Raw genomic sequence first — 57671 nt, 5'->3', positions numbered from 1 at the left:
GGGCGGCGTACACACGGTGGTGGCGTCGTCCTGGGCACCACCTCCTTCCTGATCGTGTCGGGCTTCCTGGTCGCGGGTCGGGGCAGGGTGAGGGGAGGTCCCTGGCCGACACGGCGCGCTGCCAGCGATCACCGTGGACAGTCGTCAGTGGTGGCCACCGCCAGCGGCGGGAAGACCGTGCCGATGGGGTCGCCGCGACCGGAGACCACACGGGACGGACTCCGGGGGCGGAGCCGTCCTCCTCACGGCGGCCGGGCGCGTGGCTGGTCCGGCCGAGCCGACAGCCGGCACCGCCGGGGTCAGCGGGGGCGGAGTGGCCCCGGGGGCCGCCAGCGACGACCGGTCAGCAGCCGGGGCGCGGACGAGGAACCCGGAGGTGGCAAGGCTCCCAGCTCGGCGGCGACCACCCCCACCGAACCCGACAGGCACCACACCACCCAGTCGCCGTCCCGCACCCGAACTCCCTCGACCTCACCGTGACCCCGGATCACGCACCAGTCCACGAAGCCACCGCCAGGCCAGGCGAAGGAGCCGACCAGGGCGCCCGTGCCCCGCGTCAACGACACCCACCGCCACCCGCGCCGGGTCAACGCGTAGACCGCCGCCAACTCGGGTACCGCGTCCAGGGCCTTCCGCGCCGCCGCGTCCATCACTCCAGGCCTCCATCACGTAGGGGCGGACCCGCCGGGCGCGACCGGTGAGCGGGGGAAGCACGACGGTGACCGCCTCCCCCGGGTCGGCCACGGTCCCGGTCACGGGACCAGTCCGCACAGCAGGGCTTTCAGGGGGCCGGTCAGCGCGTGGACCACGGTGTCCGCCGCCGGGTACCAGGGCCGCGGGGTGTTCCCGAAGGCAGCCAGGTGCGGGGCGACCGCGCCGACGACGAGGACCAGGGCTAAGAGGGCGATCAGGAACGAGACGACGGTGTGGATGAGGGCGTGCACGATCACGGAATGTCCTCGGGGAGTAGGAGAGCCCGCGCCGGACGCGCGGGGTGAGGGAGAAGCGGGGCTGGCCGGGACGCCGGCCAGGAGCCGCAGGGTCGCGCTCGGCCCCTGTGGGCAGAGCGGAACTACCCGCCGGCCCCCGACGAGATCCGGGCGGAACGGCAAGGTCTGGTCGGCGGAGACGACCAGCGAGGGCTAGCGGGCCGACCGGCTCCCGGTAGCGCGGAAGGGGCGGCGGGTGCTGGTCGGGCGGGTCATGCCAACCGAGGCCAATGCCTGCCGAGTGGTCCGGCGGGCACGCCGCACCCGCAGCGCCATGCGAATCGCCGGCCCGAACCAGCGATCGAGCCGTTCGACCACCTACAGTCCGACCAGCGCGATCAGGGCGCCGAGCGCCATCTCAAGCACCACGCCGCACCCCTTTCGTTGGCCGCTGCTGGCAGGGTGCGGGCAAAACACCCCACAGCACCGTCGTCCAGCCTGGACGGAGCTGGTCACCCGGGGCGAGCGGGAGGCCACGGGCGCCGTGCGGATTCGGACCGGGTGGAAGTCCCGGGGCGGTGTGGCGGTGGTGCCGCCCGGAGCCAGGACGCCCGCTCACGACGGAACCCGAATCGTGGCGGCAGCGGCGGTCGCAGCGTGCCGCACCCGCACCGCCCGTGCAGCGAGCGAGGTCGAGGGCGAGGCAGCTGTGACGCCCGGGCGCCTGATTACCGCCTGACCGTTCGTCGGCGCAGGCGAAGGGCGTGGCGACACCGGACATCGCAGGAGATCCGGGGGGCGCAGCGGGCTTTCCGCGTTCCGCCCCCGTGTCGGGAGGCGAGTCGATCACGCCCAGTAGCATGGCCGGGGAGACGGGATCGTGGTGCATGCTTCGGTTCCTCTCGTCAGGAGGGGTCGGGCGGCCGTGGAAAGTTGGCCCGACCCCTCCTCCTCTTTGCGAACAGGACGCTGTGGCGCATGCCACCTTGCCCACATGGACACTGCGGCGCAAGAGTACTGACGCGCAATTTGCACGAGATGACCCATAAGGAGTAAGAGGTCGGAGGAAGTGCCAGCCTGTCGTACGCTCGGTCGGGCGTACGGGGAGGAGATCGGGTGTCCGAGTACCGCGCAGGAGTCCGAATGCGACGGGTCTGCCGGGAGCTGCGCAAGTGGCGTGAGTCGGCGGGGCTCAAAGCCACGGAGGCTGCGAAACAGCTGAAGTGGTCGCCATCGAAGATCTCCCGCATCGAGCACGCGGTCCAGGCACCCACCAGCGTCGAGACCCTTGCCCTGGCCCTGACCTACGGCGTCCCCGAACGCGACCGCGACCGCCTGTTCGCCGCCGTCACCACCGCACAGGAAGGCGGCTGGTGGTCGCAGTACAGCGACGTCCTGTGGGACGCGGCCCAGGATCTCATCGAACTGGAGGACGAAGCGTCCTCGGTGCGGATCTTCAAGGCACAACTCGTGCCCGGCCTGTTCCAGACCGGCGACTACTTCGCCGCGCTCAGCGCGAGCTGGCTACCCAAACCGACGGCAGAGGTCTCCCGCCAGCGATCCTTCATCCGGGAGACGCGCCAAGAGCGGTTGACGTCGACGAATCCCCTACACGTCCACGCAGTGCTGTGGGAACCCCTGCTGCGCGGCGCGGTCGGAGGACCGGAGGTCATGCGGGGACAGCTCCGGCGACTGCTCGAGCTGGCTGAGCTGCCGCACGTTCGCATCCAGGTGCTCCCGACCGGAGCAGGCGCCCATCCCGCGCTGGGAAGTGAGTTCGTCGTACTTGGCTTTCGAGAGGAGCATCTCGACGACGTCGTCTACTTCGAGACCCTCAACCGGGGCGACTACGCGGAGGAGTCAGCAGCGGTTCAACGCCACGTGGACGCGTTCCACATCATCCAAGAAGCAGCTATGGATTGCTCCGAGACCAGGAAACTGATATCACGCCTACTCCAGTAGAAGAAGGGAAACACATGCGGGTAGATTTCCACCGCTGGCGCACCAGCACATACTCCAATGGCGGCGGAGGTGAATGCGTCGAAGTCGGCTCCGCCCCCAACCTCGTCGGCATCCGCGACAGCAAGAACCGCGACGGAGACGTTCTCATCGTGGGCACCACCTCCTTCACCCGCTTCATCACTGCGGTCAAGAACGAGCGTTACTGACAACTGGCCCTAGTTGTTCTGCCCTCAACTACACCGGACAGAACAACTAGGCCACCTGCATTCGCCTCCAGCACATCATCTCCCTGACCGATGAAACTCAAGGCGCCGTATGGGCAGCACGGCAGCCGTGAACGATGGCTTGACAAGGACTACACCACCAGCTGGAGCACCACCTTCGAGCACGGCACGCAACGAGGGAACCGAAATCTCCATCCCGATCCGAACGATTGACGAACTGGAGGATTCACGGTGATAACTGGATGGTACAAGTCGAGTCACAGCGGTGGCGGATCGGCCAACTGTGTCGAAGTCGGGACTGGTAGCAACGTCGTTGCCATCCGCGACACGAAGAATCGAGAAGCTGGCATGCTCATCCTGAACACCCGTACCTTTGCCAACTTCGTGGCAACCGTGAAACAAGGAAGCCTCGACCTCAAACTCTGATCAAAGTGCGCTCGGCTGAGAAGACCGCCCAGCTCGCGCGGCCCGGGCGGCACTTCGATCGCAGGATGATGACGACCTTTCCCCGCCGGGGCAGGTCATCCCGCGGTAGCGGGAATCGGCAACAGTATATCGATACCTTCGCACTCCAGGCCTCGTCGGCATCCGCGACAGCAAGAATCGTACTGGCGGCGTTCTCATCGTTGACAACGCCGCCTTCACTCGCTTCATCACCGCGATCAAGAACAAGCGCTACTGACCGTCCTGGCACCGCGCCGGGTGACCTGCTCCAGGTCACCCGGCGCCGGACTCCTCCCCGACCCTGGCGCGACCGTGCCCACCACGAGAGCACCCACCACCTCACGCGGCGGCGGCAGGTCGAACCGAGCAGGCCGGGGTAGCCCTCCTCCCCTGGCCACCCCCGTGCCGGCCGGCCCGGCCCCAGGTCGATCAGCCAGTCGGCGTGCCGGATCACGTCGAGGTTGTGCTCGATCACCACGACGCCGTGCCCGTGCTCCACCAGGTCGTCGAGGAGACCGAGCAACGTGTCGATGTCGGCGAGGTGCAGCCCCGGTCGTCGACTGGAGCGGACGGGAAGGAAATCGATTTGGTCAACCGACCGAGACGCCAGCCCAAGTCGCGAGGCGTGCCACGGGATCGGAGCCCCGACGTGATGTCGCGAGCACCCGCAAAGTCTCGTGCACCATCGGGTGATGTCGTGTTTGTTGCGGCGAGACCTCCCGTGCACGGTGCAGACACGCGACCGCATGCTCACGATCGCCATCCAAAAGCGCCGCGCGCCCCAGATCGATCCAGTACCGACCAACCCGCTCCGCAGGGGCGTGTCTGGGGACGCGAACCTTCTGCGCACGGACACGGGCAGAGGTGGCGTCCCCGGCCTCAACTGCCAACGACACCGACCAGATCGCGACGTTCGTAGGCCCGAAGGCCAGGCGGTAATCGTCGCGATCCTCCCCGAGGAGCTGAGCAGCTTCTTGAGCTTCCCTCCAATGTTCGTCCGCTGCGGTCAAGTCGCCGGACCTCGCCAAAGCCAGTGCCGACTTGAGGTGCAGGTTCCCCCACACGGACGTCGCGGCGGGGCTACGGCGGTACTCGTCACCGTCGACAAGGTGGGCGCGGCTCCTATCCAACAACGACAGCGCCGCAGCCCACTCGCTGATCACGATCAGCTCACCGGCTCGTTGGTAGTGACCAACGAGTACGGCGAGCTCGTCACCTGACCGTGCAGCTGCCCACTCGTAACGGTCAACCGCGAGTGATGACAGATCCGCGTACCCAAGTTTGTACAACATTTGGCCTGCGGCGTAGTACGCCTCGGCCATCAGCCCATAAACGCGCTCCCGCACCGAAGCATCGCTGGTTCGCTCCGCTGCCCTCCGCAGTTCAGTAAGCAGCCCCGGAACCAGCGCCCCGACCTGGTCCAGTCGTGCGGCGTGTCGGTGGGCACTCACTGTGGCGACTTCGGCCGCCAGCTCGTCGACGCTTCGGGGAACGACATCGTCCTCGGGCGCCGCGTCGTAACGAACCAGGGCCCGGCGAAGGTCCGCGACACTTGCTCGAGTCTCACGATCCGTCGGGTGCCGGGTCTCCCGAGGCTGACCGAGCAGTTCGACCGGCGGCACGCGAAGTTCACGTGCCGACAGCGCGACAAACTGCTCCGAAGCTGGCATCTGCCCGCGCTCGACCTTGCTGATGGTGGACGTGGAGAATCCGGTACGGCGTGCGAGGGCGGCCTGTGTCATGCCGCGCAACTTGCGCTGCTGGGCCACACGTTGACCAACTCCCTGGCGATCGGACATGGCGCCTCCCCGTCGTGACCAACAACGCTGCCCGTTGATCACAGACTAGTGCCACGATGGTGAATCGTGATAAGACTGCCAATTCTCTGCCAGTTCAACGCTTGCGCAGGACAACCTCCGAGCGACGCTTCGTTGTTGGGAGCGGGACCCTCTGAGCTGACTCGGTGGTCACCACGAAGTGCATTGGCGAAGCTTGGTCAACACCAGACCTCGCAATGACTCATCCGTTCCTACTACTCGGCAGGGCGACTTCGACGTCCGAGTGCACTGAGATGGCCCGAGCTTGATCACTCCTACATCATTGCCAGTTCAGAAAGGCCTGCGAGATCTAGCTTCTGTTCATGTTGACCTACAGCGACCAGGCCCGTAATCCCGCGCTGGTAGCAGCTGAAGAGATGTGGCCGGAAGCCAGGATCGACGTCGGAGGTTTCCTTCCGGGCTGGACCCACCGTTGCGTCGAACTCGGCGTGCACCGCTCCGACACCTCAACGAGGCTGATCGCGAAGTACGGTGGACCGCTCGAAGGTGACGCTGTTGGCGAGGAAAGACGACTCTCCCTGCTACGCCACGTGAAGAGGGTCCATCGCCTAGGGCTGATCGTGCCACGTGCTCAAGCGGCATCGGAAACCGTGCTGCTGATGCCACGAATCCGTGGCCACAGGTGGGACACTGCGCTCGCCAGAGGCCTTGCCGTCACACGAGCAGTCCTGGCCACTGCGACTAAGCTCGCCGGTTTGGGGCCAACCGTTCTGAGCGGTCTTCCGAACACGGAGGACTCACCAATACGCTCTGTCCAGCTCCGACTCGCGCGGATGGCCCTCCTCGTCAGTAGAACAGATTCCGATGGTTTCGCCACGGCACGCGCTCTCATCGCCTACCTCGCCGAACGCGTGCTCTCCATGCTGCCGGTCCCCCGCGATCGACATCCGATCTGGGGGAATTTGGATCCCGACCACGTACTGTTCACACCAGCGGGAATGGTGTGGATCGCGCCGAAGCCCCGTGTAGGTGAACTGGCTGAGGACAGCGCCCGCACACTTTCGAGACTCTCGCTCCTGCACCAGCGGGAGCCTCGTGAAGGAGTCCGTCGCCTCATCCAAACTGAGATAGATGTCGTCATCGCCCACACCATGCGGTTCTATCCTGCGGGCGAGTACGAGGAGGTTGCTCGCAGGCTGCTGTCGTGGTGGCTGGCGGACACCCTCGCCCAGATTGATTCGGCACTGCCGCCCTCCCCCGAGCTGAGCACCAGTACTCCTCCGCGCCGGTTGGCTGAGTGGCTGCGTCGGAACTCGGGTGATGTGCTGAGCATGTGGAGGCAGGTGCTGGACTCCCCACACCAGCATGCAGGTGACATCCTGGTGGATCTTGTTGCTCGAATCGCGAGCCGTTGACCCCCTGCCTCCCTAGCGGGAGAGCCGCAACCTCCATCCATCCTGCTGGGGGGACAGCGTGCCCTCGTACTCCTCGACGGCCGGCCGTCCAGCCCGGTCCCATTCCTGGAACCAGTCCCGCACCACCCGCAAGGACGGTGATGCCCGACGATCAGCCAGGATCATTCCGTCGTAGCGAAGGACGGCAATGGATTCCGCGGTGCTGTGGCCCACCGCGATCCCACCCGAGGGCCAGCCGACAGCGGTCAGGTGGTGGTCGTCGGTGGCAGCCGCCCAGGTCCTCCAACTTCCCCAGTCGATGTCTTCCCCGGCTGTCACGCGGATCGAGGACTCGGCCAAGAGCCTGTCCAGTGCCGTGCGCGCACCGTCCCGCAGCTCGTTGTCCTCATCCCGCCACCCGACTGATATCCACGCGGCCGAGGGGAGGCGGTACTCCCAGTCGACGAGACGGGTGGGCGTGTCCGGATCGCAGGGACTGGACACGGTCTCCATGTAGCCGCCGTGCAGGACACGCCGGACTCGCGGTGTCCGATCCTCGTCGACCAGAATCTCAGCGACCACCGTGATCTGGGGGACCTGCGCCACCGGAAGCGGTGTGACGATGACGCCGCCGGTCTTCAACTGGTCGACCCACGACTTCGGCAGGTGCGGTGGCGTGCACCATGCGACGAGGCGATCGTAGGGGGCCTCGGCCGCGAATCCTTGACGCCCGTCCCCCGCCACGCACCTGACGTTCCGCACTCCACGCTCGCGATGGGCACACCGTGCCCACTGCACGAGGTAAGGGTCGATGTCCACGCTGACCACTCGGCCGTCCTCACCGACCAGGGACGACAACAGCGCCCCGGAGTACCCGGAGCCGGTGCCGATCTCGCACACGCGCTGGGCCGGGTGAACGTCCAGGAGCGTGAGTTCGCGGTGGATCACCAGTGGGTTCGACCGCATCGGAGTGTGGCCGCGTCCATCGTGGTGGGAGTAGTGGGTTTCCGGTATTGCTTCCGCGATAGAAGCGACGCTAGGGGCGATGGTCACCACGTTATCCTCCTCGTTGCCTTCAGTAATCTACTGTGCACCACGGGTAGTGCTCAGATCTCAGCGGGTCCTCCGTGCCGCGATACTTAGCCTTCAGATGACGAGGACGCAGTGGTAGTGCCATCCGCCTACCGTGTACTCCCCCGCAGGTCCGTGACCTGGCTGGTGCACCCAGGCGTGGTACGAGGTTGGCGGTGGGCTGAATCGAACCCCGAGTGCCCACTGGAGGTCCAGCCCGAGGATCCGGGCAGCCAGGACCGTGGCAAGGGAGGTTTCCAGGCACGCGAAGCGCCCCGGCCAGCGGCGAGCCGTCCATCTCACGGCAGCCACCAGGCGAGCGGCCTGCCTGGCGCTGATCCTTCGGCATTCTCGTCGCCTCGTCCATCGACAGAGACTGGTGGCGACACGCATCGGAAGACGCAGAGCGACCAGCGCAGTGGCGATTCCCACCAACACCGCGATCTGGGCCCTCCACGAGGGTGCCGCCCTGCCTGGGTGGTAAGCCTCCATCGTGGTCATCGTGACCACCACCGGCGTCGCCGGACGCTTGTGCGGTGTTGGTGGAGGAGGCCGCGCACGGCGTCCACCACCTGCTCCAGGTCACTCCGCGCGACGAGCGGATCCACTCCGTACCGGTCGGCGTAGACCCGAGAAGCCTGTTCCATGCTGTCGCTGTGCAGCAGCGCCCTCAGCGCCATGGAGGCGCTAGGACTCAGATACGTCCAGCGGCCCGTGCGCTCGTCGAGTAGTGCTCCTCCCTCCCCGGTCAGGGCGTGGTGGACGTCAGCCCGCAGGCGCAGCATGAGGCATCCTTTCCCACCAGGACTGTGCGGTATCGAGCTGGCGAAGCCAGACCTCGGCAGCGGTAACGAGGTGCAAGGCACCGGCTGCCAGCGGCAGACCGGTTACCGCGCGTCCCAGGGTGTCCGTCACGTGCCCCGGAGTGAGAAGCCCGAGATCAGCCAAGCATGAGGAGGAGCCGAGCAGCCGCCGAAGCCCTTCAGCGTGGGAGACCAGGCCGCCGTAGGACACCCCGTCAAACCCGCCCTTGGTGTGGCGGTTAAGGACGAAGTCGGGCACGATCTCGGCTCCCGAGAACGCATTGGTCAGCAGACGCTTGTACTGATCGGGTGAGCCGCGCTGCTCAGCTGGAACTGTGAGACAGGCACGAATGACGCCGTTGTCAAGAAACGGCGCTGCCAGCTCGACACCGTGATCGTGCAGGGCTAGCTCCCGCCAGCCAGCGATGTCACCTGCGATATCTACCAGGTGCTGTCGATCGCTCCAGTCCGCGAGTGAGGGTGGTGAGTCGGTCAGCCCTTCTGCGGCTTCGTCGAAAGCATCAGCCAGGTCAGCTCGCGCCCGTCGGCCCATCCAGTCCGCTGTCGCGAGTAGCGGAGTCCACGAGACAGGTCTGGCGGCCTGGGGCTCCCAAGGGCGGGGTGGGGACCTCAAATCCCGGGCGCACGCGTGCCACGCGCGCCGGAGGTCGCCGTGGGCTGCCGGCCAGTGCTGGCGTAGGACCCGCCAGGGAGAACGGCTACGAAGGCGCGCGTGACCCAGCATGTGTCGAAGCGCCAAGCCATAGCGGCGGGTCCGCACGAGGTCCGCCAGGTATGCCGAGCCAGTCGCCAGCACTCCATCCCCGGCGGAGCCAGTGAAGTGAACGCCTCCGGGCACGGCGACGGCACCAAGAACAGCTCGTTTGATCGAAGCGGTGACCACATAGGCGTGCGGAGCATCCGTCAGTGGCAGCGATTCGAGGTCGATGCAGCAGGCGTGGTAATAGACTGCCGAAGGACCGCCCTCGACCAGAGTATGGCGTACTGACCCCACCGCACGGGCTGTGCGGGTGGCGTAGTATTCGTCGTCATCACGTAGCCGGCGGTTCGCGAACGTGACAGCGTGTACTGGGTTCCGTCGGGCCGCGAGACAGACCAATGTCGTCGAGTCAAGCCCAGCGAGGTCAGCACTTACTGGACGTCCGTCCAGGCGCGCGTCCACCGCGTCCTCCAGTGACACCCGGACCTTCGAGGCAGCGTCCTGAACCGAGTGCACGGGGTACTTGCTCGGCTCGTAGCGGATCGTGCTCACCCGGTCTGGACCAACGAGCAGCAAATGCCCTGACGGCACTCGGTGAACACCTTCGAAGAGCGATCGGCTGCCCAGAACGTCTGGTTGCGCGCAGGCAAGCCTAGCGGCCAGGCTGACTCGATCCACCGGCAGTGACTTCATCGACGCGAGCGCGATCGCTGACGTCGACCACCATAGACCGGACTCGGCGGAGCACCAGTAAACCGGGTGCTGGGTGGACAGGTCTCCGATCACCGCCAAAGTGGCCCCGGTGCGCGCTACCACGAGATAGGAACCGGGCCACTTCGTCAGCGAAGGCCAGTCTTGATTCGTCACGGCTGCCAGCCCGCTGTCGAGGTGTTCGTCATCGGCTCCGCAGTCACCGATGACGGCCAGACTGACATTCCGTCCTGTCGCTGTCCGTACCTGACCAGCAGGCCAGCCGCATTGCCACATGGCGAGGTCCGCGAGGAGCCGACCCTGCCGAGGCCGCCAGCAAGCCAGTTGGCGGCCGTACCATCCTGTGCTCCAGCGCATATCTGCTCACTCCTCATCACAGCAGGGGCGGGAGGGGCGCCGCGCACGCGACGCCCCTGAAGTCCCTGGTCAGGAGTGCTTGTACTGGGTGTCGTCCACCGAGTCGAACTTCATGATCCCGAGCGTGACCTCACGCGCGGCACCCGCGTCGAGCACTGCGGGCGGGGTGTAGTCCGACATTTCGTCCTTCGTGATGTCTTCCATCAGTGTCAACCTCCGACTGTCTTCGGATTCGATGTCGGGGGTGGGTTCACCTCCGACTATCACCGAAAGTAAGCGGAAGTCAGCAGCCCGCCTAGGGCCGTTCGCTTCTGCACACAGCTCCTTTACTGAAGCTGAGCTTCGGGATGGCGTCGATCCCACACCCACCCGAGAACCCGTATCTCGGGAGCGACACAGCACCGCAGGCCTGTCCCCCGCGCGGCACCGGTCGTCCACGGCGAACGCTCGCACGCTCCCCCGCCCTCAGGACGGGAAGGCCTCCCGCAGGGCTCGTCCCGTCGGGGTGTCGCCGACCCCGGTCACCGGCCCCTCGTAGAGCACCCGGCCCCCGTGCCGGCCCGGGCCCGGCCCCAGGTCGATCAGCCAGTCGGCGTGCCGGATCACGTCGAGGTTGTGCTCGATCACCACGACGCCGTGCCCGTGCTCCACCAGGTCGTCGAGGAGACCGAGCAACGTGTCGATGTCGGCGAGGTGCAGCCCGGTCGTCGGCTCGTCGAGCACGTAGAGGGTGGGCGTGCTGGCCTCGCGCAGTTCCTTGGCCACCTTCACCCGCTGGCACTCCCCTCCCGACAACGTCGACAGCGGCTGACCGAGCCGCAGGTACCCCAGGCCCACCTTGTCAAGGTGGCTCAGGGCCTTCGTGATCGCCCTGTCCGGCAGCCGCCGGATCGCCTCCTCGATCGTCAGGTCCTCCACGTCGGCGATGGACAGCCCGTCCACGGTGTACCGCAGCACGTCGGGGGTGAACCTGCGCCCCTGGCAGGTCTCGCACACGGTTTCCTGGCCGTCCATGAAGGCCAGGTCGGTGTAGATGACACCGGTCCCGCCGCAGTCCGGGCAGCCGCCTTCCGAGTTGGCGCTGAACAGGCTCGCGGCGACGCCGTTGCGCCGGGCGAACAGCTTCCGGATGGGCGCTGCCACCCCCGTGTAGGTGATGGGGGTGGACCGGCGGCTGGCGCTGACGGGACGCTGGTCGATGACGATCGCGTCGTGCTGGTCGACGAGTTCCCGGGCGAGGCTGGACTTGCCGGACCCGGCGACCCCGGTGAGCACGGTCATCACCCCGGTGGGGATCTCGACGGTCACCTTCCGCAGGTTGTTGCGGCAGGCGTCGCCGACGACGACCTGCCCGGTCGGGGTGCGCGGCTCCTCCCTCGGTCGACGCGTGCGGGAGAGTTCGACCGAGGTGGCGGTTCCAGCCGCGCCCAGTTCGGAGAACGGCCCCTGGAAGACCAGGGCCCCACCGTGTTCGCCGGCTCTGGGTCCGATCTCGACGACCTGGTCGGCGGCGGCCATCACCGCCGGGTCGTGCTCGACGACGAGGACGCTGTTGCCCTTGTCACGCAGCCGGCGGAGCAGGGTGATCATGGCCGACACGTCGTGCGGGTGGAGGCCCACGGTGGGCTCGTCGAAGACGTACAGCATCTCCATCAGGCTGCTGCCGAGGTGCTTCACCGTCTTGATGCGCTGCGACTCCCCGCCGGAGAGCGTCGGCGTGGGCCGGCCGAGGTGCAGGTAGCCGAGGCCGATGGTGACCAGGGCGTCCAACCGGTCCTTCAGTGCCGCCACCGCTGGCCGCACGCTCGGCTCGGTCACTCCGGTGACGAGGTCGGCGAGGTCGCTGACCTCCATCCGGGCCATCGCGCCGATGGTGCGGCCGAGGACGGTCGCGGAGCGGCTCTCCTCGTTGAGCCGGTCGCCGTGGCAGTCGGGGCACAGGTCGGAACGGGTGAACTGGGCCAAGGTCTCCCGTTTGCGCTCCGACAGGTCCTCCGAGGTGTTCAGGTAGATGCGCTCGAACCGTTCGACGACCCCTTCGAATCCCTTCGGGGGGCGCGGGTCGAGCCGTTCGGCGTGTTCCCCGCCGTAGAGGAGGGCCTGCCGTTGGTCCTCGCTCCAGTCGCGGAGCGGTGTGGTGGCGTCGAACGAGCCGATGTCGGCGTACAGGCTGTACCAGTAGTTCCCCTGCACGAACCCGGGAAGCCGGACCGCGCCGTCCTCGAGCGACCTGTCCATGTCGACCACACGGTCCACGGCGATCACCACCACCTCCCCCAGCCCGGAACAGGTGGGGCACATCCCCGTCGGGTCGTTGAAGGAGAAGCGGTTGGACTCCCCGACGTGCGGGGTGCTGAGACGGGAGAAGATCAGCCGCAGGTAGGACCAGGCGTCGGTGTAGGTGCCGACGGTGGATCGGGAGTTCCCGCCGACCCTCCGCTGTCCGATGACCACCGCCGGGGACAGGCCGCTGATCTCGGTGACCTCCGGGCGGGTCCACTTCGTCATCCGGTTCCGCACGAACGGGGGGAACGTCTCGTTGAGCTGGTGGCCCGCCTCGGCCGCGATGGTGTCGAACACCAGGGACGACTTCCCGGAGCCGGACAGCCCGACGAACACGACGAGCTGCCCCCGGGGCACGTCGACGTCGAGGGACTTCAGGTTGTTCGTCCGAGCACCCCGGACCCGAATGTTGCGCTGTTGCGACATGCGGGAGACCGTACGAGCAGATGTGGCCGGATTCTGACCGCGATTCGCTCGAGAATGGGCGCATGGCCGACGTGACCCAGCGTTCCCTCGCCCTGCTGGCCGCCCTCCAGACGGGCAGGGCCTTCACCGGCGGGGAACTCGCCCGACACCTCGACGTCAGCCCCCGCACCCTCCGCCGCGACATCGACCGCCTCCGCGGGTACGGCTACCCCGTCGAAACCCAGCCCGGCCCCGGCGGCTACTACCGGCTGGCCACCGGGAACTCGATGCCCCCGCTCCTGTTGGACGACGACGAGGCCGCCGCCACCCTCCTCGCGCTCGCCGCCCTCGCCGCCACCGGCAGCGCCGAACAGGGCAGCCTCGACGCGGCCGCCACCAGCGCCTACGGCAAGGTCGACCAGTACCTGCCAGCCCGGCTCCGCCCCCGCGTCGCCGCCCTGCGGGCCAGCCTGGAAACCGACCAGACCGCCGCGCCGAGCACCAGCACGGAGACGCTGAGCACCCTCGGCACCGCCATCCAACGCTCCCACGTCGTCGCCTTCGACTACACGACCGCGCGCGGGACCACCAGCAGCCGTCGCGTCGAACCCCACCGGCAGGTGCACCTGCTCCACCGCTGGTACCTGCTGGCCTGGGACCTGGGCCCCGACGACTGGCGTGTCTTCCGGGTCGACCGAATCTCCGACGCCAGGGACGCGGGCCGGAGCTTCCGCCCTCGCCCCCTGCCCGCCGGGGGAGGCGTGGAACACGTGCGGCAGGCCGTGACCCGCGCCCGGCAGCGGGTGGTGGTCACGATCGAAGCCCCGATCGCGAAGGTCGCGGACGCCCTGCGCCACCAGTACACCGAGCTCACGCCGCTCGACGCCGACCGCACCCGCATCGTGCTCATGCCCGAGTCGTGGCAGTGGCTGGTCCTGAACATCGCGCTCGTCGACGCGGACTTCACCATCGAGGAACCCGCCTCGATGCGCGAGCAGTGCCAGCGCTTCGGCGCCCGGCTCGCCGGCGGCGGACAGGGATGACGGCCGGGAATCCTCGTACGCGCCGACCGGGCGACCGGCTCGTCCCCGCTCTCGTCCCCTCCCAGGGCACGGCACGCCGCGCGCAGGACAGCAGTGGCACCGAGCGGGGCGGGAGCACCGTTCCAGCGGACGGGTATGGCCCGGTGAGGTGGTCGCACTCCCGTCGACACTGTCCTGCGGCCTGGCTGGCCCACTCCCTTCCACGCCCCGGACCGTCCAACCCCGCGTCGATGATCCCGGAGAGCCCCGGCCGCTCAGGCGGTCGAGCCGAGCTCGGTTTCCACGTCGTCGCCGAACCTCAACTGTTCGGCGGGCAGTGGGGGCCCGTGCGGGTGTTCCAGCTCGCGGACGAAGCCGGTGTCCTCGTCGAAGGTGACGGTGGGCCGGAAGCTGTCCCGCACCTCAGCGGGGATGGCGTTGTCGACGATGACCAACTGGAAGTCGCGGTACCGCTGTCCGCTCGTGGTGCCGCTGAGCGCCGCCGCGCGGTCCTGGAGGTAGTCGGCCATCCACCTGTACATGCGAGCCGCGAGCGCCTGGTCATGTGAGTTGCGGCCGAGGTTCTTCTGCGGGGAGTCCAGGATCAGCAGGTGCGGGAGGTGGAAGTCGGCGGGTTGCTCCAACGCGTACAACAGCAGCGCCAGGCTGTAGGCCACGGACACCGCGGTGCGTGATCCACCGCCCCGCTGCCCGAAGTCCTGGTCGTCCACCAACGGTGTCCACGTTTCCGGGTCCAGGCGGGCACGACCGGTGGCCCACGGCAGGTCGAACGCGTGCACGATCTGGCGGAACAGGGAGTTGAGCCGTTCCAACGCGTCCCCGGGGCGCACCAGCTGGGCCGACAGTTGAAGGTGGCTCTCCCTCATCTCCTTCAGTTCCCGCGCGTCCCGCTCGGTGTCACGCTCCAGCCGTCTCAGCTGGTCGTGCGGCGCCCGCAGCCTCGTCAACGCGCTGATCTGGGCGCTGAGCGCTGCCAGTTCGCCGGTGGCCGCCGCGATGGCGTCCACGTGCGGCGACGTCGACGCGGCGAGGTGCTGGTCGACCCGCTGGCGGGCGGTGTCGAGGTCCGCCCTGGCCCTCCGCACCACCTCGCCGCTGCCGCGCAGCTCCTGGTCCGCCGTGGCCAACGCCGTCGCCGCCGCCTCCTCCATCTTCCGCAGGCGCGCCCTCTCCTCCCCCACGGCGGCACCCGGCAGCGGCAGGACGCAGACGCCGCAGTGCCCGGGAGGGACCACCCGCTCGCCCAGACCCTGGCGGCAGGCGGGGCAGGCGTCGAACGCGTAGGTCAGCTGCTCGCGCTCGCACGGCTCGGCGTCCTCGACCGCGTCCACATGTGACAACGAGTCCCGCAGGGCCTTGACCTTGGAACGCGCCTCCTGATGGCGCCGATGATCTCGCTCCACGGTGTCCTCGGCCTCGCTCAGGCGGGCCCGGGCCTCGTCGACCTGGCGGTGGAGGTGCGCCATGTGCGTGGCGGACGCGTTCGCCGCCGCCCGCAACCGTGCCACCACGTCCCGCGCCTCGCGTTCACGTTCCCGCAGCGTCACGAGCTCAGCGTCAAGGGCCTTCTCGCTGGTGGCGTCCGAGGACCTGAGGAACCGCGCGAGGTCCCGCGCCTTGCGCCGCTGGAGCGTGATGCGGTTCCTCGTGTCGGTGATCGCGCCGGCCAGCCGTTCCGTTTCCGGGGTGGTGAGGTGCAGGAGCAGCTTGAACACCGCGAGCCGTGGGGTTGTCCGCGATGGCGGCCGCACGACGAACCGGTCGATGTCCTCCTGCCGAATGTGCAGATAGGGCAACAGGTCCTCGGCGAAGCTGAGCCGCCTGTCCCCGGGCAGCCGGACCGAGGCGAACATCTCGTCCAGGCCGAGCCGCATCAACAGCCACGTCGACCACGACGGCTTCTCGTCCTGCGACCGCAATAGGAAATGGCCCACGGGGGTACCGTCGGCTTCCTCCACCCACACCGTCCCCGGGTGATCCCGATCCCGGGTGACGCGGTAGGTACCGTCCCCGATCTGGATTTGTGCCTGCACCGCGCGCAACCGCTGGTCCACCGCCCCCCGGAACTGGACCGTCCGCCCGAACAGGAAGTCCACGCACTCGATCATCGACGTCTTGCCCCGGTCGATCGGGCCGACCACGGCCACGAGCGACCCGTCAAGGTCGTACCGCTGCTGCCAGGTTTTCTGACCAACCCGGATTCGCAGCCACTGGATGCGAAGTCTTCCGCTCACCACACCCTCCCCCGGGGCACTCGTACCCCTCACCACAGCACAGTGCCCGGTTACCGCAGGTAAGAGCACTTGGGTCGACCGGTGCCGCCAACCGTGGCTTCCCATCACACCAACGGCGTAGCTCGCTCGCACCGCGAAGATTCCCGCGCTGGAGGAACCGCCGGGAAGCCTGATCAGCGTCCCGAACCGAACACCGGTTTCCGGTTCCGCCCTGCGTGGCGGCTGACTCGATGACCCGCGATTGAGCCATTCGGGCGTGGAATTCCGGCCCTCGCCCGAATGGAGCCCGTTTCGGTACGACAACGCGCCCTGCTCCAGCCGAGCGGAGCCCTGCTCGACCATTCGCCAGAACTCGTGACACCACCCACCAAGCCACTGGTCACTATCGTTCTGCCCGCGAGCGACTGAGCGGGCCCGGGTCCCGAGCCACGGTCGGACTCATCCGGGCGGGCGCGGATTCACCGGTCGACCGTTCCCCGCGACTCGAGCTTCTGACGGCTCCGGCGCCCCCGGCGGCGCGACCCGCGGCAAGCGCGTGCCGGTTCCCTGCCGGCCCACGCACCCGAGCAGTACCCCGCCGACGATCAGGAGCCCGCCGAGCAGTTCCCACGCGGCGACGGTCTCCCGCAGGACAAGCCAGGCCGCCGTCATCCCGACCACCGGCGCCAGCATCGAGAACGGCGCGACCACACCGGCCGGGTGCCGGGCCAACAACCAGGTCCAGGCGCCGGAGCCGAGAACTCCCGCGATGAGCACCGTGTAGGCCAGCCCGAGCAACGCCGCCCACGCACCGGGCGCGCCGAGGGTGCTGAGGGAGACTCCGATTCGGGTCGGGCCCTCGACCACGAACGCCAGGGCGAACATGGGCAGCGGCGGCACCACGCACATCCACAGCATCAGCCGAACCGGGCTGCTCGGCTTCGCCAACCGGCCACAGATGTTGCCCACCGCCCAACCGAAAGCGCCCGCCACCGTGAGCAGGAAGGGGACGACGCTGGCGGTCTCGGCCCGGTACCAACCCACCACCGCCAGCCCTCCCACGCCGACGAGGATGCCGGCCAGCTGGCGGGCGCTGATCCGTTCTCGCAGCACCGTCGCTCCGAGCAGCACGGTGAAGGGCGCGGAGGACTGGAGCACCAGTGACGCCAGACCTGTCGGCATGCCCACGGCCATGCCCCAGAAGAGGAAGAGGAACTGCACGATGCCGAACCCGCAGCCGTAACCGAGCAACCACCGCAGGGGGACGCCAGGGGCGGGGACGAACAGGACGGTCGGGATGGCGACCACCGCGAACCGCAACGCCACCAGGAACATCGGCGGGAAGTGCTCCAACGAGGCGCTGATGGCGACGAAGTTCAGCCCCCACACCACCGCGACGGACAGGGCGAGCAGACAGTGTCGTAGGGGCATGGGACCAGCTCATCGCAGTGCGACCCCGGCGGACAATCACGAGGTCAGGCACTGTTTGGGAGGCCCGCTGGACGCCCACTGGTGCCCCTCTCCGCCCCACTTGCGCTGGCGAGGGAGTGCCCTGTAGAGGGCTTGGGCCCTGCGGGCGGGGAGGACCCGGCGAACTGGTGATGGACTTCTGGGTGTCCGGAACAGCCCCGCGTGCGCGGGGAGGACGGGGTCGGCATCCGGCCGGCTGACCGTCACGTCGGGAACAGCCCCGCGTGCGCGAGGAGGACCGCCCCGGACGGCATCCGGGGGATGCCCGGCCCGGAACGGCCCCGCGTGCGCGGGGAGGACCCATGCTCGCCTCGGGCGGCACTGGCCCGACGGGGAACAGCCCCGCGTGCGCGGGGAGGACCGCTGCCCTGAGCCGGTTGGCGATCTGCACAGAGGAACAGCCCCGCGTGCGCGGGGAGGACCCCGTCGGATTCCGGCCTGGGCGAGCGGCCTTAGGAACAGCCCCGCGTGCGCGGGGAGGACAACGCCCGGCTGTAGGCGGTTCGGGCCTGGCCCGGAACAGCCCCGCGTGCGCGGGGAGGACCCGCCGACCGGGTGCGAACCGGGTTGGACCTCGGGAACAGCCCCGCGTGCGCGGGGAGGACACTTCCTGACCTGCGGTATCACGGAGCACCTGCCCCTTTTTCATTCACTTCTCTCGAAGCGTTGATCGGCACCGCACGCCTCCGGCACCCAGTATGCCGGTCATCGGCGCGCGCCGACCGCTGGTCGCCGCGTCAACTCCCAAAGGAGGACCTGGCAGCCGATCAGGTCACCACGACGTCCCGGGCGGTCCCCCTCCGCCGGCATGAAACACCCCTTCCGGGAGGCACGGCCTTGGTAGGTGTCGCCCTCAGTCGCCAGCAGGTAGGAGGTCGGGCTGGGCGCGGCAGCCTCACTCGGCGACCGAGCGGCCACGCGGCTCGTCACCACGCGGCTCGTGGTCGGGCGGCTCAACTGACCTGGTCGGCCTCCGTCACCCGCTGACGTGCGGCGACACGCCCGTTCTCGCGGAGGCCGTGGTCTCGGCCGGCGCTGGGGGCTCGGCTCCCAGGATGATTCCGACCAGGGTGTGCCCGCGTTCCGTGAGCCGGTACATCACGAGCTTCCCGTCCCGGCGGGACGACACGAGGCCGACGGACTTCAACTGCCGCAGGTGGTGGGACACCAGGTTCCTGGCGTGGCCGACGATCCAGGAGGCGTCGCAGACGCAGAGTTCGCCGCCCTCTGGGAAGGCGGCCGCGATGCGAAGCCTGGTGGGATCGCCCAGAGCACGGGCCACGGCGGCCGCGGGTTCGACCTCGTCGAGACCCGGCAGATCCGCGCGGATCGCCTCGGCGTGCGGCAGGTCCAGGCACAACAGCTCGCAGGAGTCACGGTCCTCAGCCACGAACAGAACGATACGCGTTGATATGTACGGGCCGTTCGCTGGTTTCCGCTCCACCCCGAGGCGGGACGGTGGTGGTTCTGGAGGACGCGCGGACGCATGCCGCCGCGCGTCCTCCAGTCCGGAACTGCGGCCGCGCCTTACCGCCTCAGGGGGTGCCTCGGTTCTGCCGCGCGGGCGGTACTGCGCGGCACCTCGGGGTGAATTGGGCGAGGCTCAGGCTGTGGCGGACAGGGCGACGACCAGGGACGAGGACGACACCCCCGCCCACGGGAAGGGGCGCCGCCGGCGAACCTCGCCGAGGGCCACCCGAGGAAGCCCACCCATTCGTCGGCGACGGACGGCGCTGCCCTCGTGTCCACCGCCGGCTGAGTTCCCGTCGGAGGGCGGACATCGAGAACGTCCCACGGGAGGCGAACCAGCAGCGCCCTAGTCCACGGCCTCAAGGGCGAACAGGCCCCGTGGAGGATGAGGATCGTCAGTTCCGGCGGGTCAGCGCGCGGATACCGACGGCGACTCCGAGGGCGCACCAGGCGAGGAGGACGACGAGGTCGCGCCAGCTCGCGGTGTAGGTGTCGGCGAGCAGTCCCGCACGGAGCAGGTCAGCGGCCGCCCTGAACGGAAGCACGTCGTGGACTGCCTGGAACCAGGTCGGGAGCTGACTCGCCGGGAAGGTGACCGGCGAGAAGAGCATCACGAAGAACACCAGTACCTGGGTGACGAGCTGCGTGATGAGCGGCGGCAGGGACACGGCGATCGCATAGCCGACCGCGGTGGCGGTGACCGCGGCGAGGATGGACGCGGTCAGGAGGACAGGCCAGTCGAAGGAGTAGCCGAATCCGTAACGCAGGTGCGCCACGACCACGGCGACGGCGACGCTGGGCAGGGCGACGAGGAGCCAGATCGCCAGGTCGGCCATGAGGAGCAGCGGCCGAGGCACCGGCAGCGACCGGAGGTAGGTGAACGTGCCGGTGGTGCGTGCCTGGGCCACGCTGTGGGGCACCATGACGAGCCCGATGAACATCAGGAGCACGGTGGGCGTGCCGGTGGAGAGGAACTGGGCCGACGAGGTGTCGATGTCGGGGATGACGAAGCCGAACCCGATGATGATCCCGGCCGCGAGCAGCGCCTGGACGACGATGACGAACGGGAGCATGGCGCCGGTCTGGGCCATCATCCAGCGCAACAGGTTTCCGTAGCTCAACCAGATCCCGATGCGCGGCGGTACCCCGGCGGACCTGGGTGCTGGTGGCGAGAGGGTGCTCTGCTCAGACATCAGCGGCATCTTCCGTACGTGTCGTCGTGTTCGTGTTGGCGCTCGACGTGGCGGCGAGGTAGGCGTCTTCGAGGGTGGCCGGGGCCAGGGAGTAGCCGTCGATCCGTTCGGTTCTCCGCAGTGCCGTGGCCCACGCGACGGCCGCCTCGGCGTCGACGGCGGCGAGGGTCAGGAGCACCCGGCGTCCGACTCGGACCCGCCGGTTGATCGGGATCGGTGCCTGGGCGAGGGACTCGGAGGGGTCCTCACCGTCCGGGTGGAGCGAGAGTTCGAGCTGGAGGTCGGCGTCGCTCGATCCCCGGAGTCGGCTCGGTGAACCGGCGGCGACGACCCTGCCGTGGTCGAGGATGACCAGGGCGTCGACCACCCGCTCCGCCTCGGTGACGTTGTGGGTGACGAGCAGCACGCCCGCCCCTTCGTCGCCGAGGCGGCGCACCACCTTCCACAGGCGGCGACGCCGTGCCGCGTCGACGTCGTTGGTCGGCTCGTCGAGGACGATCAGCGGCACCGGCGCGACGGCTGCCATGGCGAACGCGGTGAGGCGGCGGACACCGCCTGACAGGCCGCCGCCGTCAGGGGTCGCTGGACGGTCGAACCACTCGCCGATGTCCAGCTCGTCGGCCAGGGCGCGTGCGCCGGCTCGCGCGTCGGCGCGGGACATGCCCCTGAGCCGGCCGGCGATCTCGATCGCCATCTTCGGGGTGAGCCCGTCCAACGGCGCCTGGGCCTGGGGTTGGAGCGCCACCGCCCGGCGGGCTGTCGCCGGTTCGGCGACGGCGTCGGTGCCCGCGACCCTGATCGAGCCGTCCTCGGGTCGCAGCAGTCCGACCACCTGCGAGACCAGTGTCGTCTTGCCCGCGCCGTTGTGACCCAGCAGCCCGACCACCTCCCCGGGCCGCACCCGCAGTCCGATCCCGTCGTTCGCGACGACGGCACCGAACCGTCGGGTGAGGTTGTCCACCTCCAACACAGCACCACCCACGGCACTCACCCTTCAGATTTTGATACCAGCGGTATCTTCATACCGACGGTATCCAGATACGGTTGGTAGGTCAACCGGTAGGATGACGACATGGTCGATGCCCGCTCAGCCCCTCCGCCCCGCACTCGGCGGACGCAGGCGGAACGACGACGAGAGACCCGTGAAGCGCTCGTCATCGCGGCGCTCAACGCGTTCGCGCGCGACGGCTACCACACCGCGAGCCTGGAGGGCATCGCTGGTGAGGCCGGGTTCTCCAAGGGCGCGGTGTACTCGAACTTCAACGGCAAGTCGGACCTGTTCCTCGCCGCGATGGACTACAACCTGGAGACGCTGAACGGCGGGGGGTGGAATCCACTCCGGAAGGTCGGCGCGGCGACCACCGACGCGTCGGAACCAGGTGCCGCTGACATGGACGTCGCAGGGCTGGTGCGAGGATTCGGGCTGGCGACACTGGAGTTCATCGCCACCGCCGCCAGGGACGACGAACTCGTCAAGGCGCTCCGCGAACGCATGCGGCGGATGATCGACGCCTACGGGCGCATCGCGACCGAAGCCCGACCGGACACCGAACGCCTTCCATCCGATGACGTGGCACGGCTCATGGCCGCGCTCGACCAAGGCGTGTCCGTCCTCGCGCTCAGCGGCATCACGGAGATGGACGGGGCGCTGACGCGCGTCGGCCTGCATCGGCTCGTGAACCCGCTCGAAGCCGCCGCCGAGCCAGCTCCGGAACGGGACGGGCAGGGCGAGCCCCTCGCTGACATCCCCCGAGTGCAAAGGCTGATCGGGGACATCCTCGGGACCTGACACCCGCACGGAAGCGACAAGCTGGTCCGCCCGAACGCCTGGCTAGGCACCGAGGACCACGTCGTTCGCCGTGGTTCAGGAACCACGACCCGATGCCGCGTCCGCGCCCCCGCCCGGCCCGGTGCGGAGTTGCCCGGTCGGGCGACCGAGGCGAGCCGCACGGTCGGTGAGGGCGCGTCGCGCTGCGGGCCACGTGGCTCCTGCTCCCGCGCGGCTCACGGACGAGTCGCGCAGCGCTTCCGGCAGGGGAGGGGTACCGTTCCCGGCGAGATCCGCGAGGGAGACGTACCCACGTCGGCGCGCCAGCGTGCCGCGCGCATCCTCCCGGTCCACTGTGCGGGTAGCCGGCACCCGTGACGCGAACACGTTCGCGAGGTGTGCCCGCTCGGTGAGCGACCGGGTCGCGCGGACGGGCTTCCGGCTGGTTCCCAGCCTCGTCGACCTGGCGTTCCACCTCGCTGCCGGTGGGGAGCAGGTCGGTGCGTTCTCCGCGCGGGGATCTCGGCCAGGCCTCAGCTCGCAGCGGGGGCGCCGCGCCGCCGGCCCCGCACCTCCGCCTCGTCGGTGCGGGAGCCGACTTGCGACGTCTCGTGCCCTGGCTTCGCCCGCCCTGTTCCCCCGCTCCCCCGCTCCCCCGTGCGTCCGAGCGCGAGGGCCGCCAGGCGGTGCGGAACGCCCGACCGTCCTCGACCCTTCGACCAGCAGCCCGCTCACCGCCTCGTCACGCACCTGCCGCGCCAACACATCGGCCTGGTGACGAACAGCCGCCGCCTCCCACGGGAACCTGCGCCTCGCCACGGGCTGGGAGGCGTCAGCTGCCGAGCCGGCAGAGCACACCCGCGATGCCGGAGTCCACCAACGCGCCGTCCCCGGTGTCCAACCCGTGCAGCACCTCGTGCCACGGCCCCAGTTGGTGCCACACCAGGGCACGCTCCACCATGTCCTGCGACGGGTGGTACGCCGCCACCAGCGCCCGCGCGAAGTGCTCCGGCGTGCCGTACAACGCCCAGGCGAGATCGATCGCCGGGTCTCCCAGGTGCACGTCCCCGAAGTCGATGACACCCGTGATCACACCGTTGATCGTGAGGACGTGCTCCGGGCCGAGGTCACCGTGCACCACGTGGTCCGCGGGTAACGAGGCCACGACCGACAACAACCGCTCGGCGCGCGGGCGGTGCACCGTCGGCAACAGCGGCACTACCTCGGAGGTGAGGCGGAGCAGCAAACCGGAACGCTGTTGTCGGGTGGCCCGGCGGGTGAACAGCCCGTGCGCCACCGCCTCGACGGGGTCCACCACGTGGAGGGCGGCCAGGAAACCACCGAGGGCGGCGCCCTGCTCCGCGGTGAACTCGCTGATCGGCCGCCCAGGCACCAGCTCGTGGCGGACCACGATCGGATCGGCCTGGACGACCGTGGGTGTCGGCACGCGGATCGGCAGCCGGCCGGCCAGCCACGGCAGGAGCCGGGACTCACGGAGCAGGGCGGCGGCGACCTCCGGTCGCCTCGGCCGGCGTTCGAGCCAGCGCCCGTCGAGCAGAACGGCGGCGCTGTCCCATCCCGAGGTCAGCTCGACCCGGTTCCGGGGTGGCGCGCTGTCTGTTTCCATCCGGCCAGTACAGCAAGGAAAATCCGTGAGGCCAACGGCGGGCGGGGAGAAAACCCGCCGCCACCACGGTGCGCGGTGGGGACACCACCCGGCGCGTCCAAACCCCGGATGTCCGGTCTGTTCTCGGGGGACGCGCGCCCACGAGCCAGGTGCCCGCGCCCCCGGCGGACGAGGTATCCGCGCACTCGCGACGTCCCCACCGCCCGGCCACCATCGAAGCCGCCGTCGCGCCGCGTGGGCGGACCATTCGGAGGAGCAGGTTCTGCGCACCGGAGGTGGAGGAGCCGGCTCGGTTCGGCGTCTGGCAGGAGGCACGTGCCCGATAGCCTTGCTGGACGGCCGGAACACGGTTGGGCTCGGCGGGCGGAACGCTTCACCCCCTGCTCACCGAGCTGCGTCCCTGCCACGGAGACGCCGGGAAGTTGGAGACGGGAGCCACCACCACGTGCAGCCGAATTTCAGCGAACCCCCCGGGTCTGATGTCAAACCTCGGGTTCGCTGCGAATCGGGCGTCGTTGAAGCCGTCCAGGTGTATGCTGACCTGCGACTTTACTCTCGGGTCCTCATCGCTCCTACGAGGAGTTCCAACACTGACCACGCCGGCCACGACCACCGCCGCCTGATCGTCCTCATCGCTCCTACGAGGAGTTCCAACACGGGGCGGCTCACGGCGCCGCAGGTCAGCACTGACCCGTCCTCATCGCTCCTACGAGGAGTTCCAACGTCGGCTGCTGGGCGGGTGGGCGTACGGCGCGACGAGTCCTCATCGCTCCTACGAGGAGTTCCAACTCAATCAGGTTGACGAGCGACGTGCTTCCCCCGGGGGTCCTCATCGCTCCTACGAGGAGTTCCAACGCCTCCTCAGCCTCGCGCCGGCACCAGGGGCAACCGGGTCCTCATCGCTCCTACGAGGAGTTCCAACGCGGACACGGTGACGGTCGCGGCGTCTCCGGTGGGAGTCCTCATCGCTCCTACGAGGAGTTCCAACACGGGTCCGAAAGCGACGACTGGACCGCGATCCGGGTCCTCATCGCTCCTACGAGGAGTTCCAACGTGACGAACCGCTTCAGCGCCTCGGACATCGCCCGTCCTCATCGCTCCTACGAGGAGTTCCAACTGCGGCCCAGAGTGCGGGTTCGGCGGGTGGGACGGGTCCTCATCGCTCCTACGAGGTTCCAGCTGAGTGACAGCTTGGGATCGAGCAACGTGTTGCGGCTTCTCGCACCGTAGACACCCCGTGAGTGGCCAATCAGGCGTGGTCACCAGCCGTGGGATGCGTGATGACCGCCCCAGCTGGCTACTCATCGTTCGTATTCCCACGAGGCAGACGCTGAGCGTCAGGCGGGCAGCGCGCTGCTCGTCCAAGGCTCGATGAGCTGTTCGACGAGCAGGTGGTCTCAGAGCCTCGGCCCGGTGGTGTTGGTTTGCCGCACTAGTCCTCGGAGGCCGGCGCTACTCGGCGAGCGAAGCATGCGGTAGGCGCGGGATGGCCAGTCTCGACGAGCGAGCGACCGCATGTCCGGGCAACGCCGACGAACCCAGTCGCCCTTCGCACGGCGCTCACACCCACCCTGACTCCGCCTCCATCGAACGATTCAGTACTTCAGGTATCCGAACACGCACTGAGTGTCACAACCCAAGAGTGTGACCACGGACGGGGGAGACTCCCTTGGTGCACTGCCGAGACTGCTGCCTACGACTGTCGTTGACGAAGGGACGGACCCTTCCCCGCCACTACGACTACTCCGCCGGGTTCATCTCCTGGGCCCGCGAGCGGGAATGCGACGGCTCGGGGACGACACAATTCGTCCACGACCGCGACCTCGCCAGGTGCCGGCGCCCTCGGAGCGGCCACCGCTGCCCGAAGTGCGGACGGGGACGCATCACGCTCAACAAGAACGGCAAGTACCCGGTGCACACCGCGCCGGACGGCAGCAGGTGCGACGGGCCCTGACGCCCCTTTCTCCGCTCACCACCTGACCGGCGCCGCCAGCCCGCCGGTGTCAGAGCAGCGTCCCGTCTCAGCGGGCGGCACCCGATTGGGGGCGGAGTACGGCGGAAGCGCATCGTGACCGCCGCCGTTGGTCACCCGGGGACAACAAAGGCCTGGTGCTCGCTCCCGATCCTCACGAAGATTGGGCCAACCGGGTAATTCCCCACCGCCGACTGGGTTACGGACTTCTCGGGGCGGGTGCGCCGGCAATAACGTCGAGGGAGTGAGGAGTGAATAGCCGCGCACGATTTGTTGGGGGGCTCGTGTGATCAGCGCTCGGGAACGGCGGCACCAACGGCTGTGGAAAGTCCTGGCGGAACACCACGCGACGCTGAGCCAGTTACCGCGATGGGGGCAGCAGGCGCTCGGTGAGCTCCTGCACCGCTATTCCTCGGGCGTTCGACTCCTCGTGCCCTCCCCCTCCGGTGGGGCGCTGCCCATTCGCACCGACCGGGATCTGGACGCCTACGTCGTGGGCCCGTTCGGGGTGGCCGCGCTCCTATCGGTCGACCGCCGCCCGGACGACGACCAGATCCGCCGGCTGCACCGCGGCGCGGAACGGTTGCTCGGGGCGATCCCACTGGATTTCGGACGCCGGATCGCCTCCGTCCGGATGATCGTCGTCCGCCCCGACCACCTCACCGACCTGCGGACCAACGGGCGATACCTGGTGCGCACCGCCGCTGACGTGCCAACGCTGGTGGCCGACCGCGACTACCAGGTCCTCAGCGGCGCCTCGGCGGTCGACCTGGCCGGCCGGATCGCGGCCGCCCTGCCCGACCACGTCCTCGTCGACCTCCCCGAGACCGCGCCGCGGCCGGAGGAGGGAAGCCTGTTCGGGGCGGCGGGCCTGCGGGAGTCCTCGCTGCGGCGGGCGGTGAACGGCCCCTTCGCCGAGTGGTTGACCTACCTGGACGAAACCCAGCTGCGGCTGGTGCACCGCCAGTACAACGGTCCGGCCCGGATCAGCGGCCCCGCCGGCACCGGGAAGACCGTCGTCGCCCTGCACCGGCTGCGGCGGATCGCCCGCGAGACCACCGGCCCCCTGCTGCTGACCACGCTCGTCACCACCCTGCTGCGCACCCACGCCACCAGCTTCCGCCGGTTGGCACCGGAGGTCGCCGACCGGGTTCGGGTGGAGAACCTGCACCTGTGGGCGCGCCAGTTCCTCGAGGAACGGGGACGCCACGTGCGCAACGATCACGACAAGGTGAGCACGTGCTTCTTCCTCGCCTGGTCGAAGGTGAACCGCCAGACCGACCTGCCGAGGGTGAACGCCAACCCCCAGTACTGGCGGGAGGAGATCGACCACGTCATCAAGGGCCGGGGCATCAACGATCTCGCCGAGTACCAGCGGGCGAACCGGCGGGGGCGGGGCATCGCGGGCGGGGGGCTCGACGCCAGCCGCCGCGAGCAGGTGTGGCAGCTGCACCAGGCGTACCAGCGCAACCTCGCCGAGCGCGGTCTCACCGACCACAACGACGTGCTCGTCCTGGCCACCGAGGAGGTCCGGGAGCGCCCGCTGGCCAAGCCCTTCGCCGCCGTCGTCGTCGACGAGGTCCAGGACCTGCCCCAGGTGGGTCTGCGGCTCCTCCACACCCTCGTCGGGGACCGCCCGGACGGTCTGCTCCTCGTCGGCGACGGTCAACAGCAGGTGTACCCGGGTGGGTGGCGGCTGATCGACGCCGGCATCCACGTGCAGGGGCGCGGCGAGACGCTGCGGGTGAACTACCGCAACACCCGGGCCGTGCTGTCCGCCGCGCAGGACGTTCCCGCGCCGAACCAGCTCGACGAGGAGGACGGGGCTCCTGGGGCGACCCTGCGGGACGTCACCGCCACCCTCGCCGGCGGGACCGTGCACCGCTGGTCGGGGCCGGCCGAGGAGTTGGAGCAGGCACTGGTCACCGAGGCGAAGGTGGTCAGCGAGGCGCACGAGGAGACGGCGGTCCTGCTGGGCAGCAACGACGACGTCAGCCAGGCCATCCGGTGGTTGAGGCAGGCTGGTGTGCTGGCGATGCCGCTGAAGGACTACGACGGCACCCAGTCCGGGGTGAAGGTGGGCACGGTGCACCGGGCCAAGGGCATGGAGTTCGGGGCCGTCCTGGTCGTCCTGCGCGGCACCGAGGACGACCAGGACGCCTCCCTGATGGACCGGCGGTTGCTCGTCGCGATCACCCGGGCCCGGGACCACGCGTGGTTGGCGACCGTGCGATGACCGCCCCGGCCGCCCCGGTTGGCCGACCGCGCCCCCGTGGTTGGGGCAGCCAGCGCGGTCACGACGTGTCCACCGTGTCGACGCGAACGGTTCACTGGGCCGAGTGAGTGAATGGTTTTCCGGTTCCGCTGCCCGCGACCAGGAATGGCGTCCGCTCGTCCCGACCACCGGAACGACAACGCTCGCGGCCTTTACCCGGGGGTTCCGCCGGGCGTCGGAATTTCCCGGGAAAGGCGTGGCCCGCGACCCGCCGAATGCGGGAGTATGGAAAGGGTAGCCTCGTTCGTACAGGCGACACGGTGTCCGTTTCTATGAGGAAGGACGGTCACATGCCTGAATCCGGTGTGGTGACGTTGGTCGGCCGCTGGCTGGCCTCGAATGGTTGGTCTCCCGCGCAGGGACGGTTGTTGATCACACCGCTGCGCCGGGTTGTGGAGAACGGGAAAACGGCCCTGGTACCCGACGACACGTTCTCGGTGGAACTGGTGAACGGGAGGATCCCGCACCGCGTGACGTGTCCCGTCGACCTCGACGACGCCGTGGAGACCCTCTTGCACGTCGAGGAACACGTGCTGGGCATGCGCGTGCGCACCAAGGTGGTGCGTGTGGAGGGTCCGGTGGTGGACCTGCCGCGCGCGGTCCCGGTGTCACTGTCCGTTGAGGACCGTGCCGTGGTCAGGGCGGCCACATCAGGAGCTCCGGTGTCCGAGGCGGGCTCGCCGGTGGCGGCGATGGCCGCGGCCGGGGCCGGCGGGGGCGAGGCGCCGCCACGGCCCGAGGCTCCCCTCCGCCCGGTGGCGCCCGCGCACCGGGGGACCATCGGCCTGGGAACCGCCGGGGCGTCCCTGCTGACCGGGTTCGCCGGCCAGCTCGGTGGCGCGTCCTCCCCGCCGGGCACGAGCGAGGTCCGGCCGGCCCGGGCGACGGTCCCGGGTCTGTGGCAGTGGGGACGCGCCTGGTCGCAGACCGGGCTGCGGAAGGTGCGGGTGGTCGCGGTCGGCTCCAGCAGCACCCAGGGGGTGGGGGCCAGCCACATCGAACGGTCCTTCGTCTCCCGGCTCGGGCAGATCCTCGGCGAACCCGGGCGGCACTACCCGGCAGCCGACGGCGGGTGGCTGTCCTCCGGGGTGCCGCTGATCGTCGACGCCGACCTGGGTTTCCGGTCCCGTCGGCTGCTCGGTGGTGAGTGGATCGAACGGGACCTCCCCTCGGGCACCACCCTGCTCACCGTGTTCCACGGCCAGGGGTCGAACAACGGGTCCTTCGAGGTCTCCGTCGACGGCGGTGCCCCGGTCAGCGTCATCCCCGACCGGTCGGGGCAGGCCGACCGGGCCGACGGCGAGTGGACCAGTCCGCCGTTGCCGCCCGGCACGCGGACGGTGCGGATCACCGCCCGGGAGGCGGTGACGATCAGCGGCGTCTACGCGCACACCGACAGCGCCGGCACCGGCATCCAGGTGTTCATCGCCGGCAAGGGCGGCACCCAGTCCGGCAACTACCTGCCCTCCCGGATCATGGGTTCGCACTGCGACCGGGTGGCCCGGTTGGACCCCGACCTCATCGTCATCCAGCTCGGCGCGAACGACTACGCGGCCGGGGTGGCCCCGGAGGTGTACGCGGAGCGGATGCGCCAGCAGCTGAACCTTTACCGCACGGTGTGTTCCCGCCGCCCGTCGATCCTGCTGTTGCACACCTTCCGCCGTTTCGACGTCACCACCCCGGCCCACCGCTGGGAGGACTACGCGCGGGCGGCGCACCAGCTGGCGAAGGAACTCGACGACGTCGCCGTCATCGACGTGTCCGCCCACTTCCCCGTCACCCAGGACGTGGACGACGCCGACATGGACCTCGTGCACGTCGACCGCATCCACCTCTCCGACGCCGGCCACGGCCTCACCGCGCGGTTGATCGCCGACCAGCTGCGGCTGCCACTGGTCCCCCGCTCCGCGCCACCCACCCCGGACCACCCGGTGGGCCGGGACCCGGCGGCGAACCGGGGAGTGGTGGTGGCGTTGCGCGCGTCCGAGCTCGACGGCGGACCGGGCGACCGGATCGCCGAGTTCACCCCCCACCAGGGCACGGAACCGGGGCCGCGCCAGGAACGGGAGGACGCCCGCCCGGAACTCCGGGTGGAGGCCGGCCGGTGGTTCCTGCGGTTCGACCGCGTCGACGGCCCGCGTTGGATGCAGTCGCCGGCCTGGTCCCGCGCCCACACGCCCCCGGTGACGGTGTTCCTGGTGGCCCGGCCCCGCGACGTGCACGGCACCTGGGTGTCCGGGCACTCCGGCTCCTACCTGGCATGGTTCACGGCAGGGAACCCGTTGTGCCACATGATGTGCGGGGCGGGCGGCCTGTCGGCGCCCGACGCGGCCACCGTGTGGACGGGAGTGGGCCGGTGGAACGTGTTCGCCGCCGTGTTCGACGGTGAACGGTCCCGGCACCTGACCTATGGTCACGAGGTGACCCGGATCGTCACCGGAACCGGGCCCGCGGCGAGTCTGCCGGGGCTGACGTTGGCGACGAACGCGGCCACCACCGGGGTGTACGCGGACATCGACATCGCCGACCTCGTCGTCGTCGACCGGGCGTTCACCGACACCGAACTCCAGGGCGGCGCGGACTGGTTGGCCCGGCACTACCGGTTGGACCAGGCGGGACGGACCAGTGTGACCGCCGGCCCGCTGTCCGCCGGCTGACCGGGCGGCCGGGCGGCCGGAGGTGGTGTTCCGGGTCGGCGGTGCGACGGCGTCGTCGTCGAGCACGACCTCGGCGACAGGCGGCCGCCGGGGGGCGGCCGGGAGGAGCGCACCCCGCCGGCTTCGGCGGGCTGGTCGCCCGCGCCCCCGGTTTCCCCGTTCCGCAAGGGTGTGACGCCCGTGCCCGGTACCGTCCGCGTCGTGACAGCCACCGCAGCACTCTGGGTGCGCACCGACCACGGTCTCGTGCGGGCCGATGCGTTCACCTACGTGCGCGTCGCGGGCGGGAAGCTCGTCGTCTCCAACGGGGTTCCAGTGGGGGTCGAGGGCACGTTCCGGGGGATGGGCAAGGTCAGCGCGGACCTGTACGCGCTGTGCGAGGTCGGCGAGGACGATGCCGAGGACATCGCCGAGCAGTTCGTGCGGTTCCTCAGCCGCCACCAGGCCGCCGGGCGGGCCGGGTTGATCTCCGCCGACGGGGACGGCGCCTTCCACCTCGACGGCTTCGACACCGCCGGCTGAGAGCCGGGGTGGGGCGCGGTGGGCTCCGCGCCCCAGACCACACGGGGGCGTGGCGACATCTCCACATGGGCGACCGCGCGGAGACCGACAGTGCCCTCGTCGGTGGCTGGCCCCTGCCCAGCTCCGGCGCGTGGCCCGGCGATGTGCGACCGGGCATGGCGGGCAGGCCAGGCGGGGCTTGCCGGGAAGGGCAGGTCGGGTAGGGGCCCGGTGTGGGACCTGCCCGGACGTTCGAGGACGGAGGAGAGGTCACGTGTCAGAACTGGCCGAGTTCGACGACCTCGCCCAGCTCCGGGTGCTGCTCCGCGCGGCGATGGTGCTCAAGTTCGACATCCCCGAGGCCTCGGCGGGTCCGCTGGCTGGCAGCCCGGTGTTCGCCTCGGCGGTGCACCGCCTGCGGGACGCGCTCGTGGCCGCGCTGGAGTCAACGGGGTCGTCGGCTGCCGCCCGGACGGAGGCGGGCTGGTACCGGCTCGCCGAGCACCCGCACCAGTGGGAACTCCTCGCCCGGCGGGCGAGCAACCACCCCCGCTGGGCCGAACTGGACGGGAAGGCACGGCGGGACTGGGTGGAGACCCTAGCCGCGCCGCTCGTCGTGAACGAGGAGAGCCTGACCGCCATCATCACCCGGGCCGACGGGGAACGGTGAGCGAGGTCGTTCGTCCGCCGGGTGTCTCCGTTGTCCGGAGTGGTCGGGCGTGTGACTCCTGCCGGGGGGCGGAACGCCGGCCCGAGGCATCAGGGCCGCGACGGCGCCCCGCCCGGCTCTCCCGGCTGACGGCGGGCTCGTCGTCTGCGACGCGATGAGGCTCAGCCGGCCCGCAGGCTCCTGACCCCAGCCGGGTAGCTCGCGGGGTACCGCCAGAACAGCCCGTCGCTTCCGCCCGAGTGACCTATCGCCAGCTCCTGCTCGCTGCGCACCGGGAGAGCGTCCCAACGCCATCGACGGCCCGGGGCTCAGCCCCCGCCCACCTCTGCCTCAGCACACAGGCGCCGGAGCCTCGGCTCCGCCAGCAATTCCCGAATCCTCCTGTTCCACTCCACGCCACCCCTGCTCTCCCCCTGTATCGGCGACAGGACTTTCCCGCAGCGCGCCGAACGAGCAACCACTTCGGACACTCGGGGATGAGATAGACATTTCCGACTGCCTTGAGAAAAAACGGAGGCACATCCGCCACGTCGTTGAACCGCAGGAATCGGAGAGCCCGATATCGCACCTGTCCGGTCGGTTCGAGCAGCGTCGGAATCCCGGGCTGGGAGACGGCACGGTGACGGCCACACCGGGCAACCCCGTCCTCGACCGAGGTGCGGCACGTCTGGTGGCGCAGCAGCGCGGGGTGCGCACCGAGCAGCCGCGCCACAGCCCGGATGGGCGCCACCCGCCACGCCCATCGGGCGGAACGGCAGGACGATCTCCGTACCAGCAGGTCAAAGCCGTCGGATCGGGGCAACACGCCCACGCAGGAGTCGAGCCCGAGCCGCGCGTCGACCCTGCCCAGGGAAGACGGCGAAGGAGGCTGGCGCGTGTCGGCACCCCGTTTCCTTCTCAGCAGCCGGCCTCGGTCGCCGAAGGGCGTTACCCCTGCATGCCTGCCGCCGCATCCCCATGCCGTTCGACGCAACAGCGCCCCCACCGGGCGCGTCTTCCAGTCGCCGGCACAGCTCCCGGGAAATGGCGAACCGGCCAGGACAGCACGAACCCCACGCCTCGACAATGATTTGCCATCCCGACAGCTGAACGGTCGGAAAATAACCCATTCTCCGATCAGCCAAAAAAGGGCCTATTCATCCTCCACCCCGCGACATTCGTTACGCGACTCCCAAAAACAACCCCTCTTTGATCATGAAGCTTACACTCCGTACCCGAACGGTGCCGCACCGCTCTAGGTTCACGTCGTTTTGACCGGACCCGGAATCACAGAGGTGTCACCAGGTGGGAGCAGAGACGGGGGCGGGCCGTGACGGCACTCGCCCTGTGCGCGGCCACAGCGCTGGGAACGACGGTCGCCACGGGCCACGCGGCCGCGGAGACCAACAATGGAGAGGCGGCAGCGGCGCCACACGTGGAACGGGCGGCGGTGGCCGAAGCCGCCCGCACCGGAGAACGGGCGGAGATCGAGGCGTACCGCACGGAGACGGCGCAGGTCTTCGCCGCCCCCGACGGCACCCTGACACTCGAGCAGTACACCCGGCCGGTGCGGGTGCTGGGTGACCAGGGCTGGCAGCCGGTGGACACCACGCTCCACCGCGACCAGGACGGCAGGGTGCGCACACTGCGCACGCCCACCGACATCGCCTTCGGCAACGGCCACGGGGAACCGATGGCCACCCTCGCCTACGACGACCACCGGTTGGCGCTGGACTGGCCGGACGAACTACCGGAACCGGAGCTGTCCGACGACACCGCCACCTACCGGGACGTGCTGCCCGGGGTGGACCTGGAACTGCGGGCGGACATCGAGGGCTTCTCCCAGGTCCTGGTGGTCACCACGCCGGAGGCCGCGCGGAACCCCGCCCTGGACCGCCTGTCGTACACCCTCGACGTCGGCGACGCCGAGGTGCGCACCGATCCCGAGTCCGGGGTGACCACCGTCGTCGACGACGGGGAGGAGATCTTCGCCGCCGGCACTCCGTTCATGTGGGACTCCGCCCCGCTCGAGGACACGGCCGGCACCCTCGACGCAGGGGACGGGGACGCACCCGTCAGGTCCGGACGTGAGGTCGCGATGCCCGTCGAGGCCGGCCCTGGCGAACTGGCGGTGCTGCCACGCCGGGACATCCTGGACGACCCCGAGACCGTGTACCCGGTCTACCTCGACCCGGGCTTCGCCGGCTCCACCCTGGCCTGGACGCACGTGAACCGGGCCAACCCGGCGCAGTCCTACTGGAACTACGACCGGGACGAGGGCGCGAAGGTCGGGTACGAGTCCCGCACCGGCACCACCTACCGCTCCTACTTCCGGATGCGCACCGAACCCGTGCGGGGCAAGCAGATCCTCTCCGCCACCTTGCGCATCTGGTCCCGCCACTCCTGGTCGTGCGCGCCGAGAGCGACCGAGCTGTGGCAGACCGGTGACATCAGCGCCGCGACGACCTGGAACAACCGGCCCGCGCGGATCCGCCACCTGCACACGTCCACCGACACCAAGGGCTGGGGGCCGAACTGCCCGGCCGGCGACGTGGAGTTCGACGCCACCGCGGCCGTCCGGCAGTCCGCCGCCGAGAACCGGTCAACCGTCACCCTCGGGCTCCAGGCCTCCAACGAGTCCGACACCTACGCGTGGAAGCGGTTCCGCCCCAACCCCGTGCTGGTCGTGGACTACAACTCCTACCCCAACCAGCCATCGCAGCCATCGATGCAGGGCGGTGTGGTGGCCTGCGCCGTCGGCGCCAACCGGCCGTGGATACCCACGACGACGCCCCGCCTGCGGGCTCGGGTGTCCGACCCCGACGGCGGGCTGCTGACCGCGCACTTCGAGTGGGGGCCGGTCGGACAGGCGGCGACCGGTACCCGCAGCGTGTCCCGAATCCCCTCGGGGTCATTCGCGGAGATCACGGTGCCCTCGGGGGCGCTGCGGGACGGCGAGGCCTACTTCTGGCGGGTGCGGGCCCACGACGGCCGCGTTTACTCGCCGTTCTCCCAGTACTGCGGCATGGCCATCGACACCACCGCGCCACACCAGTCGCCGGCGGTGTCCTCGACCGTGTACCCACCGGACCAGTGGAGCGGCGGCATCGGCCGCACCGGAGAGTTCACCTTCGACGCCAACGGCGTGGACGACGTCATCCGCTACCTGTACTCCACCGAACACGACAACCCGACGACCCCGGTGGAGGCCGACCGCATCGGCGGGCCGGCCACCATCCTGGTCACCCCGACCAGCGAGGGTCCGCTCACGCTGTGGGTCCGCTCCCAGGACCAGGCCGGCAACCTCTCCCCCATCACCCGGTACACGTACCTGGTCTCCGGTGGTAGCCCGCCGGTGAGCCGCTGGAAGTTCAACGAGTTCGACGGTGCCACCACCCCGGACTCCAGCGGCAACGGGCACACCGCCTCCGTGGTGGGCGGCGTCCGGTGGGACGGCGGCCACGACTACACCGCGCCCCACTTCGACGGATCGACGGGCCACCTCACCACGGACACCGCCGGCATCCGCACCGACGACAGCTTCGCGGTGTCCGCCTGGGTGCACCTGGCCGACAAGGGACGCTTCCGCACCGCCGTCAGCCAGGACGCGACCCAGGCCTCCGGCTACTACCTCCAGTACTCCCGGGACGACGACCGCTGGGCCTTCGCCCTGCCCAGAGCCGACGGGTCCAGCTCCGGCACGGCGCGAGCGCTGTCCCGCGAGCCAGCCGAGACCGACGGCTACTGGACCCACCTCTCCGGCGTCTACGACGCCGCCGAGCAGCGGATCACCCTCTACGTCAACGGTGTCGAGCAGAACACCGCTTCGGTGAGCTCCCCGTGGAACGCCGCGGGTCCGGTGCGCATCGGCGCCGCCCAGTGGAACGGGCAGGTGTCCGACTTCTGGTCAGGGGCGATCGACGAAGTCCAGGTCTTCGACCGCGCCCTCACCGGTGACGAGGTGGCCCGCATCTTCAACGAGTCCCACCTGAAGGGGCGATGGGGCCTGGACGAGGGCACCGGCGGCACCGCCCAGGACAGCTCGGTGTGGAACCGCCCCGGCACCGTCCGGGGTGGTGCGACCTGGCGGGACGACGCCTACCTGGGCCGCCCGGTGCTGGACCTCGACGGCCACACCGGCCACGTCGACGGGCTTCCCGTCGTCGCCACCTCGCAGAGCTTCTCCATCACCGCCTGGGTCCGCACGGAGGAACTTGGGGCGTCCGCGCAGACCGCGGTGAGCATGGGCAGCTGGTACGTCAGCGGCTCCCTCCTCCAGTACCGGCCGTCGAGCGGGAAGTGGGCGTTCATGCTGCCCTGGACCCGCGAACTCGGCGGCATGGACATGGCGGAGAGCGCCAGAGCAGCTCGTGCCGGCGAATGGACGCATCTCGTCGGCGTCTACGACTCCGCAGACGGAGAGATCCGCCTCTACGTCGACGGCCAACTCGCCGGCCACGACGACCGGGTGTCCTCGTGGAACGCCGAGGGCGGCATCCAGATCGGACGCGCCACCTACACCGAGGCCGACACCGACTACTGGCACGGCTCGCTGAGCGACGTCCGCGTCTACTCCGGCGTCCTGACCGAACCCCAGATCGGGGACCTCGCTCACCCCTGACAGCGGCCGCCAGAGCTGAAAACCCATATCCCACGGGGAGGTAACAACGCATGCCCGACAGTCCGACGCCCCCGGACCCACTCTTACCCGAGCACAGACGCCGGCCCCTCCGCCAGGCCATCACGCTCACCCTGATCACCTCGCTGATCAGCGGGACCCTGGTCGTCACCCCGGCCGTCGCCCAGCCGATCGAGGTGGATCTCCCCGAACTCCAGACGGAACCATCGGTACCCGGATCAACACACCAGCCCGAGCCACTGCCGCCCAATGCCGAAGGCGAGAACGCGGCTCCGCGGGCGGACTGGCCAGAACCGGCACGTGTGGAGGTCGAACTCGACCAGGCAGTGTCACCCCGCTCCGCCACCGCCAACTTCGTGCCGGTGCCCGGCCTACCGGTCCGGGTCGGGCCCCCGGCAATCGAGGAGGACGCCGAGGGCGACTCCCGTGCCCTGGCGGCGGAGCTGCCGGCCCCGGCCTCGGTGTCCGTGGAGATCCTCGACCAGGACACCACGACCAGCGCCGGGGTCCACGGCCTGCTGCTGCAAGTGGACACCGACGAAGCGGGGACGCGGCAGGCCCGCGCCCAGGAAGATGACGGCGGGAACGCCGCGATCAGTCTGGAGGTCGACTACTCGGCCTTCCGGGACGGCTACGGCGGCGACTGGTCCCGCCGCCTGCGGCTGGTGCGCCTGCCCGACTGCGCGGTGGAACCAGCGACCGGCCAGGACTGCGGAACCGGCGACCCGGTCGAGGCCGACAACGACACCGAGGCGGGCACCCTGACGGCCCCGGCGGTCGCCGCACCGGGTCTCTACGCGGTGACCGCCGACGTGGCGGGTGACAGCGGCGACTACTCGGCCACCGAGCTCTCCCCGTCCGCGTCCTGGACCGCCGGCGGGTCGGCGGGCAACTTCACCTGGTCGTACCCGTTCCGGATGCCCCCCAGCCCCGGTGGGGCGCCCCCCGCACTGGCGCTGGGCTACTCCTCCGGCTCCGTCGACGGACGGGTCGCCTCCACCAACAACCAGACCTCCTGGGTCGGCGAGGGCTGGGACCTCTGGTCCGGGTACATCGAACGTCGGTACGTGCCGTGCCTGGAGGACCTCGCCCCGGGCCAGCCCCGCACCGGCGACCAGTGCTGGGACGGCGACAACGCCACGCTGGTGCTCAACGGCAGCTCCTCCGAACTGTTCCTGGACTCCGGCGGAACCTGGCGGATGGTCGACGACGACGGGTCACGGATCGCCCGCCTGACCGGCGCATCCAACGGCGACAACAACGGCGAGTGGTGGCGGGTGACCAGCACCGACGGCACCCAGTACGTGTTCGGCCGCAACCGCCACCCCGGATGGACGTCCGGGAAGCCGGAGACCAACTCCGCGTGGAACGTGCCCGTCTACGGCAACCAGGCCGGCGAACCCTGCCACGGTTCCACCTTCGCCACCTCGTGGTGCTACCAGACCTGGCGGTGGAACCTCGACCACGTCGTCGACCCCAACGGCAACGTCATCACGTACTACTACCAGAAGGAACTCAACCACTACGGTCGCGCGGCCGATCCGTCCCAGGGCACCGTGTACGCGAGGTCCGGGTGGTTGGAGCGCATCGAGTACGGCCACCGGTTGAACGACGAGTACGCGCCGGCCCCCGCCCGGGTCCTGTTCGGCGTGTCGGAGCGGTGCCTACCCACCGACACCTTCGCCTGCAACCCCAGCCAGCTGACCACCGCCAACGCCCACCGCTGGCCGGACACCCCCTACGACAACAACTGCGCGGCCGGTCAGACCTGCACCGAACTGATCACGCCGACCTTCTGGACGCGGAAACGCCTGACGTCGGTCACCACCCAGATCCTGTCCGGATCGACACACACCGACGTGGACCGCTGGACCCTGACCCACGGTTTCCCCGCCTCCGGTGACGGCACCAGCCCCGCGCTGTGGCTGGACACCATCAAGCACGAGGGCCGCGTGGGCGGCACCGCCGACATCCCCGTCATCGACTTCGACGGGGTGCAGCTGGTCAACCGGGTCGACGCCCTGGAGGGCTACGCGCCGATGTACAAGCGGCGCATCCAGACCGTGAAGAACGAGACCGGAGGCGTCCTCCAGGTCGACTACTCCACGCAGGACTGCCGACGGACGGACCGCCTCCCCACCCCACACACGAACGCGTGGCGCTGCTACCCCGTGTTCTGGGCGCCACCCGGGCAACAGGTCGTGCAGGACTGGTTCCACAAGTACGTCGTCACCGACGTGGTCGAGGACGACCGCACCGGCGGCTCCGAACCGGTGAAGACCAACTACGAGTACGTGGGTCCCGCCGCCTGGGGCTACAACGACGACCGGTTCACCCCTGAGGACCGCCGGAGCTGGTCGCAGTGGCGCGGCTACGAACGCGTACGGGTCACCGAAGGCGACGACAGCGGAACCCAGAGCCAAACCGAACAGGTGTTCCTGCGGGGCATGGACGGGGACCGCAGAACACCGACCGGAGGCACCCGGGACGTCGTCGTCACCGACTCCGAAGGCGGAACCACCCGCGACCACGAACGCCTGGCCGGATTCCTGCTCGAGGAACTGACCTACGACAAGCCCGGCGGCACGGTCCAGGCCAAGACCATCAACCAACCGTGGTTGCACGGGCCCACCGGAACCAGCGGCACCACCCGGGGCTACCTGACCGACATCCAACGCGTCCGCGGCTACACCCGCACCGACGACGGATGGCAGACCACCGAGGTCCGCCGGACCTTCAACGACCGCGGTCTGCTCACCCAGGTCAACGACCTCGGCGACACCAGCACCACCGGTGACGAACGCTGCATCCGCACCACCTACGCCCCCAACGAGGCGCGCTGGATGCTGAGCTACGCCAGCCGCATCGAGACCCTCGGGGTGTCCTGCGACGTCACCCCCAGCTTCCCGGAGGACCTGAACTCCGAGGTCCGCAGCTACTACGACGGAGCGACCGACCACGGCACGCCCCCCACACGCGGCAACGTGTCGCGGGTGGAGGAGGTGTCCGACTGGGACGGCTCAACCCGCGTCCACACGACAGTCCAGCGCACCGAGGTCGACACCTACGGACGGGCGGTCAAGTCGACCGACGCGGCGGGCAACACCAGCACCACGGCCTACACCCCGGCCACCGGCGGCCCCGTCACCGAGGTGGCGATCACCGACGCGCTCGGCCACACCACCACAAGCGAACTGCACCCCGCCTGGGGCGAACCGCTCGCCGAGGTCGACCCGAACGGCCTGCGCACCGACCTGGAGTACGACCCGTTGGGCCGGCTCACCAAGGTGTGGCTCCCGGGAAACCTGAAGTCCGACGACTTGCCGAACAGCGAGTTCAGCTATCTGGTCCGCACCAGCGGCCCGGTGGTGGTGACGACGAAGGCACTCCAGCCCGACGATGACTACCGCACCAGCTACGAGCTGTACGACGGGCTGCTGCGCCCCCGCCAGACCCAGCTACCCAGCCCGGTTGGCGGCCGCGTCATCACCGACATCCGCTACGACTCCCGTGGGCTGGCGGCCACCACCAACGAGACCTACTACAACGAGGACCCACCAGCCACCGACCTCCTGCTGGTCGACGACAACGTCGTCCCAGCCCAGACACGCACGGTCCACGACGGGCTCGGGCGTCCCACCGAGGAGATCTTCCGCAAGCTCGGCGTCGAGCAGTGGCGCACCAGCTACGGCTACGGCGGGGACTGGACGAGCATCACCCCACCGGAGGGGGGAACGGCGACCCGGGTGACGAACGACGCCCGGGGCAACCTGATCGAGCGGCACCAGTACCACGGCGCCGAGCCGACCGGCGACCACGACACCACCACCTACTCGTACACCCCTCGAGGTGAACTGGCATCGGTCGTCGACCCGGCCGGCAACACCTGGACGTACGAGTACGACCAGCGTGGACGGACCATCCGGACCGAGGACCCGGACCGGGGCGTGACCACCAACGAGTACGACACGCTGGGTCAACTCGTCCGGACGACCGACTCCCGAGGTGAAAGCCTCGCCTACACCTACGACGCGCTCGGCCGTCGAACCGGGCTGTACGCAGACACCACCGAGGGCACCCAGCTGGCGGCCTGGACCTACGACACCCTGTTGAAGGGCTTCCCCACCGCCTCCACTCGGTACGTGGACGGCAACGCCTACAGCATCTCCGTCACGCGGTACAACAGGGCCGGACGGCCTCAGGGCACCCGGGTGTCCATCCCCACGTCCGAAGGCGAGCTGGCAGGCAACTACAACTACTCCACCCTCTACACCACGACCGGCCAGATCTTCAGCCAACAGCTACCAGCTACCAGCGATCTCACTCGGGAGACCATTCACCGCGACTACAACAGTCTCGGCCTCCCGGAGAAGACCAGGGGTGTGCTCGCCGGCACCACGAGCGTCGAGTACGTCAGCGACACCAACTACTCGGCCTTCGGAGAGGCACTCCGCCTGCAACTCGGCTCGGCGGGCACCAGGTCATGGCTGACCCACTACTACGAAGAGGGGACGCGCCGGCTCGACCGCATCGTCTCGCACCGGCAGATGGAACCCTCCCTGATCTCCGATCTGCACTACAGCTACGACCCGGCCGGCAACATCACCTCGATCGTGGACCGCCCAGCCGAGACCGCGCCCGACCAGACGCCGGTCGAGACCCAGTGCTTCGCCTACGACCACCTCCGGCGGATGACCGACGCCTGGACACCCGGCGGCGACTGCGACGACGAGCGGTCGACAGCGGCTCTCGGCGGCCCGCAGCCGTACTGGACGTCCTACGAGTACGACGTCGTCGGGAACCGCACGAAGGAAACCCAACACTCCGCCGACGGTGACACGGTTCGGACCTTCACCTACCCCGAAGCGGGCGAGTCCCAGCCGCACACCCTCCTCTCGGTGCACTCCGAAGGTCCCGGTGGGGAGTCCATCGACGAGTTCGCCTACGACTCCACCGGAAACACCACCAGCCGCACCGTCTCCGGCACCACCCAGGCCCTGGAGTGGACCGAGGAAGGTCGCCTGGACACCGTCACCGGACCCGACGGGGAGGACACCTCCTACATCTACACCGCGGACGGTGCCCGTCTGCTCCGCAAGGAACCGGACGGTACGGCCACGCTCTACCTCCCGCAGCAGGAACTGCGGCTGGAGGACGGCGGAGTCACCACCACCCGCTACTACGACCACGACGGCCAGGTCGTGGCGGTGCGCAGCGGGGAGGACCTCTCCTTCCTCCTCGGCGACCACCAGGGCACATCGCTGACCGCCGTGTCGGCCAGCACCATGGAGGTCACTCGGCGGCGGATGTCGCCGTTCGGGGACCAGCGGGGTGACCTCGACGGGGACCACTGGCCAGGGGAGAAGGGTTTCGTCGGGGGCACGATCGACGAATCCACCGGCCTGACCAGTCTCGGTGCGCGGGAGTACGACCCCCACATCGGACGCTTCATCTCGGTCGACCCGATCATCGACCACGACGACCCGCAACAGCTGCACGGGTACGCCTACGCCAACAACTCCCCCGTCACCTTCAGCGACCCTGACGGACTGCTGTATGTCGGCTGGTGGCTGGTGCCTGGCGTAGGGGCCGGCTGGACGGCGATCATCGCAAGTCGGATCGCATCTCAGATGCGCAGTTCAGCGGGCTCCCACAAGCAGAACCAGAACACTGGTTCACAGCGCAAGCAAACGACTCGAGTCTCGAGAACCTACAACGGGCATACCGCTCAACAGATCTCGGCGGCGCAGGCCACTTTAGCCGATACTCGCTCCGTCATCGACGTCGTCCTCGACGCAGGAGGAAAGGTCCTGTCCGAGGTCCTCGGCCTGGACGACATCAAGAACTGCTTCACCACAGCCGACATCGTGGCCTGCGGCTGGGTCCTGATCAGCGCGGTGCCCTGGACGAAGCTCGGCAAGATCCCCGACCTCCTCCGCGGCATCAACCGCGCCGTCGACCGCGTCCGGACCTGGCGACGCGAACGCGACGAGGCCACCGCGGTCCTGCGCAGCGCGGGCTGCCGGGTCAACAGCTTCGTCCCCGGCACCCTCGTCCTCCTCGCCGACGGCACCCGCACACCCATCGAGGACATCCAACTCGGGGACGAAGTCCTCGCCTCCGATCCGGACACCGGGGAGGTCGGGCCCCAACGGGTCGTGGCCACCATCACCAGCGAGGGACCCAAGACCCTCGTCGACGTCAGCCACACCCCCAGCCCCGACCAGCTCCCGGGCACCGTCACCGCCACCGACGAACACCCCTTCTGGGTCGACGACCACGGCCGCTGGACCCACGCCACCGACCTCACCCGAGGAGACACCCTCCTCACCCCCACCGGCGACCACACCACCATCACCCACGCCCACACCTACCCCCACCACCACCGCGTCCACAACCTCACCATCAACGCCATCCACACGTACTATGTACTGGCGGGCGACACTCCGGTGCTTGTCCATAATGACGTCTGCCCCATCGATGCTGTGTCGGGTCCTGCCGGCGAGACACTACCTCTACCAAAAGGGGCACCTGGCAGACCTGCTAACTCAGGCAGGGGATGGATCTACGATGTTCCAGCGAACACGGAGGGACTTAGCAACCGAGTGACACAGGTTCGAGTAATGAACCCCAGGACAGATGGACCGCACCAGTACCCAAATGGGTATGTGGTTTATTACAACAGCTCAGGTCAAGCCGTTCATCCGACGACCGGTCGAACACTAGGCAAATCTGACCCGTATAGGCACATACCAATATCATGACAACAATCACATCCCTTATTCACGCCAGACCTAACCCAAATGACTCTATTGCACTGTCCGAGCTTGACCCACTTCGGAAAGTCGATGCGCTGCAGGAGGCACAATTACTGGATTCCAAGGTCTGCCACGTAACGAGCACCGCCGCCCTACTCCTTGAAATGCGTACAGCCCTCGAGATCGATACGGGCAATTTTGCCCTCCTTGTAGTTCGACGCACGGAAACATTGACATGGACCATGGATCAAATCCTCGATCCATTCATGGCAGTCACAATAATCTCAAGCCTTCCACATTCCTCAAACAACAGCTTCGGCCTGCACCTAGGCTTTATACCCGACGGTCACCTAACACTAGTGGGCGAGCGCGCAGACTTTTACCTACTAGACGTCGAGGAGATTTCTGAAACGATTCCAGATTACACTGAAGTAGATATACAGGAGCTATCCAGCGCTCTACCTTCTTGGTCATCTAAGTGCAACCTACTAGGAGCTTCCTACCTGGGATAATAAAAAACATATTTAATCAGTTCCGCCGCGTGACTAGTACAGCGGACCCCAACTTCTATACCTGCTGGGGTCCGCTACTAGACTAAGCACGACATCGCTTCTATCTTTCGTGTCCAGTCGGTATGTTTCATAGCAGCAGACCGACGGACATCCGTTCGGTGAAAAGTTCTCGCCTCCGATCCGGACACCGGGAAACCGGGCCCCAACGGGTCGTGGCCACCATCACCAGCGAGGGACCCAAGACCCTCGTCGACGTCAGCCACACCCCCAGCCCCGACCAGCTCCCGGGCACCGTCACCGCCACCGACGAACACCCCTTCTGGGTCGACGACCACGGCCACTGGACCCACGCCACCGACCTCACCCGAGGAGACACCCTCCTCACCCCCACCGGCGACCACACCACCATCACCCACGCCCGCACCTACCCCCACCACCACCGCGTCCACAACCTCACCATCAACGCCATCCACACGTACTATGTACTGGCGGGCGACACTCCGGTCCTCGCGCACAATTCCACTCCGTGTGGTCCCGATCTGGATGATCTTTCGCAGAGTGGGGCGCGTCCGGCGAAGGGGAACACGACTCATGCGGGACGCGAATATCAAAAGCATATGAACCGTGGAGATCTTCCCGTGGCTCCAGGGAAGCAGTTGAAGTCTGCCGGTCAGGACCTGTTGGACGACATTCTGACCAATCCGAAAACTGCTACATCTCCTGTAACGTCCGGAAAATTCGCTGGCGGGACGCGGTATATCATGCCGGACCCGGCTGGTGGACGCGGGATCGGAGCAACCTTCGATTCCAATGGCCAGTTCCAGTACTTTGGGCGGTATTAAAAATGTTGGTAATCAACCCGTGGGATGCTCTGGCCCGTAGCGGTGCTGGGCTCGCTGAACTCCGGGAGGCTGCCTCAGGCGAGGCCGTGAGAACTGTTCGCTACGTGGCGCCGCGAGGGGAGGGCTGGCCCGAAGGGCATAGGGAAGATCGTGTTCACGAAGTCGACATGGCCGTTGAGCTGGGTATGGAGAGCGGGGCCGTGCTGGTTCTGTCCTGGGCAATGGATGGCGTCAACGAAGGCATGGCGATTGAATTCAACAGTCCCGGAGAAGTGGGCATCAGTCTGCCCGGGGATCCAATCGACGTGAGTGACCACGTCGATTGGGGGAGGTTCTTGGGTGCGCCGATCGCGAGCATCGGAATCGCTTGGCATATCCCTAACGAGGGATGCCCAAAGATGCCTTGGGCCTACAACTTCGGGTTCCCTGATGGGTCGAACCTAGTCATTGCACTAGGTGAGGCTGAAGGTGCGGGATTCACGTATATGCCCGATGCTCTACTCGTGATCTTCGATAAGAACCTAGCGGCCGCCTACAAGAACCCGGGGAGCGCCACATCTTCGTTCGGGTAGACTGCGTTGGGTGCATGGTTTGATGCTTTTCTAATTCCTGGGCGATGTAATTCCTGAGGAAAGAAGGCTGAGCAAGGGGCCCACCGGAGCGATCTCCGGTGGGCCCCTTCTGCCGTTTGACGGCAACGGTGACGGCAACGTCAGCGGACGACGGCTGCGGTGGGCGGGTCGTCCGGGGCGTCGGTCGGGCCGAGGTTGCTGCCGAGGGTGTCGATGGCCTGACGCTGGAGGCGGAGTCGTACGTGGGCGTAGACGCCGACGTGGGGCGTGGCCGAGGAATTGCTTGATCAGTACGGGTTCGACTCCCCATTCCCGGAGGAGCGTCGTCAAGTGCCGTAGGTCGTGGAAGCGGACGCGCGCCCGAGCCTGACCCTAAAGCAGCGGCAGGTGAGGTCGGCAGGGTCGAGAGGCCAGCCGGTCAGCGTCGCGAGGATGAGCCCGCTCTCGCTCCAGTCCAATCCTGCCGTCCTCTGAACTCCCTGCAGGAATGAAAGCTTCAGCCGGGAGCGGGTACACCCCTCGAAAGCCCGCAGCTGGGTGAGTCAGTGGGCGAGGCCTCCGACTCGGGCGCGCCGGACGAGCGAGCGGCGGATCCGTGACGGCGGCCGGCCCCGATGGTGAAGACGAGGTCTTCCCGAGGGGAGCCGGGTGCGGTGCCGATGGGTTCGTGCTCGGCTCCCAGTCTCGGACTCCATCGAGCCGAGCTAGGCACTCAATCAGCTCGATCAGCTCGCTCCAACACTGGGAGCCTGAGCAGCCGGGCACCTCCCCCGTCACCTTCAGCAACCCTGACGGGCTGCTGTACCGCTGGTTGAACCTCCAGGCCAAGGCCATCGTTGAGCGGTTACGCAGAACAGCGCTTGGCAAGGCCGTCACCACGGTCGTGCGCAGTGTGCTATTGCTCGGCAAGCGCGTCCAGGCACAGCTGCATTCCCCGCGATCCACTCCACAGCGGTCCACACCGCGCGTCTCACGCACCTACAACGGATACACCGCGCAACAGGTCGCTACCACCCACGCCACCCTGGCCGACACCCGCTCCGTCATCGACGTCGTCCTCGACGCAGGAGGAAAGGTCCTGTCCGAGGTCCTCGGCCTGGACGACATCAAGAACTGCTTCACCACAGCCGACATCGTGGCCTGCGGCTGGGTCCTGATCAGCGCGGTGCCCTGGACGAAGCTCGGCAAGATCCCCGACCTCCTCCGCGGCATCAACCGCGCCGTCGACCGCGTCCGGACCTGGCGACGCGAACGCGACGAGGCCACCGCGGTCCTGCGCAGCGCGGGCTGCCGGGTCAACAGCTTCGTCCCCGGCACCCTCGTCCTCCTCGCCGACGGCACCCACACACCCATCGAGGACATCCAACTCGGGGACGAAGTCCTCGCCTCCGACCCGGACACCGGGGAAACCGGGCCCCAACGGGTCGTGGCCACCATCACCAACGAGGGACCCAAGACCCTCGTCGACGTCAGCCACACCCCCAGCCCCGACCAGCTCCCGGGCACCGTCACCGCCACCGACGAACACCCCTTCTGGGTCGACGACCACGGCCGCTGGACCCACGCCACCGACCTCACCCGAGGAGACACCCTCCTCACCCCCACCGGCGACCACACCACCATCACCCACGCCCACACCTACCCCCACCACCACCGCGTCCACAACCTCACCATCAACGCCGTCCACACGTACTATGTACTGGCAGGCGAGACGCCGGTTCTTGTCCACAATTGTGGCGGAGGAGTCACTGGGCACCCGGCGAGCTGTGAATGCGCTGACGGCGGCATACCGAAGGTACGTAATGGCAAACTAGCAGGAGACGTTCATCCTAAAACGAATGTCCCATTCGATGAAAATGGCTTCCCCGATTTCTCAGCGTGGCGCCATCCGGATGTGCCCGACGTACGAATCGAACTTTCCGGAAGCCGTGGAACAGATTTCGCAAGATCTAATCGCGCAGCGGGTCTCAGCGAGACTCCCGACGGATATACGTGGCACCACCACCAAGAGCCGGGGCTTATGCAGTTGATCCAGACAGAAGCTCATAAGAGGACAGCTCACACAGGCGGATTCTCCATAGGAAGGTAGTAATGAACGAGTTGTTTGAGGACGGAGACTACTATATGGGCCCCCCGCTGAGTCATGACATGGTTCTTCGCGCAGAATATTCCTTAGGTCTGCGACTCCCCGAAGGCTACGTGGCAGCCCTGTCAATAAAAAATGGTGGAGTGCTGAAGCGGCGATGTTTCCCTACAGAGTTCGCGACATCGTGGGCTGTCGACCATTTCGAGGTACGCGCACTTCTCGGAGTCGGAGGGACATGGGGGATTGATTCTTCTTCTGGACTGGGGAGCGCAGACTTGATCGCCGAATGGGGCTACCCAGAAATTGGTGTAATCATTTGTGACATGCCTTCAGGTGGACATGACGTTGTAATGCTTGACTACTCCCAGTCCGGCCCGGACGGTGAGCCATCTGTTGCATACGTCGACGAAGACCGTATCCCTCGGACAGTAGCGGGATCATTCGACGAGTTCTTGTCCCGATTGATTCTCTGCAGTTCACCGATTTAGGTCGCGTCTTCTTCGCGGACAAGTTTGAACGTCTTTGCGAGAAGATGAAGGTCCCCTCCACATGACGACGGAGGGGACCTTTTTCGATCGACAAGATCATCAGCGGACACATAAGATAAATGTAGACGCAACTTGCACACAGGTTTGCACAACAAATGCTGACCTATACATCGCCGAACATCTTCGCATGGAAGGACTGCGCAACCAGGGAGTGGATCTGTCTAATAAAATCCCACCTCAGGCAAGAGAATTCTGGATGCAAGACAAAATTTTGAACAACTTAGACTCTGGTAGGAGCAACACAAACTGATTGGGTCTCTGGGAGCAGCGGCCGGAACTGAATCAGTTCGGTTTCGATCACAGCCGAGCGCGTGATGGCATAGGCAGGAGCCCCGCCGATCCCGGCGACGCTCCTGCGTGGTGGCGACGGCAGTAGTTGGCGGCAACGTCAGCGGACGCGACCTACGCAGGACGGTGGTTCATCGCCCCCGGATCGCCGCCGTTTCGGTGTCCTCCTGGCTGCAGAGCGTGGTGCTAAGGGGCCGATGGCGTCACGGCTGGAGGGGCGGAGTCGGACGTGGTCGCAGACGGTGGCAGTGACGCCGATGTGGGCGTGGCCGAGGAGTTCCTTGATAACGACGAGCTCGACGCCGTGTTCCAGGAGCAGGGTGGCGGTGAAGTGCCTGAGGTCGTGGAAAGCGGATGCGTCGGAACCCTGGCCGGATGATGAAGCAGCGCGGGTGAGGTTGGCCAGATCGCGAGGCCGGCCAATCAGCGTAGTGAAAACGAGTGCCTTTCACTCCACAGCGGACCACTCCACAGCGGTCCATACCGCGCGTATCACGCACCTACAACGGACATACCGCACAACAGATCTCGGCGACGCAGTCCACTTTGGCCGGCACCCGCTCCGTCATCGACGTCGTCCTCGACGCAGGAGGAAAGGTCCTGTCCGAGGTCCTCGGCTTGGACGACATCAAGAACTGCTTCACCACAGCCGACATCGTGGCCTGCGGCTGGGTCCTGATCGGGGCCGTGCCCTGGACGAAGCTCGGCAAGATCCCCGACCTCCTCCGCGGCATCAACCGCGCCGTCGACCGCGTCCGGACCTGGCGACGCGAACGCGACGAGGCCACCGCGGTCCTGCGCAGCGCGGGCTGCCGGGTCAACAGCTTCGTCCCCGGCACCCTCGTCCTCCTCGCCGACGGCACCCACACACCCATCGAGGACATCCAACTCGGGGACGAAGTCCTCGCCTCCGACCCGGACACCGGGGAAACCGGGCCCCAACGGGTCGTGGCCACCATCACCAACGAGGGACCCAAGACCCTCGTCGACGTCAGCCACACCCCCAGCCCCGACCAGCTCCCGGGCACCGTCACCGCCACCGACGAACACCCCTTCTGGGTCGACGACCACGGCCGCTGGACCCACGCCACCGACCTCACCCGAGGAGACACCCTCCTCACCCCCACCGGCGACCACACCACCATCACCCACGCCCACACCTACCCCCACCACCACCGCGTCCACAACCTCACCATCAACGCCACCCACACGTACTATGTACTGGCCGGCACCACGCCGGTCCTGGTTCATAACACCGGCGGCAGCGGTCACATGTGCGATATCACGGCGACAGCTCCTGACGGGAGCACGCGTGTCGATGTAAAGCTGGAGAGCGGTGACATGACTCCGGAGGAGACTGCTCTCGGCTATCCCAATAATTCGGCTTTCACGCACACAGAGCACCGGTTCTCACGTATGGCAGGTGCTTCCACAGGGCCGAAGGTCTCACTTCCGGGCGATCCGTTCGCTGGTAAGTACCCGTTGAGCCCTGGTGACGCAGTGGCGATGCGAGGCCAGCTTCCGCCCTGCTCAAGGTGCAAGGGGGCGATGAACCGAATGGTCAGGGAATTGGGAGTGTCAGTTACGTATACATGGGACGGGGCCAAGAGCTCCGGAACATGGAAGGCGAGGGGTTAGGGATGAGGCTGACCGCCACAGAGGTCGGGTTCTTTGAGGACTACAAGGATGAGGAGGCACTTGAGGTAGGCGTCAGCGGGATCGACGACGCTGGCGTTCAACGATCATTCTCGATCCAGCGATCCACCTATGAGCCAGACGAACAGGACGTGCAGTCTGGAATGGACTCCTACAACGTCTCGAACGAGCAGGGATTTACGGTTTACGGCTGCCTGCAGCGCGTGCGGCTTAACGGCGCGATGCTGGACCTGGAGTTCACAACTGAAGACGCGAATATCCTTGAAACCTCAACTGTCGTGGAAGTGGACCTGCGTGATTCGGGAGTTGACGTCACGAACCTGTCCATGAAGCTACGTGAAATATTGGACTGGGGAGCCCCCGAGAAGCGACCAGAACTGATCGGACTGAACGTTTCCGAGTAGCCGTCTGGTGAGTCAATTTTCCGCTATACGCTAACGCTGGCCGTCCGGATCAATGCATATGGGGCCCCCCAGAAGTCATTCCGGGGGCCCCATATGGCGTTTGACGGCAACGTCAACGGGTACGGAGGGCGGGCGGTCGGGATCGCCATTCTGGTCGCCGAGGGCCTCGTCCAGGTGGCGATGGTTTGGCGCTGGAGGCGAAGTCGTACGTGGGTCCTCGCGAGTTTGCCGGGAGGGCCTCGTGCCGTTTGGCTACACCGCGGACGGCATTGTCAGCGGTGCCTGCCGCAACGGGTGGGTCGTCCTGGGCGTCGTCTATGAGCCGAGGACGTCCTTCAGGGTATCGACGGCTTGGAGTTGGAGTCAGAGTCGTAGGTGGACGTACCGGCGGCAGTGACCGACGATGTTGGCATCGCTCACAAGCTCCTTGAAGACGAGGTCGAGGCCCTGCTTCAGTAGCAGGGTCGCGGCCGAATGCCGTAGGTCATGGAAACGGACGCGCCAAACTCCGGACCGGGTTGAGGAAGCAGCGCGGGTGAGGTCGACCAGATCGGAAGGTCCGCCGGTCAAGGTGGCGAGGACGAGGCTCGGTCACTCTAGTCCAACCTTGCTCTCCGGGAAATGAGTCATCCCCCCGGAGCCACGAGATTCGAGCACTGCACCCGTATCAACACTTCGCGGACGACGCGACATGGATCGTGTCATCTTCCGAGTGCGGACCTGGCGGCGCGAACGCGAGGAGGCCACCGCGCTGCTCCGCAACGCCGGCTGCCGGGTCAACAGCTTCGTCCCCGGCACCCTCGTCCTCCTCGCCGACGGCACCCGCACACCCATCGAGGACATCCAACTCGGGGACGAAGTCCTCGTCTCCGACCCGGACACCGGGGAAATCGGACCCCAACGGGTCGTGGCCACCATCACCAACGAGGGACCCAAGACCCTCGTCGACGTCAGCCACACCCCGAGCCCCGACCAGCTCCCGGGCACCGTCACCGCCACCGACGAACACCCCTTCTGGTCGACGACCACGGCCACTGGACCCACGCCACCGACCTCACCCGAGGAGACACCCTCCTCACCCCCACCGGCGACCACACCACCATCACCCACGCCCACACCTACCCCCACCACCACCGCGTCCACAACCTCACCATCAACGCCACCCACACGTACTATGTACTGGCGGGACAGACACCTGTCCTGGTTCACAACAGCGGAGGATGCCTTCCCGTTCTCAGGGACTGGAGCAGCCAGCGGTTCCAGTTCGGAAATCAGTCTGTCTTGTTAGACAAGAAAGGAATGGAGCACATCCTTACTCGTCACCACTCGGATCACTGGGATGGATCAATAAAGAACACTCAAACCTTCTTCGATTCAAACATGAGCGTTGATGACATCCGAGACGCCATCGGCCAGGTAATGAGACAGAACCGCGATACACTAATTCAGCGAGGCAGCCAAGGAATGTATCAGATTCGCGGAAACGCCAACGGGGTCGATTACGTAGTCGGCCTAAATAAAGGCCGAGTGGGCCAGTTCTATCCGGAATAAAATATCACCGAAGGACCTGAGACATGGTTGAGATCGAGACGTTCCTAAGGGGCGCGGACGGCGGATTTGTTCGAGTCGACGCATGTGACATCCCGCCACCCGACCTTGACTACATCGAAGGCGCCATTCGGCTGTCCGTTGATGGATTGGAAATCATCGGCACTGAAGAGTGGGACTACGTTGACCAGCTTTGGTGCTATATCGCCGCCATGGTGACAAGCGTACAGTCATCGGGTTACGCGGAGACGTATTTTCCGGATCAGCCGATCAAGCTGTCCCTGCGGGCCGCAGGTTCCCGCGTCTTGGTGACCGTAGTAACTGGACAAGAAACGAGGACAGCGAGCACTTCACTTCTCGACTTTCTGGAGGCCGTCAAAGAGGCTGGGATGATTTTCTTCCGGACGATGTCCAAGTTTGTCCCGGCTAACACGTATGTCGAGGCGCAGCAGGACCTGTCAGTTTGACCAAGCCAGTGGCCCCGCCGAGGATCCCCTTCGACTCACATGGCCAATTTGTTTTCTCCAACGGAAAAAATACATTACACCCGATGTCGACGGACACAACACAACAAACGGCTGGAAGGTGATCAACTCCGATGGAAAATGAAAAGGAACCTATGACTCGGAGCTCAATCGAATCGAAGATTGATTTATTTTCAATCGAGATACTGGAACAGGATGATAACTCAGATAATTGGGGAACTATGGGGCAAATCAGGGTAGGCAAAGACTTTTGCGAAAGATTCTCGATCAACTTAAGCTTTTGGTCACCCAAGGACTACCGTCTAAGCTGGACGAACGCCCTCAGAAACATCGACAAATCCTCTACGTCCACTTCCTGTCTTATCGCCTCGATCACCGATCCGGAAAACAGCAACTTTGTCTCCTGTTGGCCGATGTATCGATATGGAGACGTGGTCTACGTCCAAAATTCACTTATTTTTCTAGACCAGCTCAGTGAGCCTTTCAACCCGGAGCACCCATGGAATCACATCCAACCCCATCAGGAAGTAAGCGATGACGGGACCAGAATTTCCCAGTGGACTACTAGCATCTCCGCCGTGCGAGAGTTTCGCAGAGATTATTAGGACGATTAAGCGAACAAGCTCACGGGTGACACACTTGGTACCATGCACCTCAAACCACAAATTGGGCAGCGAGGTTCGACGACGGTGTTCTAACTGCGGACCAATCACTTCACGACCCTCGCCGAACCGATGACTCACGATACCGAAAACTTTCACGACGCGTTCTCTAGCTTTGTCAGAAAGTCCGGTCGGTGGCGTGACGTCGAACCGGAGGCACTTTTTTCGCAATGGAGGACGTTCGTCGAGGAGTGCGAACAGGGCTATCGGGGTGATGCCGAAGACTACTTCAATGATCTGACATCGAGGGATTGCCTGGCAAATGCATTGAATTCTGCGGAACTGCAAAAATTTCCCGAGCTTGCACTACTAAGCGCAGAAGTGGAAGCCGTGGACTCAAGATTCCGTGCACTTCTATTTCCTGATGCGTTCCCAAGAATGCCCGAGGAAGTCTGGTGGGCGCGCGGAGTGGTGAAATTTGCAGGTAGGCGCCTGGTGGAGGACTTGAGGCGCGAATATCGCGTTGAGCCGGAGCTAGTCGAATAGTTGTTGAAGGTTCGCGCAAGCAAGGAGAAGCCCCGTCAGGTGCGTTCTGACGGGGCTTCTTGCGTCATCAGACGGCGATAGTTTACGGCAACGGCAACGAACGGGGGCCGCACAGGGGCGGTTTAACACCGTTGGAGCGCACCCCTCAGTGGTCTCCTAGCTGCCGCGTGCGGTCCCGAGGGTGTTGATGGCGTCATGCTGGAGGCGGAGTCGGACATCAGTGTAGACGGTGGCGGTGACGCCGATGTTGGTGTGGCCCACCAGCTCCTTGGGAACGAGGCCAACGCCCTGTCCCAGAAGCAGGGTCGCGGCCGAATGCCGTAGGTCATGGAAACGGACGCGCCAAACTCCGGACCGGATTGAGGAAGCAGTGCGGGTGAGGTCGACCAGATCGGAAGGTCCGCCGGTCAGCGTGGCGAGGCCGAGGCTCGGTCACTCTAGTCCAATCCTGCTCTCCGGGAAATGAGTCATCCCCCCGGATCCACGAGATTCGAACACTGCACCCGTATCAACACTTCACGGACGACGCGACATGGATCGTGCCATCTTCCGGGTGCGGACCTGGCGACGCGAACGCGACGAGGCCACCGCGCTGCTCCGCAACGCCGGCTGCCGGGCCAACAGCTCCGTCCCCGGCACCCTCGTCCTCCTCGCCGACGGCACCCACAAACCCATCGAGGACAACCAACTCGGAGACGAAGTCCTCGCCTCCGACCCGGACACCGGGGAAATCGGACCCCAACGGATCGTGGCCACCACCACCAACGAGGGACCCAAGACCCTCGTCGACGTCAGCCACACCCCCAGCCCCGACCAGCTCCCCGGCACCGTCACCGCCACCGACGAACACCCCTTCTGGGTCGACGACCACGGCCGCTGGACCCACGCCACCGACCTCACCCGAGGAGACACCCTCCTCACCCCCACCGGCGACCACACCACCATCACCCACGCCCACACCTACCCCCACCACCACCGCGCCCACAACCTCACCATCAACACCATCAACACCATCCACACGTACTATGTACTGGCCGGGGCAACTCCGGTCCTGGTGCACAATGCCACTCCCGAGGAGAACTGCGACCTAACATTAGGGGCTGGGCCAAACGCCCCGGAGGGAGTTGCCTTCGTTGACGGGAACATAGATGTGAGTGGGGGCCGGGAGCTGATCGAAAAATCCGGACAGGCCCATGGTTGTCATACCTGTTCTTTCAGATCTCCGAACACCCCTAATGGTCGGTGGATACCCGACCACCAGCCACCGAGTAGCCTAGTTCCACCCGGCAGCCCATAAACGGCTTACCCCCACTGCCAGCAGTGCGCCCGCATACAAGGCGGGGTCGTACCACAGCTAAGGAAGGCAAGGAGCAACAAATCATGGTAAAGGAAGCGCCGATAGCTTCATTCATGGCATACATTGAACACGGTTGCCTGATCCTACAAGACGTGGCGAGCGAGGGAGATCTATCAGATTGGAATCCGAACGAAGCGAGTTGGTACCAGGACGAAAGCTCCATAATCTTCAGCGTTATGCCCAGCGTCGTCAATCCCGTCTCCTGCGAAGTGTGGAGATCCACGCCACCCACGACACTCCCTCTAACTCTTTTCGAGACTGAACTTCCTTGCCCACACGGCATGCTAGTAGTGCACGATCCGAACGAACACGCCAAGGTCGCGTTCTACGAAGAGAACAAAGTCACACACTGCTCCGTGCGAGTCGATGACGCACAGAACGCGTCTTACGTTCAGGTAATAATAACCCGAAAGACTTAGAAAACCGCGATTATGGACGCATGGTTTCCGGGGGGGCGCCATCTCCCCCGGAACTCACGTTCGAACACGTCCCGCCCGAGCACGACACGGCGTACGAAGGCCTGGAATTGGCCCGCATATGGGAGAGCACCGATTGAGGTACGCTGGATCGAGCGGCGGGTATTGGCAGCCCCGAGGGTGAGAACGAAATCTCTGCAGCAAGTACATGATTTTCGACCACCGGCAGTGCACGAGTAACGTCTCACTCGCTCCTACCCCTAAAAGGCGTCAACCACTGCCGGGCACCGTCACCGACGAACACCTTTTTGGATCGACAACCGCAGCCACTGGACCCACGCCACCGACCTCACCCGAGGAGACACCCTCCTCACCCCCACCGGCGACCACACCACCACCACCCACGCCCACACCTACCCCCACCACCACCGCGTCCACAACCTCACCATCAACGCCACCCACACGTACTATGTGCTGGCAGGCACCACACCGGTCCTGGTTCACAACGACAACTGCCCTAATTGGGCAGCCAACAGCGTGAACACGTGGGGGTCATACCTTCAAGACTCATGGCGCTGGAGTGAAGAACACGAAGAAGCTGACAGATCGCGCTCGTACCACCGGGGATCAGCAAGGCCAGTGGCTGGATATCGATGCTGCGGCAGAGTTCTTGAAGGGACTCCATGTCGAAGGTGCCGGGCCCAGATCGGTGCGGATTCCGGAAGGCACGGGGTAGGTGATTATGCCGGACGGGAGCATTGCGAAAGCGCGAGCAGCTACCATCGTCCCGAGTCCAAATGGGCTGTACAAACGGGATTTCCAATCATTGGCCCGAACTAGGAGCTGGAGAGATGAGCTTCTCTGTGTCGTTCAATCCGGCCGTGCCGTCTGGCACTCTGTCTCCTTCAACGAGCCTGGAACCGGGTGCCGATTACGAAACCCTCGTCCTGGAGGCGTGCAGCGCCCTCTCTGATGCTGGAGGCGGCAGATTTCACATCGGCGGGTTCGGAAGTGATAAGTGGCCGCTCGATGTGGCGTATGACTTGTCTGCCCTCATGGAGCAACTGCCGTCGCTTCTGGCAGGCGTGCGCGAACGACGCGAAGTTGAGGTGAATCTCTACTCGCAAGGTATCGAGAGAACTTTGACCTTCCGCCCAAGCGGGGATCTCGTGATGATTCGCTGTGATTCGCGGACAAATTGGGTTCCAAACCCGGAGCGGGAGAATATTGCACTGGATGAGCTAGTCGCGATGCTCTCGAAATTAGCCGAGGACTTCGCCGGGGGGTTGAAGGCACTCAATTCCAAACTGTCGGAGGTCGCGCCATTCGAGCGTTGGTTGAAGGGCGAGGTGTAGCCTCGCAGCCCGATCCCGCAACCCTCGCGCTGGATGGCGATAGCAAAGTTGAAGCCCCGTCAGGTGTGTCCTGGCGGGGCTTCTGCATGGGGTGACGGCAGGAGTTGACGACAACGTCAGCCGACGAGGACTCCGCACAGCGGCGGGTCGTTGCCGTCGCCGCGGGTCGGGTCGTCGCCAGCAGGACTGGCGAGCGCGGTGCTGAGGGTGTCGATGGCGTCGGGCTGGAGGCGGAGTCGGACGTGGGCGTAGAGGGTGGCGGTGACGCCGATGTAGGCGTGACCCAACAGCTCCTTGATCACGACGAGGTCGATGCCTTGTTCCAGGAGCAGGGTGGCGGTCGAGTGGCGGAGGTCGTGGAAGCGGATGTGTCGGAGCCCGGCCCGGTTGAGGAAGCTGCGGAAGCGGCGGGTGGGGTTGGCCGGGTCGAGAGGTCGTCCGATCGGCATGGTGAAGACGAGGCCCTGTCACTCCAGTCCAGTTCTGCCGTCCTCCATGCTCTTCATGGGAATGGCAGCATCCGGTCGAGAACACGATACGACGACGCACGAAGGCCAGAGGTTTGGGTTGGCAGGTGGGCGAGGCCGCCGGTTCGAGTGCGCTGAAGCGAACGGCGCATGGTGACAGCCCGAGGTCTTTCCCAACGGGAGCAAGGACTTCGCTCGACATCAACACCACAGTAAAGCTCGACCACCCCCAACACCCACCAAAAGGTGTCCACCACCGCCAGGGCACCGCAACCTTCACACGAACACCCCTTCTGGGTCGACGACCACGGCCACTGGACCCACGCCACCGACCTCACCCGAGGAAACACCCTTTTCACCCCCACCCGGCGACCACACCACCATCACCCACGCCCACACCTACCCCCACCACCACCGCGTCCACAACCTCACCATCAACGCCACCCACACGTACGATGTACTGGCAGGCGAGACGCCGGTCCTCGTCCACAATTCCGGAGGAGCGTGCAAGGAAGTAACCCTGCCCAGGTTTGACAGTTTCGAACAAGCCCGCAACCAAGCGCTTGATCTGTTGGGTGAGGTTGATCCAGCTACGCGGGAGCCGTCCGTGGACGGCTCGAATCTGCACCGACGACCTACGGCAAGGTAGTGGGATTCACTACTCGGGCTA

47 protein-coding genes, 1 pseudogene and 2 CRISPR repeat arrays are annotated in these 57671 nt (G+C 67.0%); of the genes and pseudogenes, 29 read left to right on the top strand and 19 right to left on the bottom strand.

Annotated features, from left to right (window positions below; translation table 11 throughout):
* Nucleotides 1–299 precede the first annotated feature (299 nt).
* Together ACOJVX_RS09005 and ACOJVX_RS09000 are read right to left on the bottom strand one after the other, a co-directional pair.
* The gene (locus ACOJVX_RS09005; protein ID WP_418154811.1) at nt 300–650 is read right to left on the bottom strand and encodes a hypothetical protein; all 351 of its coding nucleotides are present in this window, start codon (nt 648–650) and stop codon (nt 300–302) included.
* A 102-nt stretch (nt 651–752) separates the two neighbouring features.
* The gene (locus ACOJVX_RS09000) at nt 753–950 is read right to left on the bottom strand and encodes a hypothetical protein (protein WP_418154808.1); all 198 of its coding nucleotides are present in this window, start codon (nt 948–950) and stop codon (nt 753–755) included.
* A 1095-nt stretch (nt 951–2045) separates the two neighbouring features.
* Between ACOJVX_RS09000 and ACOJVX_RS08995 the strand changes: the two genes are divergently transcribed.
* The 4 genes from ACOJVX_RS08995 to ACOJVX_RS08980 all read left to right on the top strand — a co-directional run bounded on the left by ACOJVX_RS08995 (nt 2046) and on the right by ACOJVX_RS08980 (nt 3797).
* Complete coding sequence (locus ACOJVX_RS08995) at nt 2046–2891, top strand: helix-turn-helix domain-containing protein (RefSeq protein WP_418154809.1); 846 nt, start codon at nt 2046–2048, stop codon at nt 2889–2891.
* 14 nt (nt 2892–2905) lie between these two features.
* Entirely contained in the window at nt 2906–3097 is a 192-nt protein-coding gene (locus ACOJVX_RS08990) for a DUF397 domain-containing protein (protein ID WP_418154810.1), read from the top strand.
* 249 nt (nt 3098–3346) lie between these two features.
* Nucleotides 3347–3541, top strand: coding sequence for a DUF397 domain-containing protein (locus ACOJVX_RS08985; RefSeq protein ID WP_083886111.1), 195 nt, complete (start codon nt 3347–3349; stop codon nt 3539–3541).
* A gap of 160 nt (nt 3542–3701) precedes the next feature.
* On the top strand, nt 3702–3797 hold the full coding sequence (locus ACOJVX_RS08980) for a DUF397 domain-containing protein (RefSeq protein WP_083886115.1): 96 nt from the start codon (nt 3702–3704) through the stop codon (nt 3795–3797).
* 352 nt (nt 3798–4149) lie between these two features.
* Here the strand turns inward: ACOJVX_RS08980 and ACOJVX_RS08975 are convergent, their stop codons facing one another.
* A complete protein-coding gene (locus ACOJVX_RS08975) occupies nt 4150–5358 on the bottom strand; it encodes a helix-turn-helix domain-containing protein (protein ID WP_039785994.1) in 1209 nt (402 codons plus the stop codon).
* Between the two features lie 341 nt (nt 5359–5699).
* Here ACOJVX_RS08975 and ACOJVX_RS08970 point away from each other — a divergent pair, with 341 nt between their 5' ends.
* Nucleotides 5700–6752: a hypothetical protein gene (locus tag ACOJVX_RS08970; protein WP_418155857.1), complete on the top strand. Its 1053-nt coding sequence runs from the start codon at nt 5700–5702 to the stop codon at nt 6750–6752.
* A 12-nt stretch (nt 6753–6764) separates the two neighbouring features.
* Here the strand turns inward: ACOJVX_RS08970 and ACOJVX_RS08965 are convergent, their stop codons facing one another.
* The 6 genes from ACOJVX_RS08965 to ACOJVX_RS08940 form a co-directional block, all read right to left on the bottom strand.
* Complete coding sequence (locus tag ACOJVX_RS08965) at nt 6765–7787, bottom strand: protein-L-isoaspartate O-methyltransferase family protein (protein ID WP_422647408.1); 1023 nt, start codon at nt 7785–7787, stop codon at nt 6765–6767.
* A gap of 90 nt (nt 7788–7877) precedes the next feature.
* On the bottom strand, nt 7878–8294 hold the full coding sequence (locus tag ACOJVX_RS08960; protein WP_418155856.1) for a lasso peptide biosynthesis B2 protein: 417 nt from the start codon (nt 8292–8294) through the stop codon (nt 7878–7880).
* 5 nt (nt 8295–8299) lie between these two features.
* Nucleotides 8300–8587 (bottom strand): PqqD family peptide modification chaperone, encoded by a 288-nt coding sequence (locus tag ACOJVX_RS08955; protein ID WP_016697755.1) that lies wholly within the window; start codon nt 8585–8587, stop codon nt 8300–8302.
* Nucleotides 8568–10313, bottom strand: a complete 1746-nt coding sequence (locus ACOJVX_RS08950) for an albusnodin/ikarugamycin family macrolactam cyclase (RefSeq protein ID WP_418155855.1) — start codon at nt 10311–10313, stop codon at nt 8568–8570. The genes ACOJVX_RS08955 and ACOJVX_RS08950 overlap by 20 nt, the downstream gene beginning before the upstream one ends.
* Nucleotides 10314–10463: 150 nt before the next feature.
* A complete protein-coding gene (locus ACOJVX_RS08945) occupies nt 10464–10598 on the bottom strand; it encodes a hypothetical protein (protein WP_418155854.1) in 135 nt (44 codons plus the stop codon).
* Nucleotides 10599–10859: 261 nt separating this feature from the next.
* Nucleotides 10860–13103 (bottom strand): ATP-binding cassette domain-containing protein, encoded by a 2244-nt coding sequence (locus ACOJVX_RS08940; RefSeq protein WP_418155853.1) that lies wholly within the window; start codon nt 13101–13103, stop codon nt 10860–10862.
* A gap of 62 nt (nt 13104–13165) precedes the next feature.
* Between ACOJVX_RS08940 and ACOJVX_RS08935 the strand changes: the two genes are divergently transcribed.
* Nucleotides 13166–14125: a helix-turn-helix transcriptional regulator gene (locus tag ACOJVX_RS08935; RefSeq protein WP_418155852.1), complete on the top strand. Its 960-nt coding sequence runs from the start codon at nt 13166–13168 to the stop codon at nt 14123–14125.
* A 254-nt stretch (nt 14126–14379) separates the two neighbouring features.
* Here ACOJVX_RS08935 and ACOJVX_RS08930 read toward each other — a convergent pair whose 3' ends face one another.
* The 5 genes from ACOJVX_RS08930 to ACOJVX_RS08910 all read right to left on the bottom strand — a co-directional run bounded on the left by ACOJVX_RS08930 (nt 14380) and on the right by ACOJVX_RS08910 (nt 21462).
* Complete coding sequence (locus ACOJVX_RS08930) at nt 14380–16359, bottom strand: hypothetical protein (protein WP_418155851.1); 1980 nt, start codon at nt 16357–16359, stop codon at nt 14380–14382.
* 438 nt (nt 16360–16797) lie between these two features.
* Complete coding sequence (locus ACOJVX_RS08925) at nt 16798–17769, bottom strand: EamA family transporter (RefSeq protein ID WP_051314036.1); 972 nt, start codon at nt 17767–17769, stop codon at nt 16798–16800.
* Nucleotides 17770–17957: 188 nt separating this feature from the next.
* Nucleotides 17958–18413: a CRISPR direct-repeat array (repeat unit 28 nt; unit sequence GGAACAGCCCCGCGTGCGCGGGGAGGAC).
* 371 nt (nt 18414–18784) lie between these two features.
* Nucleotides 18785–19198 carry an ArsR/SmtB family transcription factor gene (locus ACOJVX_RS08920; protein ID WP_026419146.1) on the bottom strand — a complete coding sequence of 138 codons (414 nt, stop codon included), beginning with the start codon at nt 19196–19198 and terminating at the stop codon, nt 18785–18787.
* A 475-nt stretch (nt 19199–19673) separates the two neighbouring features.
* The gene (locus tag ACOJVX_RS08915) at nt 19674–20471 is read right to left on the bottom strand and encodes an ABC transporter permease (protein WP_026419147.1); all 798 of its coding nucleotides are present in this window, start codon (nt 20469–20471) and stop codon (nt 19674–19676) included.
* Nucleotides 20464–21462: an ABC transporter ATP-binding protein gene (locus ACOJVX_RS08910; protein ID WP_248783823.1), complete on the bottom strand. Its 999-nt coding sequence runs from the start codon at nt 21460–21462 to the stop codon at nt 20464–20466. The genes ACOJVX_RS08915 and ACOJVX_RS08910 overlap by 8 nt, the downstream gene beginning before the upstream one ends.
* Before the next feature lie 81 nt (nt 21463–21543).
* Between ACOJVX_RS08910 and ACOJVX_RS08905 the strand changes: the two genes are divergently transcribed.
* Nucleotides 21544–22260 carry a TetR/AcrR family transcriptional regulator gene (locus tag ACOJVX_RS08905; RefSeq protein ID WP_026419149.1) on the top strand — a complete coding sequence of 239 codons (717 nt, stop codon included), beginning with the start codon at nt 21544–21546 and terminating at the stop codon, nt 22258–22260.
* An 811-nt stretch (nt 22261–23071) separates the two neighbouring features.
* Here the strand turns inward: ACOJVX_RS08905 and ACOJVX_RS08900 are convergent.
* Nucleotides 23072–23866 carry a phosphotransferase gene (locus ACOJVX_RS08900; RefSeq protein WP_418155629.1) on the bottom strand — a complete coding sequence of 265 codons (795 nt, stop codon included), beginning with the start codon at nt 23864–23866 and terminating at the stop codon, nt 23072–23074.
* 559 nt (nt 23867–24425) lie between these two features.
* A CRISPR array of direct repeats spans nt 24426–24983; the repeat unit is 30 nt; unit sequence GTCCTCATCGCTCCTACGAGGAGTTCCAAC.
* A 555-nt stretch (nt 24984–25538) separates the two neighbouring features.
* Between ACOJVX_RS08900 and ACOJVX_RS08895 the strand changes: the two genes are divergently transcribed.
* From ACOJVX_RS08895 to ACOJVX_RS08840, 12 genes are all read left to right on the top strand, one after another.
* Complete coding sequence (locus ACOJVX_RS08895; protein WP_422647407.1) at nt 25539–25820, top strand: hypothetical protein; 282 nt, start codon at nt 25539–25541, stop codon at nt 25818–25820.
* Between the two features lie 304 nt (nt 25821–26124).
* Complete coding sequence (locus ACOJVX_RS08890) at nt 26125–28074, top strand: UvrD-helicase domain-containing protein (protein WP_418155630.1); 1950 nt, start codon at nt 26125–26127, stop codon at nt 28072–28074.
* Nucleotides 28075–28403: 329 nt separating this feature from the next.
* A complete protein-coding gene (locus tag ACOJVX_RS08885) occupies nt 28404–30770 on the top strand; it encodes an SGNH/GDSL hydrolase family protein (protein ID WP_156038383.1) in 2367 nt (788 codons plus the stop codon).
* Between the two features lie 201 nt (nt 30771–30971).
* Nucleotides 30972–31292, top strand: a complete 321-nt coding sequence (locus ACOJVX_RS08880) for a hypothetical protein (RefSeq protein ID WP_156038382.1) — start codon at nt 30972–30974, stop codon at nt 31290–31292.
* 253 nt (nt 31293–31545) lie between these two features.
* A complete protein-coding gene (locus ACOJVX_RS08875) occupies nt 31546–31941 on the top strand; it encodes a hypothetical protein (protein ID WP_418155633.1) in 396 nt (131 codons plus the stop codon).
* Nucleotides 31942–33250: 1309 nt separating this feature from the next.
* Nucleotides 33251–36541, top strand: a complete 3291-nt coding sequence (locus tag ACOJVX_RS08870) for a LamG-like jellyroll fold domain-containing protein (RefSeq protein ID WP_422647406.1) — start codon at nt 33251–33253, stop codon at nt 36539–36541.
* A gap of 50 nt (nt 36542–36591) precedes the next feature.
* Nucleotides 36592–43323 (top strand): polymorphic toxin-type HINT domain-containing protein, encoded by a 6732-nt coding sequence (locus ACOJVX_RS08865; RefSeq protein WP_422647405.1) that lies wholly within the window; start codon nt 36592–36594, stop codon nt 43321–43323.
* Nucleotides 43320–43829 carry a hypothetical protein gene (locus ACOJVX_RS08860; protein WP_418155636.1) on the top strand — a complete coding sequence of 170 codons (510 nt, stop codon included), beginning with the start codon at nt 43320–43322 and terminating at the stop codon, nt 43827–43829. The genes ACOJVX_RS08865 and ACOJVX_RS08860 overlap by 4 nt, the downstream gene beginning before the upstream one ends.
* Nucleotides 43830–44041: 212 nt before the next feature.
* Nucleotides 44042–44671, top strand: a complete 630-nt coding sequence (locus ACOJVX_RS08855; RefSeq protein ID WP_422647404.1) for a polymorphic toxin-type HINT domain-containing protein — start codon at nt 44042–44044, stop codon at nt 44669–44671.
* A 167-nt stretch (nt 44672–44838) separates the two neighbouring features.
* Nucleotides 44839–45243 (top strand): hypothetical protein, encoded by a 405-nt coding sequence (locus ACOJVX_RS08850; protein WP_030103810.1) that lies wholly within the window; start codon nt 44839–44841, stop codon nt 45241–45243.
* 811 nt (nt 45244–46054) lie between these two features.
* The gene (locus tag ACOJVX_RS08845; protein WP_422647403.1) at nt 46055–47332 is read left to right on the top strand and encodes a polymorphic toxin-type HINT domain-containing protein; all 1278 of its coding nucleotides are present in this window, start codon (nt 46055–46057) and stop codon (nt 47330–47332) included.
* 2 nt (nt 47333–47334) lie between these two features.
* Nucleotides 47335–47817, top strand: coding sequence for an SMI1/KNR4 family protein (locus ACOJVX_RS08840; protein WP_081715518.1), 483 nt, complete (start codon nt 47335–47337; stop codon nt 47815–47817).
* Nucleotides 47818–48265: 448 nt separating this feature from the next.
* On the opposite strand, the gene ACOJVX_RS08835 is transcribed toward ACOJVX_RS08840, so the two are convergent.
* Nucleotides 48266–48571 (bottom strand): tyrosine-type recombinase/integrase, encoded by a 306-nt coding sequence (locus ACOJVX_RS08835; RefSeq protein ID WP_081715519.1) that lies wholly within the window; start codon nt 48569–48571, stop codon nt 48266–48268.
* 140 nt (nt 48572–48711) lie between these two features.
* Between ACOJVX_RS08835 and ACOJVX_RS08830 the strand changes: the two genes are divergently transcribed.
* Both ACOJVX_RS08830 and ACOJVX_RS08825 read left to right on the top strand, forming a co-directional pair.
* A complete protein-coding gene (locus tag ACOJVX_RS08830; protein ID WP_422647402.1) occupies nt 48712–49803 on the top strand; it encodes a polymorphic toxin-type HINT domain-containing protein in 1092 nt (363 codons plus the stop codon).
* Between the two features lie 2 nt (nt 49804–49805).
* Complete coding sequence (locus ACOJVX_RS08825; protein WP_418155938.1) at nt 49806–50225, top strand: Imm10 family immunity protein; 420 nt, start codon at nt 49806–49808, stop codon at nt 50223–50225.
* A 667-nt stretch (nt 50226–50892) separates the two neighbouring features.
* Here the strand turns inward: ACOJVX_RS08825 and ACOJVX_RS08820 are convergent.
* The gene (locus ACOJVX_RS08820) at nt 50893–51183 is read right to left on the bottom strand and encodes a hypothetical protein (protein WP_422647591.1); all 291 of its coding nucleotides are present in this window, start codon (nt 51181–51183) and stop codon (nt 50893–50895) included.
* Nucleotides 51184–51239: 56 nt separating this feature from the next.
* On the opposite strand from ACOJVX_RS08820, the gene ACOJVX_RS08815 reads away from it, so the two are divergent.
* The 4 genes from ACOJVX_RS08815 (at nt 51240) to ACOJVX_RS08800 (ending at nt 53406) form a co-directional block, all read left to right on the top strand.
* Nucleotides 51240–51776: a polymorphic toxin-type HINT domain-containing protein gene (locus ACOJVX_RS08815; RefSeq protein ID WP_422647572.1), complete on the top strand. Its 537-nt coding sequence runs from the start codon at nt 51240–51242 to the stop codon at nt 51774–51776.
* Nucleotides 51777–51799: 23 nt separating this feature from the next.
* The gene (locus ACOJVX_RS08810) at nt 51800–52240 is read left to right on the top strand and encodes a hypothetical protein (RefSeq protein ID WP_030103808.1); all 441 of its coding nucleotides are present in this window, start codon (nt 51800–51802) and stop codon (nt 52238–52240) included.
* Nucleotides 52241–52371: 131 nt separating this feature from the next.
* A complete protein-coding gene (locus tag ACOJVX_RS08805) occupies nt 52372–52863 on the top strand; it encodes a hypothetical protein (RefSeq protein ID WP_211237551.1) in 492 nt (163 codons plus the stop codon).
* Between the two features lie 129 nt (nt 52864–52992).
* Nucleotides 52993–53406 (top strand): hypothetical protein, encoded by a 414-nt coding sequence (locus ACOJVX_RS08800; RefSeq protein WP_081715514.1) that lies wholly within the window; start codon nt 52993–52995, stop codon nt 53404–53406.
* 156 nt (nt 53407–53562) lie between these two features.
* Here the strand turns inward: ACOJVX_RS08800 and ACOJVX_RS08795 are convergent, their stop codons facing one another.
* On the bottom strand, nt 53563–53766 hold the full coding sequence (locus ACOJVX_RS08795) for a tyrosine-type recombinase/integrase (protein ID WP_269808352.1): 204 nt from the start codon (nt 53764–53766) through the stop codon (nt 53563–53565).
* A 172-nt stretch (nt 53767–53938) separates the two neighbouring features.
* Between ACOJVX_RS08795 and ACOJVX_RS08790 the strand changes: the two genes are divergently transcribed.
* The 4 genes and pseudogenes from ACOJVX_RS08790 to ACOJVX_RS08775 all read left to right on the top strand — a co-directional run bounded on the left by ACOJVX_RS08790 (nt 53939) and on the right by ACOJVX_RS08775 (nt 56534).
* Nucleotides 53939–54703, top strand: coding sequence for a polymorphic toxin-type HINT domain-containing protein (locus ACOJVX_RS08790; RefSeq protein WP_418155940.1), 765 nt, complete (start codon nt 53939–53941; stop codon nt 54701–54703).
* Nucleotides 54704–54786: 83 nt separating this feature from the next.
* Nucleotides 54787–55182 (top strand): hypothetical protein, encoded by a 396-nt coding sequence (locus tag ACOJVX_RS08785; RefSeq protein WP_418155941.1) that lies wholly within the window; start codon nt 54787–54789, stop codon nt 55180–55182.
* Between the two features lie 303 nt (nt 55183–55485).
* Nucleotides 55486–56019, top strand: a pseudogene (locus ACOJVX_RS08780) (polymorphic toxin-type HINT domain-containing protein); the annotation flags it as partial.
* 11 nt (nt 56020–56030) lie between these two features.
* Complete coding sequence (locus ACOJVX_RS08775; RefSeq protein WP_418155942.1) at nt 56031–56534, top strand: hypothetical protein; 504 nt, start codon at nt 56031–56033, stop codon at nt 56532–56534.
* Between the two features lie 116 nt (nt 56535–56650).
* Here the strand turns inward: ACOJVX_RS08775 and ACOJVX_RS08770 are convergent, their stop codons facing one another.
* Complete coding sequence (locus ACOJVX_RS08770; protein ID WP_418155943.1) at nt 56651–56983, bottom strand: tyrosine-type recombinase/integrase; 333 nt, start codon at nt 56981–56983, stop codon at nt 56651–56653.
* Nucleotides 56984–57671 lie beyond the last annotated feature (688 nt).

Source organism: Actinoalloteichus caeruleus, assembly GCF_049311605.1.
GTDB lineage: Bacteria > Actinomycetota > Actinomycetes > Mycobacteriales > Pseudonocardiaceae > Actinoalloteichus_B > Actinoalloteichus_B caeruleus.
The sequence above is the reverse complement of the archived record's forward strand: the minus strand, read 5'-3'. Positions and strand labels throughout refer to the sequence as shown.

What these genes read in the sequence shown, in the direction of transcription:
- ACOJVX_RS09005 (WP_418154811.1), bottom strand. Translation starts at nt 650, where the DNA reads ATGGACGCGGCGGCGCGGAAGGCCCTGGACGCGGTACCCGAGTTGGCG.
- ACOJVX_RS08990 (WP_418154810.1), top strand. Translation starts at nt 2,906, where the DNA reads ATGCGGGTAGATTTCCACCGCTGGCGCACCAGCACATACTCCAATGGC.
- ACOJVX_RS08975 (WP_039785994.1), bottom strand. Translation starts at nt 5,358, where the DNA reads ATGTCCGATCGCCAGGGAGTTGGTCAACGTGTGGCCCAGCAGCGCAAG.
- ACOJVX_RS08970 (WP_418155857.1), top strand. Translation starts at nt 5,700, where the DNA reads ATGTTGACCTACAGCGACCAGGCCCGTAATCCCGCGCTGGTAGCAGCT.
- ACOJVX_RS08960 (WP_418155856.1), bottom strand. Translation starts at nt 8,294, where the DNA reads ATGGAGGCTTACCACCCAGGCAGGGCGGCACCCTCGTGGAGGGCCCAG.
- ACOJVX_RS08955 (WP_016697755.1), bottom strand. Translation starts at nt 8,587, where the DNA reads ATGCTGCGCCTGCGGGCTGACGTCCACCACGCCCTGACCGGGGAGGGA.
- ACOJVX_RS08950 (WP_418155855.1), bottom strand. Translation starts at nt 10,313, where the DNA reads ATGTGGCAATGCGGCTGGCCTGCTGGTCAGGTACGGACAGCGACAGGA.
- ACOJVX_RS08945 (WP_418155854.1), bottom strand. Translation starts at nt 10,598, where the DNA reads ATGGAAGACATCACGAAGGACGAAATGTCGGACTACACCCCGCCCGCA.
- ACOJVX_RS08940 (WP_418155853.1), bottom strand. Translation starts at nt 13,103, where the DNA reads ATGTCGCAACAGCGCAACATTCGGGTCCGGGGTGCTCGGACGAACAAC.
- ACOJVX_RS08935 (WP_418155852.1), top strand. Translation starts at nt 13,166, where the DNA reads ATGGCCGACGTGACCCAGCGTTCCCTCGCCCTGCTGGCCGCCCTCCAG.
- ACOJVX_RS08925 (WP_051314036.1), bottom strand. Translation starts at nt 17,769, where the DNA reads ATGCCCCTACGACACTGTCTGCTCGCCCTGTCCGTCGCGGTGGTGTGG.
- ACOJVX_RS08915 (WP_026419147.1), bottom strand. Translation starts at nt 20,471, where the DNA reads ATGTCTGAGCAGAGCACCCTCTCGCCACCAGCACCCAGGTCCGCCGGG.
- ACOJVX_RS08905 (WP_026419149.1), top strand. Translation starts at nt 21,544, where the DNA reads ATGGTCGATGCCCGCTCAGCCCCTCCGCCCCGCACTCGGCGGACGCAG.
- ACOJVX_RS08900 (WP_418155629.1), bottom strand. Translation starts at nt 23,866, where the DNA reads ATGGAAACAGACAGCGCGCCACCCCGGAACCGGGTCGAGCTGACCTCG.
- ACOJVX_RS08885 (WP_156038383.1), top strand. Translation starts at nt 28,404, where the DNA reads ATGCCTGAATCCGGTGTGGTGACGTTGGTCGGCCGCTGGCTGGCCTCG.
- ACOJVX_RS08865 (WP_422647405.1), top strand. Translation starts at nt 36,592, where the DNA reads ATGCCCGACAGTCCGACGCCCCCGGACCCACTCTTACCCGAGCACAGA.
- ACOJVX_RS08860 (WP_418155636.1), top strand. Translation starts at nt 43,320, where the DNA reads ATGACAACAATCACATCCCTTATTCACGCCAGACCTAACCCAAATGAC.
- ACOJVX_RS08850 (WP_030103810.1), top strand. Translation starts at nt 44,839, where the DNA reads ATGGCCGTTGAGCTGGGTATGGAGAGCGGGGCCGTGCTGGTTCTGTCC.
- ACOJVX_RS08840 (WP_081715518.1), top strand. Translation starts at nt 47,335, where the DNA reads ATGAACGAGTTGTTTGAGGACGGAGACTACTATATGGGCCCCCCGCTG.
- ACOJVX_RS08825 (WP_418155938.1), top strand. Translation starts at nt 49,806, where the DNA reads ATGAGGCTGACCGCCACAGAGGTCGGGTTCTTTGAGGACTACAAGGAT.
- ACOJVX_RS08810 (WP_030103808.1), top strand. Translation starts at nt 51,800, where the DNA reads ATGGTTGAGATCGAGACGTTCCTAAGGGGCGCGGACGGCGGATTTGTT.
- ACOJVX_RS08805 (WP_211237551.1), top strand. Translation starts at nt 52,372, where the DNA reads ATGGAAAATGAAAAGGAACCTATGACTCGGAGCTCAATCGAATCGAAG.
- ACOJVX_RS08800 (WP_081715514.1), top strand. Translation starts at nt 52,993, where the DNA reads ATGACTCACGATACCGAAAACTTTCACGACGCGTTCTCTAGCTTTGTC.
- ACOJVX_RS08790 (WP_418155940.1), top strand. Translation starts at nt 53,939, where the DNA reads ATGGATCGTGCCATCTTCCGGGTGCGGACCTGGCGACGCGAACGCGAC.
- ACOJVX_RS08785 (WP_418155941.1), top strand. Translation starts at nt 54,787, where the DNA reads ATGGTAAAGGAAGCGCCGATAGCTTCATTCATGGCATACATTGAACAC.
- ACOJVX_RS08775 (WP_418155942.1), top strand. Translation starts at nt 56,031, where the DNA reads ATGAGCTTCTCTGTGTCGTTCAATCCGGCCGTGCCGTCTGGCACTCTG.
- ACOJVX_RS08770 (WP_418155943.1), bottom strand. Translation starts at nt 56,983, where the DNA reads ATGCCGATCGGACGACCTCTCGACCCGGCCAACCCCACCCGCCGCTTC.